The sequence below is a fragment of the uncultured Kordia sp. genome, assembly GCF_947489565.1.
In the GTDB taxonomy this organism is placed as follows: Bacteria; Bacteroidota; Bacteroidia; order Flavobacteriales; family Flavobacteriaceae; genus Kordia.
Genome location: NZ_CANLEA010000019.1, coordinates 1 through 57,671, shown reverse-complemented (window position 1 = coordinate 57,671; position 57,671 = coordinate 1). Strand labels below are relative to the sequence as shown.

Annotated in this window: 59 protein-coding genes (1 of these 59 running past the window's edge); 32 read left to right on the top strand and 27 right to left on the bottom strand. The window is 33.8% G+C overall.

The features are described 5' to 3' along the window. The 3 genes from Q0845_RS21820 to Q0845_RS21810 form a co-directional block, all read left to right on the top strand. Positions 1-112, top strand: the 3' portion of a protein-coding gene (locus tag Q0845_RS21820; RefSeq protein ID WP_298517889.1) for a serine hydrolase. Its footprint begins 1,343 nt before the window's first position; 112 of the gene's 1,455 nt are visible here — the last part of the coding sequence; its start codon lies off the left edge, out of view; it ends in the stop codon at positions 110-112. 213 nt (positions 113-325) lie between these two features. After that, complete coding sequence (locus Q0845_RS21815; RefSeq protein WP_298517885.1) at positions 326-601, top strand: hypothetical protein; 276 nt, start codon at positions 326-328, stop codon at positions 599-601. A 504-nt stretch (positions 602-1,105) separates the two neighbouring features. Continuing rightward, positions 1,106-2,395 (top strand): hypothetical protein, encoded by a 1,290-nt coding sequence (locus Q0845_RS21810; protein ID WP_298517881.1) that lies wholly within the window; start codon positions 1,106-1,108, stop codon positions 2,393-2,395. Between the two features lie 28 nt (positions 2,396-2,423). On the opposite strand, the gene Q0845_RS21805 is transcribed toward Q0845_RS21810, so the two are convergent. From Q0845_RS21805 to Q0845_RS21750, 12 genes are all read right to left on the bottom strand, one after another. After that, positions 2,424-4,091, bottom strand: a complete 1,668-nt coding sequence (locus Q0845_RS21805) for a DNA mismatch repair protein MutS (protein ID WP_298517878.1) — start codon at positions 4,089-4,091, stop codon at positions 2,424-2,426. Positions 4,092-4,176: 85 nt separating this feature from the next. Continuing rightward, the gene (locus Q0845_RS21800; RefSeq protein WP_298517875.1) at positions 4,177-4,779 is read right to left on the bottom strand and encodes a MarR family winged helix-turn-helix transcriptional regulator; all 603 of its coding nucleotides are present in this window, start codon (positions 4,777-4,779) and stop codon (positions 4,177-4,179) included. 54 nt (positions 4,780-4,833) lie between these two features. Then, positions 4,834-5,097 carry a DUF2024 family protein gene (locus Q0845_RS21795; protein ID WP_298517872.1) on the bottom strand — a complete coding sequence of 88 codons (264 nt, stop codon included), beginning with the start codon at positions 5,095-5,097 and terminating at the stop codon, positions 4,834-4,836. 2 nt (positions 5,098-5,099) lie between these two features. Continuing rightward, a complete protein-coding gene (locus tag Q0845_RS21790; RefSeq protein WP_298517868.1) occupies positions 5,100-5,822 on the bottom strand; it encodes a hypothetical protein in 723 nt (240 codons plus the stop codon). Positions 5,823-5,873: 51 nt separating this feature from the next. Then, a complete protein-coding gene (locus tag Q0845_RS21785; protein WP_298517865.1) occupies positions 5,874-6,107 on the bottom strand; it encodes a thioredoxin family protein in 234 nt (77 codons plus the stop codon). 298 nt (positions 6,108-6,405) lie between these two features. Next, positions 6,406-6,720 (bottom strand): hypothetical protein, encoded by a 315-nt coding sequence (locus tag Q0845_RS21780; protein ID WP_298517863.1) that lies wholly within the window; start codon positions 6,718-6,720, stop codon positions 6,406-6,408. Positions 6,721-6,740: 20 nt separating this feature from the next. Next, on the bottom strand, positions 6,741-6,944 hold the full coding sequence (locus Q0845_RS21775; protein ID WP_298517860.1) for a helix-turn-helix transcriptional regulator: 204 nt from the start codon (positions 6,942-6,944) through the stop codon (positions 6,741-6,743). Positions 6,945-6,947: 3 nt separating this feature from the next. Further along, positions 6,948-7,469, bottom strand: a complete 522-nt coding sequence (locus tag Q0845_RS21770) for a DUF2975 domain-containing protein (protein ID WP_298517857.1) — start codon at positions 7,467-7,469, stop codon at positions 6,948-6,950. A gap of 99 nt (positions 7,470-7,568) precedes the next feature. Further along, positions 7,569-8,300 (bottom strand): hypothetical protein, encoded by a 732-nt coding sequence (locus Q0845_RS21765; RefSeq protein WP_298517854.1) that lies wholly within the window; start codon positions 8,298-8,300, stop codon positions 7,569-7,571. A gap of 71 nt (positions 8,301-8,371) precedes the next feature. Next, positions 8,372-9,322, bottom strand: a complete 951-nt coding sequence (locus tag Q0845_RS21760) for a peptidase (protein WP_298517851.1) — start codon at positions 9,320-9,322, stop codon at positions 8,372-8,374. Positions 9,323-9,436: 114 nt separating this feature from the next. Further along, entirely contained in the window at positions 9,437-10,255 is an 819-nt protein-coding gene (locus Q0845_RS21755) for a RimK family alpha-L-glutamate ligase (RefSeq protein WP_298517848.1), read from the bottom strand. A gap of 28 nt (positions 10,256-10,283) precedes the next feature. Next, complete coding sequence (locus tag Q0845_RS21750) at positions 10,284-10,646, bottom strand: hypothetical protein (protein ID WP_298517845.1); 363 nt, start codon at positions 10,644-10,646, stop codon at positions 10,284-10,286. Between the two features lie 254 nt (positions 10,647-10,900). Here Q0845_RS21750 and Q0845_RS21745 point away from each other — a divergent pair, with 254 nt between their 5' ends. The 8 genes from Q0845_RS21745 to Q0845_RS21710 all read left to right on the top strand — a co-directional run bounded on the left by Q0845_RS21745 (position 10,901) and on the right by Q0845_RS21710 (position 18,704). Continuing rightward, on the top strand, positions 10,901-11,146 hold the full coding sequence (locus Q0845_RS21745; RefSeq protein WP_298517842.1) for a hypothetical protein: 246 nt from the start codon (positions 10,901-10,903) through the stop codon (positions 11,144-11,146). 189 nt (positions 11,147-11,335) lie between these two features. Continuing rightward, the gene (locus tag Q0845_RS21740) at positions 11,336-12,439 is read left to right on the top strand and encodes a hypothetical protein (RefSeq protein ID WP_298517840.1); all 1,104 of its coding nucleotides are present in this window, start codon (positions 11,336-11,338) and stop codon (positions 12,437-12,439) included. Positions 12,440-12,464: 25 nt separating this feature from the next. Continuing rightward, positions 12,465-14,423, top strand: coding sequence for a S8 family peptidase (locus Q0845_RS21735; RefSeq protein ID WP_298517836.1), 1,959 nt, complete (start codon positions 12,465-12,467; stop codon positions 14,421-14,423). Positions 14,424-14,628: 205 nt separating this feature from the next. Next, positions 14,629-14,841 carry a hypothetical protein gene (locus Q0845_RS21730; RefSeq protein WP_298517833.1) on the top strand — a complete coding sequence of 71 codons (213 nt, stop codon included), beginning with the start codon at positions 14,629-14,631 and terminating at the stop codon, positions 14,839-14,841. A 149-nt stretch (positions 14,842-14,990) separates the two neighbouring features. Then, positions 14,991-15,887, top strand: a complete 897-nt coding sequence (locus Q0845_RS21725) for a MerR family transcriptional regulator (RefSeq protein WP_298517830.1) — start codon at positions 14,991-14,993, stop codon at positions 15,885-15,887. A gap of 46 nt (positions 15,888-15,933) precedes the next feature. Continuing rightward, positions 15,934-17,418 carry an NAD(P)/FAD-dependent oxidoreductase gene (locus Q0845_RS21720; RefSeq protein WP_298517828.1) on the top strand — a complete coding sequence of 495 codons (1,485 nt, stop codon included), beginning with the start codon at positions 15,934-15,936 and terminating at the stop codon, positions 17,416-17,418. Next, positions 17,402-18,241 carry a phytoene/squalene synthase family protein gene (locus tag Q0845_RS21715; RefSeq protein ID WP_298517825.1) on the top strand — a complete coding sequence of 280 codons (840 nt, stop codon included), beginning with the start codon at positions 17,402-17,404 and terminating at the stop codon, positions 18,239-18,241. Before Q0845_RS21720 ends, Q0845_RS21715 begins: the two co-directional genes overlap by 17 nt. Before the next feature lie 10 nt (positions 18,242-18,251). Beyond that, the gene (locus Q0845_RS21710; RefSeq protein ID WP_298517822.1) at positions 18,252-18,704 is read left to right on the top strand and encodes a sterol desaturase family protein; all 453 of its coding nucleotides are present in this window, start codon (positions 18,252-18,254) and stop codon (positions 18,702-18,704) included. A 61-nt stretch (positions 18,705-18,765) separates the two neighbouring features. On the opposite strand, the gene Q0845_RS21705 is transcribed toward Q0845_RS21710, so the two are convergent. The 3 genes from Q0845_RS21705 to Q0845_RS21695 form a co-directional block, all read right to left on the bottom strand. Further along, positions 18,766-21,207: a T9SS type B sorting domain-containing protein gene (locus tag Q0845_RS21705; protein WP_298517819.1), complete on the bottom strand. Its 2,442-nt coding sequence runs from the start codon at positions 21,205-21,207 to the stop codon at positions 18,766-18,768. Between the two features lie 165 nt (positions 21,208-21,372). Then, positions 21,373-21,828 carry a hypothetical protein gene (locus Q0845_RS21700; RefSeq protein WP_298517816.1) on the bottom strand — a complete coding sequence of 152 codons (456 nt, stop codon included), beginning with the start codon at positions 21,826-21,828 and terminating at the stop codon, positions 21,373-21,375. 20 nt (positions 21,829-21,848) lie between these two features. Then, positions 21,849-22,427, bottom strand: a complete 579-nt coding sequence (locus Q0845_RS21695) for a TlpA disulfide reductase family protein (RefSeq protein ID WP_298517813.1) — start codon at positions 22,425-22,427, stop codon at positions 21,849-21,851. 234 nt (positions 22,428-22,661) lie between these two features. On the opposite strand from Q0845_RS21695, the gene Q0845_RS21690 reads away from it, so the two are divergent. Continuing rightward, entirely contained in the window at positions 22,662-23,960 is a 1,299-nt protein-coding gene (locus Q0845_RS21690; RefSeq protein ID WP_298517810.1) for a M1 family metallopeptidase, read from the top strand. Positions 23,961-24,126: 166 nt separating this feature from the next. Here Q0845_RS21690 and Q0845_RS21685 read toward each other — a convergent pair whose 3' ends face one another. The 5 genes from Q0845_RS21685 to Q0845_RS21665 all read right to left on the bottom strand — a co-directional run bounded on the left by Q0845_RS21685 (position 24,127) and on the right by Q0845_RS21665 (position 30,971). After that, complete coding sequence (locus tag Q0845_RS21685; RefSeq protein WP_298517807.1) at positions 24,127-25,020, bottom strand: anti-sigma factor; 894 nt, start codon at positions 25,018-25,020, stop codon at positions 24,127-24,129. A gap of 301 nt (positions 25,021-25,321) precedes the next feature. Beyond that, complete coding sequence (locus Q0845_RS21680; protein WP_298517804.1) at positions 25,322-25,984, bottom strand: Crp/Fnr family transcriptional regulator; 663 nt, start codon at positions 25,982-25,984, stop codon at positions 25,322-25,324. A 136-nt stretch (positions 25,985-26,120) separates the two neighbouring features. Then, entirely contained in the window at positions 26,121-27,527 is a 1,407-nt protein-coding gene (gene lpdA / locus Q0845_RS21675) for a dihydrolipoyl dehydrogenase (protein WP_298517801.1), read from the bottom strand. 413 nt (positions 27,528-27,940) lie between these two features. After that, the gene (locus tag Q0845_RS21670) at positions 27,941-29,224 is read right to left on the bottom strand and encodes a S8 family serine peptidase (RefSeq protein ID WP_298517797.1); all 1,284 of its coding nucleotides are present in this window, start codon (positions 29,222-29,224) and stop codon (positions 27,941-27,943) included. Positions 29,225-29,555: 331 nt separating this feature from the next. After that, the gene (locus Q0845_RS21665; protein ID WP_298517794.1) at positions 29,556-30,971 is read right to left on the bottom strand and encodes a serine hydrolase; all 1,416 of its coding nucleotides are present in this window, start codon (positions 30,969-30,971) and stop codon (positions 29,556-29,558) included. A 186-nt stretch (positions 30,972-31,157) separates the two neighbouring features. Here Q0845_RS21665 and Q0845_RS21660 point away from each other — a divergent pair, with 186 nt between their 5' ends. Together Q0845_RS21660 and Q0845_RS21655 are read left to right on the top strand one after the other, a co-directional pair. Beyond that, positions 31,158-32,207 carry a sensor histidine kinase gene (locus tag Q0845_RS21660; RefSeq protein ID WP_298517791.1) on the top strand — a complete coding sequence of 350 codons (1,050 nt, stop codon included), beginning with the start codon at positions 31,158-31,160 and terminating at the stop codon, positions 32,205-32,207. Further along, positions 32,204-32,881 (top strand): LytTR family DNA-binding domain-containing protein, encoded by a 678-nt coding sequence (locus Q0845_RS21655; protein ID WP_298517788.1) that lies wholly within the window; start codon positions 32,204-32,206, stop codon positions 32,879-32,881. Before Q0845_RS21660 ends, Q0845_RS21655 begins: the two co-directional genes overlap by 4 nt. A 1-nt stretch (position 32,882) precedes the next feature. On the opposite strand, the gene Q0845_RS21650 is transcribed toward Q0845_RS21655, so the two are convergent. Genes Q0845_RS21650 through Q0845_RS21640 form a run of 3 tightly spaced genes read right to left on the bottom strand, consistent with a single transcriptional unit; the run spans position 32,883 to position 34,917 of the window. After that, complete coding sequence (locus Q0845_RS21650; protein WP_298517784.1) at positions 32,883-33,515, bottom strand: CPBP family intramembrane glutamic endopeptidase; 633 nt, start codon at positions 33,513-33,515, stop codon at positions 32,883-32,885. 1 nt (position 33,516) lies between these two features. Further along, entirely contained in the window at positions 33,517-34,419 is a 903-nt protein-coding gene (locus Q0845_RS21645; protein WP_298517781.1) for a sterol desaturase family protein, read from the bottom strand. A 36-nt stretch (positions 34,420-34,455) separates the two neighbouring features. Then, positions 34,456-34,917, bottom strand: a complete 462-nt coding sequence (locus tag Q0845_RS21640; protein WP_298517778.1) for an Lrp/AsnC family transcriptional regulator — start codon at positions 34,915-34,917, stop codon at positions 34,456-34,458. Positions 34,918-35,071: 154 nt separating this feature from the next. Between Q0845_RS21640 and Q0845_RS21635 the strand changes: the two genes are divergently transcribed. The 4 genes from Q0845_RS21635 (at position 35,072) to Q0845_RS21620 (ending at position 38,688) form a co-directional block, all read left to right on the top strand. Continuing rightward, on the top strand, positions 35,072-36,286 hold the full coding sequence (locus tag Q0845_RS21635; protein ID WP_298517776.1) for an aminotransferase class I/II-fold pyridoxal phosphate-dependent enzyme: 1,215 nt from the start codon (positions 35,072-35,074) through the stop codon (positions 36,284-36,286). A gap of 284 nt (positions 36,287-36,570) precedes the next feature. Continuing rightward, entirely contained in the window at positions 36,571-37,878 is a 1,308-nt protein-coding gene (locus tag Q0845_RS21630; protein ID WP_298517773.1) for a right-handed parallel beta-helix repeat-containing protein, read from the top strand. A gap of 198 nt (positions 37,879-38,076) precedes the next feature. Further along, positions 38,077-38,328, top strand: coding sequence for a hypothetical protein (locus Q0845_RS21625; RefSeq protein ID WP_298517770.1), 252 nt, complete (start codon positions 38,077-38,079; stop codon positions 38,326-38,328). Between the two features lie 114 nt (positions 38,329-38,442). After that, positions 38,443-38,688: a hypothetical protein gene (locus Q0845_RS21620; RefSeq protein WP_298517767.1), complete on the top strand. Its 246-nt coding sequence runs from the start codon at positions 38,443-38,445 to the stop codon at positions 38,686-38,688. Between the two features lie 5 nt (positions 38,689-38,693). Here Q0845_RS21620 and Q0845_RS21615 read toward each other — a convergent pair whose 3' ends face one another. Continuing rightward, positions 38,694-39,815: a metal-dependent hydrolase gene (locus Q0845_RS21615; protein ID WP_298517764.1), complete on the bottom strand. Its 1,122-nt coding sequence runs from the start codon at positions 39,813-39,815 to the stop codon at positions 38,694-38,696. A 103-nt stretch (positions 39,816-39,918) separates the two neighbouring features. On the opposite strand from Q0845_RS21615, the gene nhaC reads away from it, so the two are divergent. Beyond that, on the top strand, positions 39,919-41,415 hold the full coding sequence (nhaC, locus tag Q0845_RS21610; RefSeq protein WP_298517761.1) for a Na+/H+ antiporter NhaC: 1,497 nt from the start codon (positions 39,919-39,921) through the stop codon (positions 41,413-41,415). A 51-nt stretch (positions 41,416-41,466) separates the two neighbouring features. On the opposite strand, the gene Q0845_RS21605 is transcribed toward nhaC, so the two are convergent. Beyond that, a complete protein-coding gene (locus Q0845_RS21605; RefSeq protein ID WP_298517758.1) occupies positions 41,467-42,117 on the bottom strand; it encodes a response regulator transcription factor in 651 nt (216 codons plus the stop codon). 6 nt (positions 42,118-42,123) lie between these two features. Continuing rightward, entirely contained in the window at positions 42,124-44,091 is a 1,968-nt protein-coding gene (locus tag Q0845_RS21600; protein ID WP_298517755.1) for a sensor histidine kinase, read from the bottom strand. Between the two features lie 343 nt (positions 44,092-44,434). Here Q0845_RS21600 and Q0845_RS21595 point away from each other — a divergent pair, with 343 nt between their 5' ends. The 3 genes from Q0845_RS21595 to Q0845_RS21585 are packed head-to-tail and all read left to right on the top strand — an operon-like array spanning position 44,435 to position 45,705. After that, entirely contained in the window at positions 44,435-45,076 is a 642-nt protein-coding gene (locus tag Q0845_RS21595; protein WP_298517752.1) for a peroxiredoxin, read from the top strand. A gap of 11 nt (positions 45,077-45,087) precedes the next feature. Further along, positions 45,088-45,396 carry a co-chaperone YbbN gene (locus Q0845_RS21590; RefSeq protein WP_298517749.1) on the top strand — a complete coding sequence of 103 codons (309 nt, stop codon included), beginning with the start codon at positions 45,088-45,090 and terminating at the stop codon, positions 45,394-45,396. A gap of 51 nt (positions 45,397-45,447) precedes the next feature. Next, a complete protein-coding gene (locus Q0845_RS21585; RefSeq protein ID WP_298517746.1) occupies positions 45,448-45,705 on the top strand; it encodes a hypothetical protein in 258 nt (85 codons plus the stop codon). Between the two features lie 389 nt (positions 45,706-46,094). Here the strand turns inward: Q0845_RS21585 and katG are convergent, their stop codons facing one another. Further along, entirely contained in the window at positions 46,095-48,269 is a 2,175-nt protein-coding gene (katG, locus tag Q0845_RS21580) for a catalase/peroxidase HPI (protein ID WP_298517743.1), read from the bottom strand. Positions 48,270-48,478: 209 nt separating this feature from the next. Here katG and tpx point away from each other — a divergent pair, with 209 nt between their 5' ends. The 10 genes from tpx to ribB all read left to right on the top strand — a co-directional run bounded on the left by tpx (position 48,479) and on the right by ribB (position 57,416). Continuing rightward, positions 48,479-48,985, top strand: a complete 507-nt coding sequence (gene tpx / locus Q0845_RS21575) for a thiol peroxidase (RefSeq protein ID WP_298517740.1) — start codon at positions 48,479-48,481, stop codon at positions 48,983-48,985. Next, complete coding sequence (locus Q0845_RS21570) at positions 48,978-49,337, top strand: diacylglycerol kinase (RefSeq protein ID WP_298517738.1); 360 nt, start codon at positions 48,978-48,980, stop codon at positions 49,335-49,337. The genes tpx and Q0845_RS21570 overlap by 8 nt, the downstream gene beginning before the upstream one ends. A 105-nt stretch (positions 49,338-49,442) precedes the next feature. Beyond that, the gene (locus Q0845_RS21565; protein ID WP_298517735.1) at positions 49,443-49,631 is read left to right on the top strand and encodes a hypothetical protein; all 189 of its coding nucleotides are present in this window, start codon (positions 49,443-49,445) and stop codon (positions 49,629-49,631) included. A 198-nt stretch (positions 49,632-49,829) separates the two neighbouring features. After that, positions 49,830-50,021, top strand: coding sequence for a hypothetical protein (locus tag Q0845_RS21560; protein ID WP_298517732.1), 192 nt, complete (start codon positions 49,830-49,832; stop codon positions 50,019-50,021). 331 nt (positions 50,022-50,352) lie between these two features. Beyond that, positions 50,353-50,532: a class I lanthipeptide gene (locus Q0845_RS21555; protein ID WP_298517729.1), complete on the top strand. Its 180-nt coding sequence runs from the start codon at positions 50,353-50,355 to the stop codon at positions 50,530-50,532. Positions 50,533-50,763: 231 nt separating this feature from the next. Further along, positions 50,764-53,238: a DNA translocase FtsK gene (locus tag Q0845_RS21550; protein WP_298517726.1), complete on the top strand. Its 2,475-nt coding sequence runs from the start codon at positions 50,764-50,766 to the stop codon at positions 53,236-53,238. 1 nt (position 53,239) lies between these two features. Next, on the top strand, positions 53,240-53,878 hold the full coding sequence (locus Q0845_RS21545) for an outer membrane lipoprotein carrier protein LolA (RefSeq protein WP_298517723.1): 639 nt from the start codon (positions 53,240-53,242) through the stop codon (positions 53,876-53,878). Positions 53,879-53,883: 5 nt separating this feature from the next. Further along, a complete protein-coding gene (locus Q0845_RS21540; RefSeq protein ID WP_298517720.1) occupies positions 53,884-55,890 on the top strand; it encodes an LptF/LptG family permease in 2,007 nt (668 codons plus the stop codon). Positions 55,891-55,959: 69 nt separating this feature from the next. After that, complete coding sequence (locus Q0845_RS21535; RefSeq protein ID WP_298517716.1) at positions 55,960-56,085, top strand: hypothetical protein; 126 nt, start codon at positions 55,960-55,962, stop codon at positions 56,083-56,085. A gap of 182 nt (positions 56,086-56,267) precedes the next feature. Continuing rightward, positions 56,268-57,416: a 3,4-dihydroxy-2-butanone-4-phosphate synthase gene (ribB, locus tag Q0845_RS21530; RefSeq protein WP_298517713.1), complete on the top strand. Its 1,149-nt coding sequence runs from the start codon at positions 56,268-56,270 to the stop codon at positions 57,414-57,416. Positions 57,417-57,671 lie beyond the last annotated feature (255 nt).

The window sequence follows — 57,671 nt, the reverse complement described above, 5'->3', positions numbered from 1 at the left end:
AAAATTTATTGATTTGACTATAGGCGATCAAGGAACATTTCAAATTGAAAACGATAAAATTGGCTTAGTTTGGGGAAATAATAGATTCCAATTCTACAAAGTGGATGAATAAACAGTTTAAAAAATAAAATCTAAATAGACAAAGTTCTTTTTTGTGTTTCTCACAGTAAATATCTGCTTGTGACTTGTATCGTAAGCACTTGCATGCTTAGTATTTTTCAAAAAAACACTCACGTAATCAACTGTATAAAAGTTAATTACGGAATTACCGTACATGATTTACAATTTATTGTTATACCTTTTCCTACAACCAATATTATATATCATGAGAAAAAAAAGTCTTAAAAGTTTAAACCTCAACAAAAAATCTATTGCCAGCTTTCATATAGTTGGTGGTTCACACGCATCGTTAGTCATAACTACGCATTCTATTTCTTGGTGCAATTTAATTGGTTGTCCAAGTGAGTTTATAACAGCTTGTGATCCGTCAGAAGATGATACATCCTTAGAGTATAACACAACAGGTTCCGTTAACTGTGCGCCTCAATCATTATTTGCAGATTGTACTTCAGTAGCAGAGAGTATCGATAGTCCGTGTTAAGAATTTAATTTAAAAACGAAAAGTCCCAGTCATCAAAGCTGGGATTTTTTATGTTTTCTATCGAGTTAATGAAAAATGTCCAACTTTCCTAAGACCATTTTTAAGTAAGATTGTTTTCGTGTAATGCTGTGATGGTTTTTCTATACATGATTTATCATTAGTTTTTATACTTTACAAGTATTATAAACCCAAATTTTTAAATCATGAAAAAAAGAAATTTCACTTCATTAAGACTTGCTAAAAAAACAATTTCCAGCTTCAGTGCTAGCGAACTAAAAGGTGGCTGGAGTACAAGAACTAGGAATACAACTACTGCACGCACTGTTCGTGGATGTGATTAAAATTTGGCGGCTTCTACAGTCGCTTCTTCATTCTTCAGCATACACTAAATAATTTATATTGAATTTACTGTAATCCTAATCCATGTGTTTTTGCTCGTTTTCAATGATCGTTTCGGTATACATTTTGTGACCTTTTCTATTGAAACCGATTAAAATTGAAATTATGAACACAAAAAACACATGGAAAGTTACCATTTTATGTGTGTTGACAAGCTTTTTGATGAAAGCCCAACACAATTGTAACGAAACACTTTCGCTTTTTGCAGAGAATGTAAAAACAAAGCGATACGCAGAAGCCGCACCACAATTAGAAAAACTTCGAAAAGATTGTGCTACCACAAATTATGTGATTTATGCATACGGTGAAAAATTACTCAATTATGAATTGAAACAAGCCTCCGACAAAAAACAAGCAGCTTCCTCGTTAATTCAGTTGCTAAAAGATCGATTGGCATTTTTTCCTGAGAAAACTAAAAAAGGAGTCTTTTTACCAAAGATTGGCGCTTTGATGATTAAATACAACATCGGCACAATTGCAGAACAATACAAATGGTTTGACGATGCTTTTACTCAAGACAAAGCAAATTTTACGAATCCAGTGAATTTGTATTATTACTTTGAGTTGTATTACAAGATGTATCAAGCTGGAACATACGGGATTTCGCTTGAAAATCTTATGGAAAAGCATGAGCTTGTAAAAGAAAAGTTAGCTTCTGAAAAAGAAAAAACTCCGAAAAATAAAGAAGCTATAGAGAAACTCACCACCAATATGAATGTGTATGTTGAAAAGGTGGCGACTTGTGAAACTTTGATTCCGATGTTGGAAAAAAAGTTTGAAACCAATGCCACCAATATCGGTTGGCTTCGAAAAGCCGCTGGACAGTTAGATGCTAAAAAATGTGAAGATGATGCATTGTTTGTTGAAATGGTTGAAACAATTGACGCTATAGAACCCAATGCGAATTCAAAATATTATTTGTATCAAATTCATTCTCGCAAAGGCAATTCTGAAAAAGCGGAAATGTACTTGACACAATATATTGAATTGGAAACGGATGCTGCTAAGAAAGCGGCGATGTTGAACAAATTAGGCAAAACTGCTGAAAAGAAAAATCAGAAATCAAAAGCACGTTCGTATTATTTAAAAGCTGCAAAAGCTGATCCAACTGCTGGAAGAGCGTATTTAAACTTATCACGCTTGTACGGTTCGAGTGCCAATGCTTGCGGAACGGATGATTTTTCCAAAAGAGCCATTTATTGGAAAGCTGCCGAAACTGCTCGCAAAGCGGGAAATGTTGATAACGCTGTTAAAGGTGAAGCGAGTAGTTTGGCGGCAACCTATATGCAATCTGCGCCAAGTAAAACCGATATTTTCAAAAAAGGCTATAAAGGTGGCGAAAAGATTTTAATGAATTGTTGGGTTGGCGGACATGTAATTGTTCCCAATCTTTAACAAAAGATAATTTTAGTATAGAAAAAGATCAGTGGTTTTGCTGGTCTTTTTTTTGATTTAAATACGTGTCATCTAATGTTTTGGAGATTGCGATAGCTTCTTGAATGATTGCTGTAGGATATTGATTCATTTCTAGTATTCTGATCGCGTTTCTATTTTTGAGTTTTCCTTCTTTCAATTTGTAATCAAAAGCTACCGTATTTTCTTCTACAATTTCACTAAAGTGGTACAATTCATAGTTTTCCGCTAGCATGTCCGTCAATTCAATATCGTGCGTAGACACCAATACTTTATTGTTATTTTTAGCTAAAGCGGATAAGACAGCTTTTCCTGCCGAAATACGTTCTACAGTGTTGGTTCCTTTAAATAATTCATCTAATAAAAACAGATTGATCGTATCTTTTTCACTTTCAGCAATCATTTCTTTGATGGTGATGACTTCTTCAAAATAATAACTTTTGTCATTCATTAAATCATCACTAATACGAATTGCAGAAAATATCCGCATGCACGGGAACGACATCTGTTTCGCAAAGCACGTATTGATAGTCAAACCTGTAATCACGTTAATTCCAACTGCACGAATGAATGAGGTTTTTCCTGACATATTAGAACCTGTAAGTAATAACGATTTATCACGCAAATCAATATTGTTGGTTACACAATTACGGATTAATGGATGGTGAATTTCATCTGCGCAAGTTTCACTTTTTGAAGTAATTGTTGGAATACAATACCTTACTGCGCTTTCTCGCACAGAAGCAATTGCAATCAAAAAGTCTACATGTCCCACAAAAGTGAAAACAGATTCTATTTCGTTTCTTTTGGTTTCTAATTTTCGTAAAACTCCGAACAAAAGTAACGGCTCTATAAGAAATGTGATCTTAAAAATTTCAAATACAAACCATGCGAAAATGGCAAATTCTCCCTGTAAGTTGGCTTCCAATTGAAAAAACGACATTTTGTTCTTTACACTACGAATTACTCGTATTGCATCTGTTAACTTTGGTTGTAACTTTTGCAAATTTTTGTTTGTAAATAAATGTCCCGCAACTGCATTTAATCGAATTAATTGCGGAATAGAGTTTATATACTGTACCAAATTCTTTTTATTCCAATAGTGAATGATCAAATTGATGCAAAAGATTGCCGAAAAAACACCAAAGAAAATAGGCTTATAAAAAGAAAGTACAATGGTTATGAAACTAAGAAAGCTTAGTATTTTGATGCTTGAAAACCATTTTGGAGGTGAAATGTGTGATTCTTGAAATAAAGCTCGTACATAATAAGCATCTTTATGATTGAGTTTTTCTAACTTTTTCTGAACTTCAATTCTTAGTTTTTCATTTTCAGATAATTCAGAAATAATCGCTTCATCTAATTCCATTTGTGCTGAATTTGGATGAATAGTTCGAAGTTTATTGTATAAATATTGTTGTCCAATTTTAGAATGTGTTCGATCTAAAAACATGAATAACTCATCAAAATCTAAATCATTACAGGTTTTATCTGAAATGACCTGATGTGCTTTTGAATGATCTTTGTGAAGAAAGTATTTTTCAATCTTAGAAAAATGGAAATTCTCATCTTTTATACTTCCATAAGAAGCTTTGAGTCGCTCTTCAATTCCTTTTTTTCGGCGGAATGTAAACTTTGAAAAAAAATATTTGAGTTGTAGTGAAATAGTGTTGATCATTGTGCAATTAGTATCATATTTGCTTGTATTGTTACAACTGTAGACATGTATAATTTTTCGTTGTTTGTTTTAGAATCAACACGTATTATTTCTCTTCAAACTCAGGACAATCTATACGAATGTCTTGACTTTTTAAGGTTGCTTGAAGCAAATTGCAATAATCGGTATTATCATTCTTTTGGTAGAATTTACACGCGTAGCAAGTTCGCTGAACCGTTAGTATTTCACTTTGATTGAGCTTGTAGATTAACGAACTTAAGGTATTGAAAAAATCATCTAACTGTGCTGTATCAAACGAATCGACTTGCGCTTGTAAAGGTGCTGCAAAATCATTGGTTTCTGCTACAATTGCTTTTCCTGCGGCTGTTAATTGAATCGTATAGCTTCGTTGATCGGTTGGTGAATGATCTTTGAAAATCATTTCTTTTTTGACCAATACTTTAATCGCATCACTAATCGTAGGTTTGGTGATATTAAACTCTTTTGCCAAATGACTCACATTGCAAAGTTCCGATTTGTGAAAAGCGACAAAGATTAGAATTTGAATTTGAATTGGACTCAAGCCAATATGTTTTGCCTTCTTCCAAAGTAATAGTTTAAAAACTTCTGAAATACGCTCCAATCCAGTGACAATTTTACTGGAAACATCTTGAGAAACGTTTGGATTGAATGTGTTTTGATTGTTCATAAGAAAACCTGCCGAATTTAGTTTCGACAGGCTAAGTTAGTAATCCTAATTAAATTAATTACAATTTTCCATTTCAATAATAAAATATCCCTTTTGTGCTATCGCCGAAATGACTTCATCGGAAGCCTTTTCGATATGACAAAATTTACATTCTTTCGCAGTTAATTGCGTTCCTTCTATAGCTTTCGATTGTAAATAATCGTTCCCATACGAAAAGATAGTATCTTCCGCAGTCACATCACTTGGCACTAAAATATCAAAGTGCATCACACGATCATCGGTACGTTGTACGTATGTATCCCAAACTGAAACTTTCATAATTACTGTACTTTATAAGGTAATGACAAATTTCCGCTCGCAACACTAAATACTTCATACACGCCTAACATTGGTAGATTTTGTTTGCTCGTATTTACTTTCATAAAGGCAGCAACACCATCGTAGTTAAAATCTGTTTTATTGTTAATTCTGTAATCAGGAACAATGACTTTGATGGTGTTCTTTTTAGTCACCACAGGATAACCTGGAGAATCCATATACATAGGCATTCCTGGATTTGTTGGTGGCAATACAACCGTTTTATCATCTTTTTTAATTTGCTTTACAGAAAGTCCGCCAGCTACACGTTCGTCCTTGTGCAACACTACCCAATGCGGATGCCAAATGATTCCGTCGTTGTCAAATATGTTATCTGAATTTTCATCCCACAATGGTGTGTCATCAAAATCAGGATGCGATGTGAGCGCTAATGCTACAATTCCGTCGGTCATGCTGAATCCAACATCTGTTGGTTTCAATGTTGTTGGAAAAACGTAGCCTAACACTGGAGCTCCATCCAACTGTCCTGCTTTTTTAGGTTGTGTCTTTCCTGCGTTTCCGGTAACGTTAATTTCCCAAACCGTAACTGCTAAATCTGTATTGTGTGTGACTTTTACATTTTTAATAGCAAAATCATCATTTTTATATCCGCTTTCTTGCGCACAAGAAACCGTACTTGCTGCAACAAATAGGACAGCACTTATTACTACTACAATTGATTTCATAATTTCATTTTTATATTTAAATTAGGATTCCTAACTATTTAGATTAAAAAATTAAGCTTTTACATCCTCTATAGAAGCACCAAAGTTAAGATGTAATACATTTTTTGTAGGTGTTAGCAATGCAGGAACAGACTTCACTCCTACGGCTTCTGCTTCTGCAATTCTGGATCTTTCTTCTCCGATATGAACAATTTCAACATTCTCTGCTCCTATTAAATTGATAATGTCGTGTTCTGCGCTTACACATACAGGACAACCTGCATGATAAAAAATTGATGTACTCATGTGTTTCTTTTTTTAGTTTTGCATTATTGCGGAACAAATATAGTTAGGATTCCTAACTTAAACAATTAAATTTTGAAATTTCATTCAAACCCATGCTTCTTTCTCAGATTAAAAAGCGGCTTCAACCCTTTTATTATCTGACATTTCGCATTGATTTGCTTGTGCTAATTCTTTTAGAAAAATTTTATATAAGATTCCATAAATGAGATCATTTGTATCATTTATTTGAATTTCCATAAGAGAATAAGTTATGTTCCATATGTAATGTATTATTAGTTCAGTAAATTCTATGGAAGCTTTAAAAAATAACATAAGTAGTTGTGGCTAATTGACCTAAAACTAAATTAATCACGTATCCAATACACAATAAAAAGGCAATCCAGAATTGATAATTTTGCTCTTCGCGTTTCACGAATCCAACAATCAAAAATATCACAGCAGTTACAAATAACAACAAAGAAATCATCACTAGATAGTTTATTATTCTTATGAACTGCTCTATATCATGTGAATACAAATTAAAGTTGAATCCTAAAAAAAATAGTACTATCTGAATAATCAAAATCCAAATTGTAAAACGGAATGCCCATTTATAATAGTTAAGTTTTCCCATATGTTTATTTTGCTTATAAGTTACTCAACATATTCCAAAATATCGCCAGGTTGACAGTCTAAAGCTTTACATATGGCCATTAAGGTTGAAAAACGAATCGCTTTGGCTTTGCCATTTTTTAAAATAGACAAATTGGAAAGCGTCACTTCTACCTTTTCAGAAAGTTCGTTGAGCGACATTTTGCGTTTTGCCATCATGACATCTAAGTGAACAATAATTGCCATAATTTATACCGTTAGTTCGTTTTCTTTCTGCATTTCCACTCCTCTTTTGAACAGTTCTGCCAATACATATACAATTCCTGCTAAAAAGATATATTCGCTCGCAAAAGGTTCTGCATCAATTTCTGCATATTTATCTAACAATATCACATGTAGGTTGTGTACCATTGCTAGTATCCAAACCACAAAAATGGTGATACTTATTTTTTGTAAAATCTCAACAACAGCAGTGGTAAAAAGCTTTTCTATATTGATGGCACTTAATAATTTCGCCATAAACAAAGCAATGTACGCTTGTAATAAATACAACAGAATGTAATAAAAAACAATGACAGTATAGTGTAGAAAACTTGCATCTGCGTAGCGAGACAAATCCATGCCTTTGTATAAATCTTTAGAAGCTTCCGGATTTTGGATACTTACACCGAACGACATGATAATAGCGCCTGCTTTGATTAAGAGTCCAATAAAAGCTAACCACGCAAGGAAACGCATGAGTTTGAGTAGTTTTTCTGTTTTTGATGCCATGAATCTAGATTTTCAATTACACATCAAATAACGCTAATTTATTATTGAAAAACAATAAATATTTATTCTTATTTAATAATTATCCTTTTCAAAAAATGATTAATCCTTCCAAATATCAAACTCGTTTTTAAGGGTATTTAAAATTTCATTCATGTAAATTAATTCGTCAATTTCTGGAAAATGTTTCAAATAACTTTCAGGATTGCTATAAGTAAACGTGTGTGACTTTTTATTCGTTTTACTTTGTATAGTGTACGTTTCTCCGTCTAAAATTGCTACTTCTGAAAACATTGTTTCATATTCTACTTTTGTTTTCCCTTTTCGTTTGTATTTTAATCGATTTATTTCACCTCTTTTTTTGAGTTTCCACTGAATTTTATCTAAACTTGGTAATTCTAAAATATAACTTCGGACTAAGTTTTTAAACACAAACTCCAATTCATTTTTAGCAGTGAGTTTTTTACGATTCGTTTTCAATTCGGCTCGACCGATAACTTCATCATAATGTTCATAAAAATCTGCATTCCACTTCCCTTTCTCCGTTTTATACATTCTAAAAAGAGAACTGTAATTGGTGATTCCGCCACCAGTATAGATTCGAATTTCAGTTGGATATGTGAGTGAATCTGACAGTTTTAAATCCTTGTTGATTTTTGAGATGTCTGCTGTTACCAAAACTTTCTTTCGATTGGCTTCTTCTAATTTCAAATTTATAGAATCATTCAAACGAGCTCGTTCTGCAAAAGGCAATACGCCCATATAACACGGAGTTGATATTGAACTACAACTCACCAACACAAAAGAAATTAGTAGATATACAAAAGGTTTCATACTCAAAACTACAGTTCGTAATTATGGTATGAAACCTTGAATGAGTAAACCTCTTATTTGACTTAGTAAAGTTATGAATTTGCCAATGCAGCATTAAATTCGCGAATCAATTGCGCGATGTCTTCTTCCTTGTATTTTCTGGAAAAATGTACCGGAATTGGTTCTTCTATGTTGCACGCTTTCATAATTTTACCAGACATGGAAGCGTAACTATGGTAGTTTGCGTCTGCCAATTCTTTGTCTTCATCTTTATAAAAACTCTCTACAAATACGGTTCTCGCATTCGCGAAATGTGCTTTGATTTTCGCATGATTGTCCGCGTTTGCGGCATGATCCATAATAATTCCCACAACATCTCCTTTTTGAATGTGCAACCATTGAAACAACTCGTTTGCCTTAAATTCTTGATCTTCCACTTGAATGATCTTTTCTGAATCTTCTTGCTCAAAAGCATCTTTGAGTTCTTTTACCCACTTTCCTCCTTTAAAACCGCTTGCTTTGATATCAATTTTTACGGTATCAAATTCTTGAAATTTATAGGCTAAAGTTGGAATTTTATGATCTAACAAAATACCTGTTACCTGAAAATCTTTTTCTTCAAACAACACATTTCCGTTGATGGTTTTGAGTTTTTTCAATTCCCAAGTTGGCGGCTCTACTTCGTATACCGCGATTTCATTTTCGGAAACCAATTCTCTGATTTCGTAACTAATGGCACCTTCTTGAATTAAATTCCAAGAATAACTACGAATGCGCGCCTGTACTTGTGTTGCCAAACCTTTAGGTCCGCAAATAACAATACGACGCTGAATTCCCAACTGGTGACGAATCACAGAATCGAAATTCACAAAATGATCAATATGCGTATGACTGATAAATATAGCATTCGCATTTTGAAATTCTTTTACGGTAATTGCTGCGGCATCTCCGCATTCACAAAGGTAATTCCAAGGATGATTGTCTGGACGTACCATAATAGCAATATCTTCTGCTATCTTGCTTTTTACTTCTGCTGTAAACATGATGTAATGTATATAGTATTTTTTATTTTTTGATTAAATAGTGTAGAAAATTAAATTCCACAACCAGCTTTACGAACGAGTTCGCAACGGTATTTTCTGTATGTAAGTTTGTAATTAACTTAGCGCTCTGGTAAGTACGGCTGCCAGTTCGTATTTGAGTTCATCTGAAAAGCCCGATAATCCTGGAATGTCATTGTATTCTACAATATGTAGATTTCCGTTTTCTTCTTCCAAAATATCGATGGCAATAATATCGGCTCCGATAGCATTTTGCAACATTTTCAAATCGTTTACCAAGGCTTCTTCGGGTTCAAACTCTTCAAAATCGGTCGTTTCAATATTAGCTTTCCAAAACTTGCCTTTTCGCGACATTGCCCAAACTTTATCGTTAATGGCGATGTATCGAATATCACGCACATAGTTTATGTATGGTTCTACGGTAATATAATGCTCTGTTACAAAAAGTAAATCTTGAATGTCTTGCCATTTGCGTTCATCTTCTACCAAAACTTTCCCAAATCCACCATGATAATTCCCAACTTTCACAACAAAAGGGAAATCCATTTTAATGTTTTTTAAGTTGGTAGATTTTGTCACCACGTCGAAGTCAATCACAGATAAACCAAGCTTTTTTATAGTGGCTAACATTGACAAACGGTCAAATCCGATCTTTAAAGTTTCAGGAGAGTTCACACAAGGAATTCCTGCCAAAGCAATCAAATCTAAAGCAGTCGTTTGTATTTCTGTAGGCTTTATAGCTCCAACACGCCACAAAATTGCATCAGGTTGTACAACGCCATCACGATCAGCCACAAATAACTTTCCCGATTTTAAAATCCAAGAAGTATGTTGAATAGATTTTTGAACCACAGTATATGCAGGCAAAATATCTTTCCAATATTTTTCTCCGTTAACGACTAAAATTGTTTTCATGACACATTGTACTACGCAATTTGTATTGCTAAATTCTTCTCATATATACTTTTCTGCCTCTATCGATCGTAATATAAATCGTTTTGGCATCAATCCAAGTGACTTTAAAAGTACCTTCACCAGGACGTTTTTCTGGCGAACTTATAGTTACTTCTTTAGTTTTGGTGTTGTATTCCCAGTTTCCTTGTCTATCAGTAGTTGCAAGAGACTTTCCACCTTTTAATACTCCATCTTTCATAAATTCCATCCAATTTCCTCCTGCTTCAAAGATTTCACCTTCTGCAGATTCCATTTTAAACATTTCCCACTTTCCTAGTAAAGAATCTGTTTTTTGAAAAGATAAAAAACTAAAAATGATGACAACTAAAAATACTGTTTTTATAGGTTTCATGATGATGGGTTTTATAGAATTAAAGCGGCTAATATCAAACTTTTCGAGATAAAAAACATTTTTCTCATGCACAAATTTATAAAATCACTTAAAATTTGTGTGTTTGGTTATTTTTTAGTGATCAATGAAATGTATCAAACTATTCTTTGTTTTGCTAAAGACACTTCTAAATGGAAGGCTTTTCCTAAAAAAGTAGTAACGTTTTTTTAGGACGCGTCCCATGCTATGTTAATACTTTTCCATACTTTTACAGTATGCGCGCATATCTAAAATACATTCGTACTTTTTTAAGAGCTTCATTAATATCACTGCTGTTTGGTGCGTGCTGGGTAATTACTTTTTATGGTTTTGATGAATATGCCGTTACCAATTTAAAACATTTGAAAAACGATTTCTTTTTTGATATTGTGTTATTCTTTTTAAGCGGTTTGGTAGGTGCTTTTCTATTTTATTTAATCATGCTTCTTCTTGGCAAATTGAATACTTCATTTACAAAATAATAATCAAAACACTTCACAAACTTTACATTCCTACCTCTCCTAACAACTCACAACATAAACTACTCATAATAAGTATTTTATCTGAATAACGATTACGTAAAAACGTACAAATGATACGTCTAAAACCTACTTTAAGAGCAGTCTTTTAGTGTACATTTAAGTAACCAAAAACAAATAAATATTTTAATTATGAAAAAAACAATTTTCAATCTGTTAATGGCGGGAATCGCTTTATTTTCAGTAAATGCTTTACAAGCACAGGTTACTAATTTCGGAACTGGCTCAGGTACTGGAGGTACTAATGCTACGTACGTTGGATACTTTTCAGGTCCTTCTGCTACAGCTTTTAACAACAGTTTCTTTGGGCATTTTAGTGGTAGAGCTACAACTACTGGAAGCAATAACTCTTACTTTGGATCTCAAGCAGGACGCGATGACTCTGTGAGTTACAACAATACATTTATGGGTTCAAGTGCAGGAAGATCTAGTAAAGGAAATAATAATACTTTTATTGGAGCTTATACTGGTAGAATCAATACTGGTGGTTATAATACTACTATAGGAAGTGGTGCAGGACAAAATAATACCGATGGATTTCACAACACCTTGTTAGGAGCCGCTGCTGGATATTATAATGCAGAAGGATTTGGAAATGTATATGTTGGAAACAATTCTGGATTTGGATCTAGCGGTGCGCCAGGTGGAAACTATAATGTTGCTGTTGGTACTGAAAGTGGTCGCGTAATTAAAGAAGGAAAGTACAATGTATTTTTAGGCTATCGTTCTGGATATAACAATTCTAGCGGTTATTTAAATGTTTTCTTAGGAAATGACGCTGGATACAATGAAACTGGAAACGAAAAATTGTACATTGATGTGACAACCACTTCTACTCCATTAATTTATGGTGAGTTTGATCAAGATAAAGTAGGAATCAACACGAATCAATTGCCAAATAGTGTTGGTGGCGCAAATACAAGTGCATACAGTTTATACGTTAAAGGAGGAATTTTAACAGAAGAAGTACGTGTGCGCACAGGTTGGGCTGATTATGTTTTTGATGCAGATTATGATTTACTTCCAATCAATGAAGTAGAAAGTTTCATTAAAGAAAATGGTCATTTACCTAATGTTCCTTCTGAAAAGCAAGTTGAAGCACAAGGTGTTGAATTGGGAGATATTACACGTATTCAACAAGAAAAAATAGAAGAGTTGACACTTTATATCATCAAACTACAAAAACAAGTTGATGCATTATCTGAAAAATTAGACAAAGAAATCAATAAAAAATAAGTGCTATCCTTAAAACAATAACATTATGAAAAACTTATCTATATATATACTAAGTTTTCTCTCTTTTGTTTGGTATTCAGGTATAGCCCAAGAAAAAATTGACGAAAATTTACTAGAACAACTCAAAACGAAACAATCTGAAGAGCAAGTTTCATTTATTGTAATGCTCTCTGATCAAGTAGAGTTAACTGAGTTAAAGAGAAATCAAGAAAGTCTAACAAGACAACAATTACATGAGCAAGTGGTCACCATGCTTCAAAACAAAGCTGGAAATACCCAAAAAGATCTTGTATCCTACTTAAGTATGCAAAAAAGAAGAGGCGATATAAGTGCCTTTCAACCACTTTGGATCATTAATGCCGTACTCGTAAAAGGAAAAGCTAAGACAGTCGTAGAAATCAGTCAACACAAAGACGTTGCGTTTGTATATTTAGATTATCTCATTACTTCTATTCTTCCAGCAGACAGAACAACAGCTGCTTCCATAAGCACTTCTGGTGTTGAACCTGGAGTTACGCTTATCAATGCAGATTGTATGTGGGCGCAAGGATATACAGGAGCAGGACGTTTGGTGTCACATTTAGATACTGGAGTAGATGCAAGTCATCCCGCATTGACAACAAAATGGCGTGGAAATGCTACGGGAGTTACACCGGGAGAAGCATGGTTTGATCCAAATGGACTCTCGCCTACGTATCCAGTAGATTCTGGTTCGCACGGAACTCATACCATGGGAACAATTTTAGGAAGTACCACCGGAGATATTATTGGTGTTGCGTATGATGCTGAATGGATTTCTGCAGGTGTAATTGACATTGGCGGTATTAGCAATACGATTTCCAATGCATTGTTAGCGTTTCAATGGACTGTTGATCCAGATGGAGATCCAACTACGGTAGATGATGTGCCAGATGTAAGTTCTAACTCTTGGGGATTAAGTCCAATATACGGACATGTTCCATCGGCATGTGACACTACATTTTGGTCTGTAATAGATAATGTAGAAGCAGCTACAGTTGTCGTTGTTTTTGCCGCTGGAAATGAAGGAGGATTTGGAAGCAGTACACTGCGAACGCCTTCCGACAGAGCTACGACAGCGTATAATACTTTTTCGGTTGGCGCTTTAGATGCTACAGGAGCAAATATTGCTTCGTACAGTAGTAGAGGTCCTTCTACCTGTACCGCAGATCCGCTTTTGGCTATAAAACCAGAGGTTGTTGCACGTGGATCATCTGTTAGATCATCAATACCTGGTGGTGGATATTCTTCTTTTAACGGAACTTCTATGGCTGCACCACATGTAGCTGGAGCAGTTGCGTTGTTAAGACAAGTAGATCCAAATGCCACTGTAGATACTATTAAAGATGCGTTGATGTCAACAGCCATCGATTTAGGAACTACAGGACAAGATAACAATTACGGTCACGGATTGATTGATGTCTGCGCAGCTGCAGCATTATTAACTCCTTGTCCTGTTTCATTAAACATTACTACAAATGTACTATCGGGAACAGACACGCAAGAAGCTTCTAATGATATTACGGCTTCAAATACCATAAGTTCAGGGGCTACCGCGATTTATCATGCGGGAACAGAAGTTGTTTTAGCACCAGGATTTGATGCGTTGAATGGTTCTGTTTTTAGAGCATATATTGAGGGATGTACAGGTTCGTTTGTAAGTAGAAGCAATGATGAACCAATCGCTTTTATTGATGAATCTCTTGACCAAGAAGTTTCTGAAGAAGAAGTGCAAAAGATCTATATTGCTCCAAATCCAAATCAAGGAGCATTTTCTGTGTATTTTGAAGAAAAAGAAAGCGGAATACTTCAAATTCTAGACTTTAAAGGAGAATTGATTCAATCGATTGATTTTGATAACAAGGATAAAATTTCAGTAGATATTCAACGAAGCTTACAAGGAATGTATTTTGTAAAAGTTCTTACCAAATCAAAAACATTTACCGAAAAAATTATCAAAAAATAAGTAGTTTACACAAAATAAAATACCCTAAAAGGCGAACTCGCAGTTCGCCTTTTTTAACATAAAGCACTGAAATACTGTACAAATACATCAAAATTTATCAATTTGGACAGCAAAACGGTCGCTATTTATAAATACCGACTAGCTTTAGTTTTTCGGCATTCTTGTTCTTTATAGTTTTAACCTAAACATTTTAAAACTTATCAACATGAAAAAAAGAAAGTTAAAATCATTAAGCCTAGAAAAACAAGTAGTTTCTTCTTTAAACGAGACCATCGTTGGTGGTGTAAACAAGACTGATGGATTTACCATCACTTGTGCCAGACCGATCGGAAATTGTACTATAGCATTGACGGTTCAACCATTAGTATGTTACTTATATTCAATACAGTACAATTGTGAAACATTGGAAAAATGTTAATTATTGAGAAATAATTTTTAAAAGACTATCAGAAATGGTAGTCTTTTTTATTTAGAACCATTCTTAATAAAAGGAAAGTGAAATAAAGCAAGTAAAATACCGATAAAATTAGTATTTTTGTTTAAGCTATTTAGAAAAAGGATAAACGAATGGATGCTGTAAAAACAAAGTTTAGTATAAAAGATTTGGAGAATCTCTCTGGAGTCAAAGCACACACTATTCGTATTTGGGAAAAGAGATATGATTTACTGGCACCTGAGCGAACAGATACAAATATACGTACTTACGACATAAAGAGTTTACAAAAACTCCTCAACATTACATTACTTTATAAAAACGGATATAAGATCTCAAAGATTGCTCAAATCCCTGAAGATAAGATTCACATTCTTGTCAGAGAGATTGCTACTGAGAAAAATATCCACAACCAAGCATTGAATTCTTTTAAGCTATCAATGCTTAATTTTGATTACAGCCTTTTCTATAATACTTACAATAAATTATTAGCCGAAAAATCTTTTCGTGAGATTTTTTATGACACATTCATTCCTTTATTGAATGAATTAGGTGTCTTGTGGCATACACAAACCATAAATCCAGCACACGAACATTTCATCTCAAGCCTAGTAAAACAGAAGATTATTCTAAATACAGAACGTATTCAATCTTTAGAAAAATCAAATAAGACCAAAACTTTTGTTTTGTATTTACCTGAGAATGAAATTCACGAAATTGGGTTGTTGTATTTAAACTACGAATTACAGCTAAAAGGCTATCATACCATCTACCTTGGACAAACGATTCCGATAGACAGCTTGACAAATGTGCATAACTTTTTTCCAGAATTGCATTTTATTTCTTACTTTACGGTAACACCGTCAGAAGATAAACTTGAAGATTACTTGGATGAGTTTAATGAACAGATAGGACTTGACAATAATCATTTATGGCTTCTTGGATACCAATCTAAGCATGTCAGGAACACAAAAAACTACAAAAATCTTAAGGTTTTTAAGTCTATCATTGACTTAGTTGAAGAAATCTAAAATTCAATTTTATTTTTGTTTAACTTTTTACTACATTTGTTAAACAATGAAATTAAAAACTATAATTATAGGTTCTGGATTTTCCTCCTTATCTGCTTCTTGTTACTTAGCTCAAGCAGGTTATGATGTCACTATCCTTGAAAAAAACGCAACCGTTGGCGGCAGGGCTAGACAACTGAAAAGAGATGGATTTACTTTTGATTTAGGACCTTCTTGGTATTGGATGCCAGATGTTTTTGAGCGCTTTTTTAGCGATTTTAATACCAAACCTTCTGACTTTTATCATTTAGAGAAACTCAATCCAGCATATGAAGTGTATTTTGGAAAAAACGATTCCATTCGTATTGAAGATACTTTAGAAAAAATATGTGCTGCTTTTGAAGAAGAAGAAAAAGGAAGCAGTGCTAAACTCCGAAAGTTTATTTCAAATGCTGAAGACAATTATAATGTAGCCATCAAAGATTTGGTTTACAAACCTGGAGTTTCTCCTTTAGAATTAATCAACACGAAAACAATTAAAAAGATTGGTCAGTTTTTTAGCAATATTAAACGTGATGTTCGCAAAGAGTTTAAGAATGACCGATTGATTAAGATATTAGAATTTCCTGTATTATTTCTAGGAGCAAAACCGAGTGATACACCTTCCTTTTATAGTTTTATGAATTATGCCGATTTCGGATTGGGAACTTGGCATCCTGATGGCGGCATGTACAGCATTATTCAGGCAATGGAAACCTTAGCAAAAAGCTTAGGTGTAACTATTAAGACGAATGAAAATGTCGTAAAGATTGCTGTAGAAGGAAAACAAGCCACAAAAGTACTTACTGAACATGGCGAATATGAAGGTGATATTGTGCTTTCTGGAGCCGATTATCACCATTCAGAAACCTTGTTAGATACAAAATATCGTCAATACTCTGAAAATTATTGGAGTAAGAAAACATTTGCACCTTCTTCACTCCTATTTTATGTAGGTTTTGATAAAAAAATTGAAAATGTATCGCATCATACTTTGTTTTTTGATGTAGATTTTGACGCGCATGCACATGTAATTTACGATAAAGCCTCTTGGCCAAAAGAACCTTTATTTTACGCCAACTTTCCTTCAATGACAGATTCAGCAGCAGCGCCAGAAGGAAAAGAAGGAGGATTCTTTTTAATTCCTATTGCGCCAGGCTTGGAAGATACGCCTGAACTCCGTGATCAATATTTTGACATTATTATGGACAGATTTCAGGAAATTACGCAACAAAATATATTAAATCATGTTATCTTTAAAGAGTCCTTTTGTGTAAATGACTTCGTAAAAGAGTACAATTCCTATAAAGGAAATGCATACGGAATGGCCAATACGCTGCTTCAAACTGCATTTTTAAGACCTAATTTGAAAAGTAAAAAAGTATCAAACTTATATTTTACTGGTCAATTAACAGTTCCTGGTCCTGGAGTTCCTCCAGCGTTAATTTCTGGGAAATTGGTAGCCGAATTAATCACCAAACATCAACCAAATACTCATGAAAGCACTATTTGATTCTGTTTCTTATAATTGTAGTACGCTTGTTACGAAATCGTACAGTACGTCTTTTTCACTAGCGACGAAAATGTTAGCACCTTCTATCCGACAAGACATTTATAATATTTATGGTTTTGTGCGTTTTGCAGATGAAATCGTAGATTCTTTTCACGAGTACGACAAAGAATTTTTGCTAGATAAGTTTCAAGCAGATTGGGATTCGGCGATGGAACATAAGATTAGTTTGAATCCAATTTTAAATTCATTTCAACACACGGTTCATAAATACGACATTCCAATACACTTGATTGATGCTTTTATGAAAAGTATGCGTCAAGATTTAGACAAAAAAGTATATTTAACAGACGAAGAATATAAAGAATATATTTATGGTTCGGCAGATGTAGTAGGTTTGATGTGTTTGAAAGTATTTGTAAAAGGAAATGAGGAAAAATATGAAGAGTTAAAGTCTTCGGCGATGTCTTTAGGTTCAGCATTTCAGAAAGTGAATTTTTTACGTGATTTAAAGGCAGATTTTGAAGATTTGGATCGTACGTATTTCCCAGATGCTGATTTAAAAAACTTGGACGAAGCATCCAAACAAAAAATTATAGCAGAAATTGAACACGATTTCAAACTCGGTCTGGAAGGAATTGCAAAATTACCTATGGAAGCAAAGTTTGGCGTGTTTACAGCATATAAATATTATTCAAAATTATTACATAAGTTAAAGCGAACGCCTTCTAAGAAAATTAAAAACACACGAATTCGCATTCCGAATTATCAAAAAATGGCGTTATTAGCAAAGTCGTATGTAAATTATCAGTTAAACTTGATATAAATTAAAAACAATGAATACCCTTATTTGGATCACCGCTTTTTTAGCAACTTTTTGCATCATGGAATTCATGGCTTGGGCAACGCACAAGTACGTAATGCACGGTTTTTTATGGTCGCTACACAAAGATCATCATCACAAAGATCACGATTCATGGTTTGAACGTAACGATGCTTTTTTCATCTTTTACGCCATTGTAAGTATTGGTTGTTTTTTACTGTGGAAATTTGAGATATTTTGGTTAGGATTGCCTATTGGACTTGGTATTTTTGCTTACGGACTCGCCTATTTTATTGTACATGATATCTTTATTCATCAGCGTTTCAAGATGTTCCGCAATGCCAACAATTGGTATGCTAAAGGAGTTCGAAGAGCACATAAAATTCATCACAAACACCTAGGGAAAGGTGATGGAGAATGCTTTGGAATGTTGTGGGTTCCTCGAAAGTATTTTAAGCGAAAGTAAATTTTTTAAGCAACTCATTTATTCTTACTTCACACAACAAGTTTTTAAAAATTAACACAAGTTATCTTTTTAAGGTAAAATGTGATGCAAATCGTTTTCTTACATTATCAAAAGAGCTCTCATATTCTACACTAAACCAATAATCACTTGTTGGCATTTTATTGCCATGATACGTTCCGTCCCAACCAATTTCATTTGGACCTAGTATTTTTAATAACTTTCCATACCTATCAAAAATATACACTTTCGCATTTGGAAAACTAGATCTACATTGAATGTTCCAAGTATCATTATATCCGTCTCCGTTAGGTGTAAAAAATTTAGGATAATCTAATATGCTTATGCTTTCTGAAATTTCATTACAGTTAATCAAATCTCTAACGTAAACCACATTATCACATCCAGAAACATTAGGAAATATATTGGATATTTGCCATGGTCCGTTATTTAAACTATACTCATAAGTTCCGTTTCCTGTAACGTTTACTTCTATAGTATCGTTTCCAGAAAATGGTGATTCCGTAATCTGTCCTATTGAAATTGATTCAGGAGGATATGATCCAATAACCGTAGTGGTAGATTGTGAAGAGCATTGGGTAAGAATATTAGTTGCTACGACTGTATAATCGCCCGCAGTTGTAGGCGCAAAAGAACTATTTGTTTCTCCAACAATAAGATTAGCATTAGTCACTGTTGAGCCATAATACCATTCAAATGAATATGTTGCCTCATTCAACAATGTCTCGATTGGAGGACTGTTTAAAAAAGGGGCATTTATAGCGTCAATACTATTTCCATCTGCATCAAGACATAGTACATATTCATCTTCAAGCGTAATTTCTGGCAGTAAGTTAACTACTAATTGAAAACTTACACTATCATCTACACATGTTGAATCATCATTATATAAACTCACAAAAATCTCTTGAGGATTGACAGTATTCGTAAACGTTATCAAATCGGAACCAAGAATTTCGTCTAATCGAGCAGCATCTCTATAATAGTGAACTGTAAAGTCTGATGCTGATTGTGTTCCTAAAATGGTTGCATTCTGAGAAGTCAAATCGAAACTTGCAAAATATCCATTACTTTGATCTACACACACTATCATATCTTCTGGCTGATTTGCTACAGGAAGTGTGTTTGCTAATAACAAAAAGCTAATTTCATCATTCACACATAAAGTTGTATTATTTTCTACTCTGACAAAAATTTCTTGTGGGTTAGATGTATTGTTAAATGAAGTTACATCTGTAGCACTGATTTCATCTGTTCTAATAGCATTTGTATAATATCTTACTGTAAAATCAACATCAGATTGTGAACCTAAAATAGTTGCGTTTTGAGTCGTTAAATCAAATAATCCAATTCCATTATTACCAGCATCATCACAAAATTCCATATTTACAGGCTGATTCGCCAATGGATTGGCTACTATACTAACGGTTGTTTCAGACGAAACATAATCGGGACATCCTATACCAACAGACGTAACTGCTCTAAATTTTTGTCCATCAACAGCATTATCATAGATTAATGGATTACTTGTTGAAGTAATTTGACTCCACGAGTTGCCATTATCAGTAGAGGTTTCCCACGTAGTAACACTACCAACATTATTGGAAACTACAATAGCAACTTCTGCACCTTCGCAAGCTGGCGATGGAGTAACTACCTCAGCTTCTCCACCATCGGTTAAGGCAATAGGTGTTGTTCCTAATAATACTTCTCTAATTGCCCAAGCCCAGAGATTAGCCCAAGCTCTTTCTGAATTATAGAGTATTGAAGTACTGCTTTGCATTCGAGAATCTTGAAAAAATCCAGTATCAGCTATAAGTATATCATTATACCTTGTATCATATAATATCGTTGCATCTCCATTGGCATTTCTACTCAAAGCAGGCGCAATACAACTTGATAAAAAATAACCTTGTGAGGTTCCAGCTTGTGATATTTGTGACACAGACCCAAAAGGACCTGAAAAAATATTAATATTTCTAGCATTATCATCTACTGTTGCCGTTGATGGATCGACATTATCATCAGTTAAAGGAAAGCCAAGTGCCGTAGAAACTGGATTGCCTAAAGGTTGTTCTGCAATGATCATGACCTTTTTTTCTTGAGCAGACCATGCTTTTAAAATGTCAATTTCTGATTCCGTAAAAGAACCGCTATTACCAAAAACAGAACCAATAAAAATAATATCATACGAATTTAGCTGACTTACACTAGTAATAGAATTAAGATCCCCAAAATCACTTGTTATATTTATACTATTATGAATAATTCCACCAGGTCCAAAATTTGCAGGTTCTAAAAGTTTCTCCCTTGCATAATCTAATTGAGTTCCTTCAAGTGAGAAACCCTGATATACTGCATATCTACTTCCATATGTAGTTGGAATATTTAAAACCTCTATTGTTTGGGCTTTTACAGATGAATAGGAACAGATAAATAGTAGTAAGAGTGTTTTACACAATAAATTTGATATACATTTTAGCATTCTACAGTTTTAAAAATATGAGTCAAACACCAAAGTGATGTTGATATAGAGGTAAACTTAAGTTTTAGTACACTTAGTTATTAACTTTATATATGAGATACATTTTTAATAAATAGGTTGCGTAAAATATTCAGGTTTTAGTATTTACAATAAGCTTTATAAATCTTATTTCTGTTTAGCAAGACATTTCTGTATTCTTTTCATGCCTAAATGAAGTCCAAAAATAATTTCTCCAGTTGTTATTTTAGATTGCATTTCTTTCACTATTTCCGATTCCATAGAATCATCTATATATTTATTAAGATTTTTTCCTTTTACAATCCTAACTTGTCGTTTTTTCAGATTTAATATAATTGACAAATAATCTGATTTATCAAGGCGAATTCCTTGATCATGAATAACTTCAAGATTTGCAGTATCTAAATTATCTTGAATAGACACCACATTCATAGTAAAAAGATCTGGTTTATATTGATTTAACAATTCCATAATGACCAAACTATCAAATTTTTTAAATCCAATTTTTTTGATTCCAACAGCAGACTTTAGTTTATAAATGAAGTACTGTATTTTCTGAAGAACTTTTATTTTAAATACAGTGTATTTTAATTTCCAATTCATTGCAAAAGAATATAAACAGCTTACTCCGCTAACGAAAAAGCCAACAATTCATCTATTTGATTGCGAACGTTTGTACTATTCCAATTGTACGATCCGACTTCTTTCATGACAATATTCCCTTGATCGTCAATTAAAAACGTGGTTGGAATTCCTGGAGATATTAATTCTTTGGGTTCATTTGCTTTTGTGTAATACACAGGTAAGTCATAGCCATTCTTTTCTAAATACGAATTTACTTTTTCTTTGTCATCATTCGCCAAAAACACAAACGTAATTTTATCGCCATAATCTTTATACAGATTGTTCAAACTTGGCATTTCTGCAACACATGGCGGACACCAAGTCGCCCAGAAGTTTACCAGAATGATGTCTCCTTCCATTTCCTTGAAGTTTACTTTTTTTCCGGAATCATCTACCAAATTCCAATGAAAGTCGCTTATATTTACTCTTTCGGCTTCCTCAATAGTGCTTGGACTGAAGAATAACATCTTAGCTTGATTTAGTTTAACTTTGACAAATGTTCCAACAGGCGTAAAAATGATCAATGCAATAATGACCACAAAAATAATATTGCTCCAATGTTTCCGAGTAAGTTTCATATGTGCTTTTAAAAAGTGAAAGATACGGATTTAGTCGTGAGGAGTCACAAAACTTTCAGCATGGAGTGTTTCTAGAGAAAAGAGATTGTTCATTAAAAAAGTCACTTCAAAGTACTTTTCGAAAGAAATTGATATCCAAACGTATTCCTATTGAAACCTCAACACTTTCATACTTTTAGCTATCTTTAATCCCAATGTAAAACGATATACAAACAAGTCATCTCTCATTAAAAAATGTATTCTAAGCACATATTCATCTTTTCAATAATCGTTTGGCTCGCATTATTTGCCCAAGTTGGTTCTAAAAATTTTGAATTAGATGTTATTAGTTATCACTTGACCATTGAGCCTGATATTGGTAAGAAATACATTCGAGGTACAGTTGTCATTAAGTTTCAAATCGAAACTAATGCGAATACTGTAGTCTTTAAATCAGGAAATCTTAGCATCGATAAGGTGACGGGAGACAATGTCATCAGCTTCAAGAATAGGAATGGTAATGTAACCATAAAACTATCGGATAGAGAAAAAAAGGAAAACGAACTTACCATCGATTATCACGGAAATCCAACAACCGGACTTTTGTTTGATTCAGATAGTGAACAAGCCTTTACGGTATATTCTACAAGCCAATGGATGATCTGCAATGATGCACCTGGAGACAAAGCCTTATTTCATTTAAATATAACTGTTCCAGCAGATCAAGACTGCATTGCTAGTGGCGAATTAGTAAACCGATCTCGAAAGAAAAGTAAAATACAATATTCTTATCAGCAACAGTATGAATCACCTACTTACACCTACGGATTTGCTATTGGTAATTTCAATCTAGTGGAAGAAAAATCTGGAGATGTACTACTGAGATATTACTCACGAGAGTATACTAACAATCAGCTCAAAACTATCTTTCAAGAAACGCCCAAGATAATTTCTTTTTTTGAAGAGAAATCTGGTGTGAAATATTATCAATCCACGTATTCCCAAATACTTATTGGAGCGCATTATCAAGAAATGTCTGGGTATTCAACCTTGAAAGACAGCTATGGAAAGTTAGTATTGAAAGATAGCACTGAATCCAATTTGATTTCACATGAACTGGCGCATCAATGGTGGGGAAATCGAGTTACTTGTAAAAATTGGAATCACTTTTGGCTGAACGAAGCCATGGCAACGTACATGTCTGCTGCATATAACCAACATCGCTTCGGAGAAAAAAAGTATCAATCCGATATCGATTCATACTACAACGTATATAAAGCCATAAAAAAGCGAGGGAACGATAAACCGCTGGTGTTTGCAAATTGGTCAAATCCGACCAGTGATGACCGAAACTTAGTCTATTTTAAAGGCGCGTATGTATTGCACTTATTAAGAGAAAAATTAGGTGATGAGGTATTTTGGAAAGCAATCAAATTGTACACTACCAAATATTTTGGAAAGTCAGTCGAAACTATTGATTTTCAGAATGCTTTTGAAGAATCATCAGGTGTAGAATTAGACGACTTTTTCAATGCATGGGTTTACAAGAGCTAATCTTAGCTATGAAATTATAGTAGTAAAAATAATATACAAACTAAATTACTTGTATTGAGATTTTTGAAATGAAGAATATTTAATAATCTAGCAATATCTCAATGTAAAAAAACACGCTATCAAAACTGATAACGTGTTTTCAATCTAACGATAATAATCATAAAGATTATCGCACTATTGTTCCTGTTGGGAACGACGAAGCGTTCAGGTTAAGATCGTGTGTTGCTGGCGCAGTATCGTTTCCTGCTGTTCCTAATAGGGGCTTTAATAGGAATGGTGCAGGACTGTTATCTGGGCTAGGTTCTACAGAGATTACTACGGTACGTCCGCGTACATCTAGTGGAAATGTAAAACCTGCAGGGGCATTGAGGAAAAAGTCTTCTCCTGGAACTGGAGGTCCAACTGTATTTTCAGCTCCGCTGAAACCGTTAAACTCATCAACAGCTCCAAGTGTTGTAAAAGTTCCAGTTGTTAAAGGTCCAACTCCGTCAACTACAACCCAACCTTCGTATTTCCAACCATCTGCTAAAGGAGGTAAGTTCAAACCTGCTGTTGGCGGCATACCTGGGTTACCGAACCAAACACCATATTGATCGTTTCCGTTATTTCCAGCGCCTGGCATTTCATCAGTTGGAGTTCTTAAAAAGAAATTTCCTGAAGCACTGTTAAAGTCTCCATTGCTTGTTACAGGACCTAATCCTACAGTTGCTGTGTTTCCTGAGAAATCACCTGCTAATAATTTTGTTGGTGCTGGTGCTGGATCTGGATCAACTGCTGGCTCAATTGACAATACAAATGCCGTTGCCGAAGCTAATTGATCTGAGTTTATTGCAAAAGAAGTTCTTGATAAAGCTCCTGAATCATTTACAGTAAATGTTCCCGTTGATACTGGGCTTCCATTTACAATAATCCATCCTTCATAAACGAAGTCTGCACCAAGATTTTCTAATCCATTAAGATTTACATTTAAGTTTGATAACGCAACTGTGGCATCATCATCATTACTACATGAGATAGCGAAGAGTCCTAGCGCTAATCCCAAAAACATTTTTTTTATCATTGCGAGTATTTTTTATGATTATGTTACAAATGTATTGCAGCAAAATCACGTAAAATGTTAGCTAGCTAACACTTCTGAAAAAATTTGCTTTTTTTTCGAAAAAAACTCACTTTTTAAAACGCAACTCACTAAGAATCAAATGTATTTTAAATAATTAAATATCAATTATTTAAATAAGTTTATCTGAATTAAAAATTTAACAGATATTAAAAACCCGAAACTGTCATGATGTCATGTCAATTTCGGGCTTCTTTTTGGCTAAAAACTTAACCTTTTTATTGCTTCTAAATATAGTGTTTTTTTAATGTATAAAACGAATTTCTTTTCGATTAAAATCTATAATATTTGCTTCTTTTAATTCGTTCATAATGATATTTAATGTAGGACGCGAAGTACCAATTAAGCTTGCAATATCTTTTTGCGTGTATGGATGATTCACCACATGATCACCTGTTTTTGGACATTCATATCCGTACTCTTCACACAGTTCTTTTAGGAATTCTAACAAGCGTGTTTTGGTGTCTTTGAATAATAATAATTGTAATCTTCTTTCTAATTTTTTGATACGAAAACCAATGAACTTATAAATCTTTAAAGTAAAAGTTTGATTGTCTCTCATTAAGTCATGCATCGTGTCTACAGATATCTGACATATAGATGTTGAGTTGTCTACAGACTGTGCAAATTCGTTTCGTTTTTCCTCTCCTAAAATTGCTTTTTCTCCAAACAATTCGCCTTTTGATAAAATTGATTTTACCACTTCTTCTCCATCTTCCGTATAGTATCCTAACTTTACTTTTCCTTTGTCAATTAGATATACTTTATTGGCAGAATCATCTTCAAAATAAATATAATCTTGCTTCTTATACGCGTCAAATTCATGGCTTTTTTTATACTTTTTGAACTTGTGCGGACATAAGATATTAAAGAGATTTACATCATTAAAATACCAAAGAGAATTCATAGTTGTGTTGTTACTTTTTTAGGCTTTACCGAGGTTATTAATTCAGAAGTCGATAAAAAATATAAGAACTTACAGTTTAGACAAAAAAAACTCCAACAAATTTGTTGGAGTTTTCTTTTATTATATGTTCTGTATATTACACGTGCAATGCTCTATCTTCTGTAGCTGCTAGGGCTGCTTCTTTGATGGCTTCTGCAAATGTTGGATGTGCATGTGACATTCTTGCGATATCTTCCGCAGAAGCTCTGTATTCCATCGCTACTACAGCTTCCGCTATTAAATCGGCTGCTCTAGCGCCAATCATATGTACACCTAAGATTTCATCTGTAGTTGCATCTGCTAAGATTTTAATAAAACCATCTAAATCCATACTTGCTCTACTTCTACCTAAAGCACGCATTGGAAATTGTCCTGCTTTGTACGCAACACCAGCATCTTTTAATTCTTGCTCAGTTTTTCCAACAGCAGCAACTTCTGGCCATGTATAAACAACACCTGGAATTAAATTGTAATCGATATGTGGTTTTTGTCCTGCAATAATTTCTGCAACCATTGAACCTTCTTCAGAAGCTTTATGTGCCAACATAGCTCCTTTTACCACATCACCAATTGCATAGATGTTTGAAACGTTTGTTTGTAAATGAGCGTTTACTTCTACTCTTCCACGATCATCTAATTTTACGCCAGCTGCTTCTGCATTTAATCCGTCTGTATATGGACGACGTCCTACAGAAACTAAACAGTAATCACCTTTAAATTCTACTTCTTGACCTTTTTTGTTATCTGCTTTTACAATCACCTCATCACCAACACGTTCTACAGATTTTACACCATGAGATGTATTGATTTTGAATTTTTGCTTTTTTAATACTTTTGTTAATTCTTTAGAAAGTCCCGCATCCATTCCGCCAATAATTCTATCAGCATATTCAATTACGGTAACTTCTGCTCCAAGACGCTTGTATACTTGACCTAATTCTAAACCAATAACGCCACCACCAATTACTAAAAGATGTTTTGGAATTTCTTTCAGTTTTAATGCTTCTGTTGAAGTAATAACGCGTTCTTTATCTAAAGTGATAAATGGCAAGTTAGAAGGTTTACTTCCTGTTGCGATGATGATATTTTTCGCTTCAATTTCTTCCGAAGAACCATCACTTTTTGCAATGTTTACATGTGTAGCATCTTTAAAACTACCCAAACCTACATATACATCTATTTTATTCTTTTTCATCAAGAAATCAATTCCGCCAGTTGTTTGATCAACTACAGCTTGCTTACGCGCAATCATTTTTTCAAGATTTACTTTTACATCTCCTGAAATTTCGATTCCGTGTGTATCAAAGTGTTTGATAGCTTCTTCATAATGGTGTGAAGAATCTAGCAATGCCTTTGATGGAATACAACCTACATTTAAGCAAGTTCCACCTAAAGTGCTATATTTTTCAATAATTGCAGTTTTCATTCCTAGTTGCGCACAACGTATTGCAGCAACATATCCACCGGGACCAGAGCCAATTACAGCTACATCGTATGAATTCATATTTCTTGTGTTTTTTGAACTATTTTGTTTTTCAAGAATACAAAAGTACAACTATTTTAGGGTTGTGCAATGCTTTGATGTTAGATTGTTAGATGCGTGTTGTTCTTAGATATTTAGACGCGCGTTGCTTTAGAGCGCTACGCTTTTAGACTTGCTTCACTTTGGTTTTAGCTTTTTCTTTCGGAAGTGTTTTGTTTTAGGAAATACAATTAAACATCATAATTAGTAGAAAAATAATATCAAACAAAAAAGGTTCTTTCTATTTTTATGATATGTTTGTCTGATTACCTATTCAAGCAAAATAAAGCGCGCCAAAAACTTATAAAAAAATCTCAGATAAGAAAGTTATCTTACCTGAGATTTCATCCGTTTTTAAGACTGTAACGTATAAGGTGTAAATGAAGAAGTAAAACTTATCTTCTTGCGTTTGGAGCAGTAAAGCCGCCTTTGCTTGTGTTTCCGTTAGTCCCAACTGAATTGTTTCCTCGAACTGCAAGTATTCCTGCTACGTGTGGAGATGCCATAGAAGTTCCTGAAATTCTGTTGTACTGACCGTTTAACCAAGTTGACCAAACATCTGTACCTGGTGCCCATCTATCTACTGATGCTCCAAAACATGAAGAACCATTTGGAGTGATGCTACGAGTTAAGTTACCAACCATCCAAGTACGGCTCGTTTGTAAACGTTGTGGAGAGTAGTATAGCGTGTTGTCATTGCTATTACCTGCTGCCAAAGCTCCGTAAATTTTGTTATCTAATGTTGTAAATGCATTGTCTATTGCTTGATTTGTTCTTCTCGTACGGTATCCAACAGAATAGTTAAATACGTCTCCTGCAAGAGAATTATTATACGTATAATCGACACCCGCAATAATTCCAGCATCAGAACCAGTTCCTTGTGTTCCTCCAAGAACTTTAATTGCTACTAATGTTGTACCATACGCTACTCCAATAACACCAGAACCATTCGCTTTAGCTCCAATTGTTCCTGCTACGTGTGTACCATGACCGTTTCTGTCAACCCAGTTTTCTCCTGGAAAGAAACTTGCAGATAATCCAGTATCAATCGTTAAGTCTGGATGTTGATCAATTCCTGTATCGATTACAAATGCATATCTATTTGTACCTGCATTGTCGCCTCTACCTGTATAATCTACGCCCCATGGTAAAAAGTCTCCACTTGGCAAGAAACTGTCAGCTTTGTTGATTACTTCGCTTTGTGTTGGTAATTTTACTCCTTGAGGATTCTTTGGCTTAGGTAAGTTACTTACAACTCTACGATTTGGCTCAATAAAATCGATAGTTTCGTCTCTTAATAAAACCTCTACATCGTCAACAGATAGATTTTTAGCATGAAAACCTTGAATAGCACCCGTGTAGACAAATCCTAGGTTTTTTTCACTTCTACCAATTAACTTTAATGTAGCTAATGATCTTTCTTTGTAGTAATCTTGAACTTTTTTCAGTTCTGGAGTTAATCCTCTTCTCGTAGCAGCATAACTCATCTTACTAGTTGTTGCATCTTTTTTGTACACTATGATGTATTCACCTGGTATAACTTCCGCTTGGTCTAGCTTTTTTGCAAGCACATCAGATTTTCCCTCTATCACGTCATCGGTTGTTGTTACAGTATCCGTTGAACAGGATGTGATAAATACTAATAGTAATACATAGAGTAATTTGAAATTGTTTTTCATGTTATTTAATTTATTGGTTATGCACAATATTATCTATATATTTTCAATGCTAAAGAAAAGTTCTACTTACTCTTTTTATGGTTTTTTTATTTTTTTAACAAAAAAAATATTGATACATTAAAGAACATTGTTAAAAAAAACAGCTTTAATAAGGATAAAGTTACGTAAATGCAACTAAGTTGCATTTTTTGTTAGAAATATTACATACTGCATAAAATATCATAAATTTATCATATGTCGACTTACTTGATATGTATTTTTCTTAGGTTTTTAGATTCGAGTTACTCTTAAAATGCTTCACTTCGATAAACTTAATACTAACACTTTTAGATTATTCTATAAAGATTCCCGCAACCTTGAGTACTTCGTTTTGTACTTCTAGATTTAGAATTAACTCTTTGTCTGTTAAGATTAGGATAAGCTCATCGCCTTCTAAGCGTACTTCTGTTAGTTTTTTGTTTTTTACTTTCTCATGAATTTTAGCAAACATTTCCAGATGTTTTTCCATAGAGATCATTTTTGCAAAATGATCCATGGTTTGTGTTTCTATAAATTCTTTCCAAGCAACTTTATCTTTTTTCTGAATTGTACTTAAAAAAGTCATTGCCAATTGCTCTAATTCCACTTTATCAAAATCTCCTTCACGCGTTTCGCCTAAGTCAGTATTGGGTTCATAATCTTTTCTAAGTATGATTCCTGCAATTTCCATGTTGATACGTTCATAGTCTGCTGAAATAGCATTATTCGCAGAAAAAATGACAATGTCTTCCGTTAGATATCTCCAAAAATCTGCAAAGAATACACCGTTTCCTCCATTATGAGCTATCAATTCTGTGTTTCTAGGAGTTGGAAAAATTGCCCAACCATAACCGTAATATGAACCTGCATCTTCGCCTTCTTCAATATACTTGGTGTAATATTTTTGCTTGGCATTTGTACTCAGTATTTTTGTTCCAACCAAAGCTTTATGCCATTTATACATATCTTCAACTGTAGATAATATACCTCCATTTCCTTTTAAATGCCACGACGGACCGTTTGCATCCCATTTTTCATTTGGCTTCCCAAACGTTTTGGTAGTTCTGTAACCAACAGCTATTTCTTTTGGATTATAATTAGGGCGTTCGTATCCAGTTTGATCCATTTTTGCAGGCTTCCACAAATTCTTATACAAATAGTTTTCATAGGTTTCGCCTGATACTTTTTCAATAATCATTGCTAATAATGTATATCCAACATTTGAATATTCATACGCTGATCCGACATTGAATGCAAGTTTTTCTTTGAATGTTTTATGTAAAAAATCAGCTTTTGTAATGTGTTCATAATCATCTCCAATAGCAGGTGGCAAACCAGCTGAATGTGTCAATAAATGGTGTATTGTAATTGCTTGCTTGTCTTTGGGAACGTTCTTAAAATATTTAGAAATTTTATCATCAACCGCTAATTCCCCTTGCATTTCCAGCTTTAAAATACCTGCTGCGGTAAATTGTTTCGTGATAGATCCGATATCAAAGACCGTTTGTTTTGTGTTTTTGACATTTTTTTCTCTATCTGCCAATCCATATCCATCTGAAACTAGCTTTTTACCTTTGTACGCCACCAAAACACTTCCCGAAAACCCTTTTTCTCCTAGAGTATTTAAATAGGTTTCAATTTTCTTTTTCACTTCGTTAGGCGTTGAATTTTGCCCTTTGCAATACGTATAAAACATAAATACACATACTGCTAATACTACTTTTTTCATACTGTTCGTTTTTTTAGATTCTATTCGAAAGTACTGGTTCAACTCAGAGTTCACAATAAAATGGTATAACACTCCTTTTTCATGGTATTTTTACATTGTTTTGTTTTTTTATACCATTTAAAAGCACGTTTGTCACATATTGGATTTAATAGAAAGGCTTTTCCTTTTTTAAACTTATTTTTGAATATGAAAAAAATCATATCCATAGGTTTAAACATCGTGTTTTGGACTATTTGCGCTTGCGTTATTTTCATGATTTTCAGTCCCGTAAATCGCGAAGTTGAAATTGTTGACGGTATAGAAACTGTTACCATTGAGTATGATACAATGGCGATTTATGGAAGTTCAATTGGCATACTCATCAAAATGATTTTGTATTACTTTAATGTCTGTTTTTTATCAAGATTCATCGATCAAAAAGCATTTGGCAAATACATTATTTTTCTTTTGTTAAGCACATCCGTTGCTTTTTTAGTCGATTATTTAAAGTTCGGATTTATCTATGGTTTCAACTTTTTTATGTTTGAAACATTTCTGGTAAATATATGGTTGTATATCTTTTTTGTAGGAACTTCTTTTGTGCATTTGATGGTTTTGCGATGGCAGAAAGAAGAAGCTTTGAAACAACGCTTAAAAGAAGATCGATTGGCCGCCGAATTGAAGCTTTTAAAATCTCAGATAAATCCTCATTTTTTGTTCAATGCGTTGAATAATATGCTATCTATTGCCGAAAAACACCAGCAAACAGAAGTTTCCAGCAGTATTGCACAATTGTCTGAGATGCTTCGTTTTTTATTATATGCTACAGGAGATGATTTAATTTCTGTTGAAAAAGAAGTGCATTTTATAGAAAGTTACATCCAACTTAATAGACTGCGATTTGATGAAAAAGATCCGATAGACATTCGTTTTACGGTTGATCCAACAGTGTTAGATAAAACCATTGCCCCTACCGTTTTTATTCCTTTGGTTGAAAACGCTTTTAAGCATGGAATTTCTATTTATGAACCATCTTTTATTCATATTTCTTTGCATCTAGAAGCTTCTGAGTTGATTTTTGAATGTCGCAATTCTATAGTCGCAAAATCTAAAAATGATACTTTTACTAAAGAAGATTCTGGTGTGGGATTGCAAAATGTAAAAAGAAGATTGGCTATTTTGTATCCTAATAAACATTCATTGACTATTAAAGAAGAACAGAACACTTATGAAGTCATCTTAAAACTAAATACATGATTTTAAAAGCTATTATTGTAGATGACGAGCCAAAAGCGATAGAATTACTTGAAAATTATTGCGATAGAATTCCCAATATTGAGTGCATGCAAACATTTCGAAATCCTGTAGAAGCACTACTTTATATAGAAAAGCAAAAGCCCGATATTGTTTTTTTAGATATCAATATGCCCAATTTATCAGGCATACAAGCCGCTAAGATTATTCCGAAATCTACACATATTATTTTTACGACTGCTTATTCTGAATATGCCGTGGAAAGTTATGAATTGAATGCTAGTGATTATTTATTAAAACCCATTACATTTCAACGCTTTGTAAAAGCTATCGATAAGTTAAAACCGAATCCTATTCCAAAAGAAACAAAGATTTCTGAGCGCATCATCATAAAAAGCGGATATCAGACATTTCAAATTGCAACAGAAACAATATTGTATTTAGAAAAAGAAGGCAATTATATGACATATCATACAACTTCAAACAAAATTTTAGCTAGAGAAAGTGTTTCAGAAGCATTGACAAAGTTACCTGCTAACTTTATTCAGGTGCATAAATCATATATTATACAATTAGAACGCATTGAAGTATTCGATCAAAATCATGTAATTATCAATACGGTAAAAATTCCAGTCAGTAAAAGTTACAAAGCTATTTTAAAAGATCGATTGAGATAGCTTATACTGGAAATCCTAACATTTCGCCCATTCCAACCGTAAACAACCAACATCCGTAAATGGCATGTTCTATGGAAACTAGTAAAGAGGAACGTGTTTTTTGAAATGTAAGCGCAAACAAAATTCCACCTAAAAAAGTTAAGATTAACACCAGCGTATTATTAAATAATAAATGCGCCAGACAGAAAACTATTGCATTGACGAATACAAGTAAATTCTTGTCTTTGAATAACGATTCATACCGTGCAAAGAAAAATGTACGATATATCAATTCCTGTGGATATACCGAAAAGATACTGTATACAAACAGAATGACAAGCCAAAGCAACGGTTTGGTGCGAACTACGATAAATAATTTAGAAGCATCTGTAAAGTATACATATGCAATGGTCAGTATGCTAATTGTGACTAATAACACCAGTGTGCGTCGCCAAAATTGTTTCCAATCTAAAAATTTACCAATTTTAAATTCTTGTTTTTCGACTTTGAGTAGCATCCAAATAATATATATAAAGCCGGAAACTACTAAACCTGCTTTGATGTAAGGTGAATACTCCAATACCAGACTTACAGGCAATACAATAAATAAGATGAAGAATTCTGTAAGTTTGTATGAAGTACGTTGTAACTGCATGTTATACTGTTTTTTCTTTGATTTCTTGTTGAATTTGTCTGGAGGTTTTTCGAGATCCATCATGACTCCAACCTGGTGGATAAAAAATATATTTTAATCGCTGTTTCCAATTTATATCTGGTCGTTTCACATCTTCCCAAATCGATTTCCATTCATGAAAAACAATATTTACAGGTCCTTTATCTTCTATTGTTGAGGTTAAACCATATTTAATGGGTTCATAATCGTCTTCTTCTTTTTGAAACGTTCCGAAGATACGATCCCAAATAATAAGAAACATTCCCATATTTTTATCCAAATATTTCCCGTTAGACGCGTGATGTACTCTGTGATGTGAAGGTGTAACTAAAATCCACTCTAAAACGCCCATTTTCTTAACAGATTCCGTATGTATTAAAGTCCCATAAATTTGAAGTATTGCATATACTCCAATAATGTGCAAAGGATGAAATCCGAATAAAGCTAAAGGTAAGAAAAATATATAACGGTATAAGGGTTGAAATACTGGCGATCTAAATCCTGTAGAGATATTAAAATGCTCTGAATTGTGGTGTGTTACATGTACAGCCCAAAAGAAACGACTGTAATGATCTACATAATGATGTACGTAATAGGCAAAATCTTGCAATAGAAATACCATAATCCAATAGGTGATTCCAAATTCAGGCGCAAAATCAAAAATTCGATAGTGATAAAAGAAATACAAAACTCCAAAGGCAATTCCTTTCATTAAAAGATCTAACAAAAAGTTTAATGTTGCCATATAAACATTTGTAGCGGTATCGCCTACGGTATATAATTTTCGCTTGATATAATGAGAATATACCATTTCTCCTATAATAGCTGTCCCATGTATAGGAATGCTCAGCATGTATAAAAATTCTTGCGATAAATAATTCTCCATGTATTCCTAAAAAAATAAAAATAAGAAATTTCTGTATTATACAGAAATTGCTGTTGTATGTTTTACCTCTCCAATGACAAATATACTATGTGTGTTTCCAATATTGGGTATTGCAGTTAATTTTGTGACCATAAAGTCGCGATACGCCTCCATATCTTTTACTAAAATTTTTAAAATATAATCGTAATCGCCACTTACGTGATAGCATTCTAAGACTTCTTCCAGCTTCGTAATCTCTCGTTCAAATTTCATTACAAACTCTTTGGAATGCTGGGTCAAACGCACATGACAATACGCCATAAAACTTTTGGCTATTGGTTTTTTGTCTAATAAAGCAACATACTTTTTAATAATACCTTCTCTTTCAAGTTTCTTAATTCGCTCATATACAGCAGTTACAGAAAGATTAAGTTTGTTAGAAAGTTCTTTATTGGTTTGCTTGCTATCGGTTTGTAATAACGCAAGTAATGTTTTATCGGTTTGATCAAGTTTTAACATGTAAAAAAATCTATAATTCGAGTTTTAAAAACTATCATTTAGCAATATTTTCATTTATAAGTTAAATATATAGTTTTATTTTCTTTTATTTCAAATAATCATTGATTTTTATTCCTATTATATTGAATTTTGATTGTCAATAAAAGGTATTACTATGAAATTTAATCCCGCAAATAACATTCAAGATTTACAGTATTTTGGCGAATTTGGAGGCGTAAACCCTTCCATTTCCGATTCTTCTACCTATACATTTCTTTCAGCAAAAACTATGTTTGATACTTTTGAAGGCAATGCGGATGGTTGTTATTTATATTCTAGACATACTTCGCCAAGTAATTTGTATTTGGGCGAAGCATTGGCTGCGATGGAAGGAACAGAAACCGCTAATGTTTCTGCTTCCGGAATGGGCGCTATTACACCGGTATTATTGCAATTGTGTAAAAATGGCGATCATATTGTATCTAGCAGAACTATTTATGGTGGAACGTATGCTTTTTTAAAGAACTTTACACCTCGATTCAATATTGAAACATCTTTTGTAGATATTACAAAACTAGAAATGGTAGAAGCTGCCATTACCCAAAATACGAAAGTGATCTACTGTGAATCGGTCAGCAATCCTTTGTTGGAAGTTGCTGATATTTCGGCACTTGCCAAACTAGCAAAGAAATATAACTTACAATTGGTGGTTGATAATACTTTTTCTCCATTATCGATTGCTCCAGCAAAATTAGGAGCTGACGTTGTAATTCACAGTTTAACGAAATTTATCAATGGAGCAAGTGATACCGTTGGCGGCGTAGTTTGTGCTTCACAAGATTTTATTGATCAATTGCGCAATGTAAATGATGGTGCAAGCATGTTATTAGGTGCAACGATGGACAGTTTGCGTGCTGCTTCTGTATTGAAAAATTTACGCACATTACACATTCGCATGAAGCAACATAGTTATAATGCTATGTATTTGGCAAAAATGTTTGAAGCTGATGGTTTAAAAACGGTATATCCGGGATTGTCATCGCATCCATCGCATGAATTATTTAAAAGCATGATGAACGCTGATTATGGCTTTGGCGGAATGTTAACCATCGATGTTGGCAGTATTGATAAAGCCAATGATTTGATGGAATTAATGCAACAAAAAAATTTAGGATACCTAGCAGTGAGTCTAGGTTTTTATAAGACACTATTTAGTGCTCCAGGAACTTCAACTTCCTCAGAAATTCCAGAAGATGAACAAGCCGAAATGGGCTTAACGGATGGCTTGATTCGTTTTTCGGTTGGTTTGGACAACGATATTCAACGAACGTATGTCATTATGAAAAAATGTATGAAAGAACTGAATATCCTGGAGTCTGCAATGGTATAATATTGCAAAGTTTAGTTTACGGTAAAAAAGGAGCATCGAAAGGTGTTCCTTTTTTTTATTTTTTTTAAGTTTTATTTATGATTCCCATAAAAGGTTTGGTATAAAAAATGTACTTATAAAACAAATCAAAATTCGAATATGAATTATAGATTAGGCCTTCTAAAAACCTATAATTCCATGCATCTATCAAAGCACTGAAACTACAGATTCGTTAACAGTATTTCTGCTAAAATCGATAATCATATTGCGTTCTTTGAACATTATTAACTTTAAACAATATTATTATGATTTACGATGTTTTAAACCCAGGCTTTGGTCTAAGTCCTATCGCTGCTGATGGAACTACTGATGATAAAGTCAATTTTCAATTAATTATTAACCATGCTAATTCTCAAGGCGGTGGAGAAATCATTCTCCCTGGCAACAGAACTATTTTAATATCTTCACAATTAACTATCTATAGCAATTTAACGTTTAGATCTTCACATGGAAAAACTGTTATAAAAGCACTTGCCGATGGAGTATATTCTTTTATGAATTTTGCGCCTCAGTCAACTACATATTCAGTAACAATTGATGGTGTTGAATTTAATGGCGGTGGCTTTAACACAACTCACGGACTAATATTTTTATCTGGCGCAAATGTAAAAGTAATCAATTGCGATTTCAAAAATTTCAATCAAGGTTATCAAGCGATCATGTTTAAATTTTCAATAAATAATGTGATTATTAAGAATTGTACATTTGATAATTTAAATAGCGGAATATTTTTTCATCAAAGAAATCAAAATTTAAGAATTGAAGATAATCATTTCAACAACCTAAATGGACATGCAATTCATTTACAAGGTTCACAAACGGCTGCACATTATTGTAGTGATGTAATCATACGAGGAAACCACATTACAATTAGCCCACAGCCACCTAACGAACCTGGTATACATGGTATTTATATGACCTGTGCCGATACAGATTTTGATGGCACTTCTGCTCATCATGAAAATATTATAATAGCAGATAATACTATTATTGGTCCAAGCTTAAGCTTTCCTGCAAAGGATTCAACTGTACAAGGTGGCGCTGCTGATTTAATTAGTTTGAAAGATATTATTCGATTAAAATGTTATGGAAATACAGCTCGAAATGGTGGTGACTTAGGTTATGCAATTGAGCGTTGCCATTACGGAGTTGTTTCAAACAATACTGCAGATCAAAACAACAGATGCGGAATTTCTATTTTTGGTTCTTCTCATATTTCAGTCACAGGAAATGTATGCGGAAACAATGAGCAAGATTATGATGGTGAGAACGGAAATCCACCATACGGAGGAATTCGTGTCGAATTTGATAGTGTACATGTCATTTTAAGCGGAAACCATCTTTATGGACAAGGAGTTGGCGTTGGCACTCAAAAATATGGAATTGTAGTTAAAGAAAATTCAATTCCTGCCTCTGATTCAACAAATCCTACTAGAGCTCCATTCAATATAAAAATTGGAGTAAATCATTATTCAGGAAATTCGTTAGGTGACATTTACAATGAAATTACAAGTACCATCATTCAAGATGCTAGTGCTAGTGTTGCTCCTTAGAATATAAAAATCATGTTTAAAAAGGAGCATCGAAAGGTGTTCCTTTTTTTTATTGACCTACAAAAATAAAAGAATTTACCTAGGTATTAATACCTGATTAAAAAATATTTATATCCCGTTACGGATTCCCGTAATTTTTGCTGATTCTTTTTAATTATTATTAGCACTGAATAGAATTTAATACTAGAATATCAACGTATGCCTAAAAATGTTTACATATTACGGGAGCGAAAGTCGAATGGAGAATTACATCTTTTTTTAGCAAATCCAACAGAAGAAAACGAATGTCGCGCACATGAAAAGTCTATTTGCGGACGCATGGACATAAATGAAGATTCACGCACTATTTTTTCCTGTCAACCTGAAGAACGCGCACGTACACAGTGTGCCAAAATAGGTCGTGATATTTGTACCACTTGCGTAAGCCATTTGTATATGGATAAGATTTAAAATGTTACAGAAACTATTTTTTGATAGTTTTGAGCTAATTTTTAATTTTCACGAAAAGAATATTCCCCTATACATAGTTCCTCTCTTAAATCATGATCATTTAATTTTAACTGTATGAGCGACACTACTTTGTATACACTAAAAGAAAGCATTAGTGAACAATTGCATGTATTCAAATCAAAGAAAGATACTTCTGGTGAATGTTTGACCGTTTCAAAATCTGTTTGTAATAAGATGCGCTATAATGAAACTATTAAAACTCATTTTGCATGTCAATCAAAAACTGTTGCACAAATAAAATGTATGGAAATTGGCAGAGTGATTTGTGAGACTTGCAAACGTCATTTGCATAGAGATTAAACATATTACTTTCCTTTAATTCGTTCCCAAAAAATGCCTAAAACATCCCAAATAGTGGTGTCTTTATCAAATCGAGGTCTTCCGAAAGGCTTCATATTGAGTCGATCACCATCTATAAAAATTGCAAATGAAAACACTGCAGATTTTCCATTTCCAGTATCAATTGACGGATATCGCAAATCGCTGTACATATAGATTCCATCTTCTTTTTCCTCTAAATTGTAGTAATCATTACTAAACCAAGCCAAACTTGCCAAGTCGGGATTTGATTTTGGAATTAAATCATGATTTTTAGGAATTGTTTTCCAATCGGTAAAAACATCTTTCGTATCAAACAAAGAATAAAAAGCAACATGATATTCTGTTTCGGTTTCCGCAATTCCATACCATAAAATATTATTCAAAATACTTGCTTCGGTATTGTAACGCTGATAGGTAATTCCTTGTGCTGCCATCGATTTTTCAAAAACTGAATTGATATAGAATTTATTTCCAATCGTAAATAACATATATACAGAACTAATTCCCACACCAAGTTTTAACCAAAATTTTCGTTTCGGATTTGTGCGTCTGTAAAACATTAGCACTATCAAACAGATTAAAAAAGGCAATGTATATAAAGGATCCACAACAGAAATATTACTAAAAGCAACGCGATAATCACTAAAAGGCAAAAACAATTGCGTTCCATATCCTGTAAAGCAATCTAAAAGTGGATGTGTAAAGATGGACAAGAAAAACAGCCAAATCCAATCTTTTTGTGTGGTTATTGTTTCATTTGCATACTTATTATGCGATCTAAAAAGGAATTTAGTTTTTTTAAATTTCTCAAAAAATAAAAATACTGATTTGATAATTCGATTCTTTTTACCACTTTCATATCCTTTGTATGTGAGCCAACCAAGTAAAAACGAAGCTAATACTGCAAAAAGTATGGAATGCATAAATCCTCTATGGAATAACATTGCGTCAATTTTATTGCTGTACAACCAATTTCCAATAAAAACATCCAAATCAGGAATAGTTCCACCAATAGCACCAAAAAGCAATGCTTTGTTGCCTATTTTTTTCCCCATTGCTGCTTCTCCACAGGCAGCGCCAAGTACAACTTGCGTTAACGAATCCATAAATTCATAGTATTTCTAAGTTTGCAAAGGTACGTAACCAAAATGATTTGCATACTTCTTTACAAAATCGTAACATTACGCTAGGAAACTAACCTTACAAACTATGCAAGAAGAAAACAATATTTCTGAAATTCAGGCAAACGACCAAACCATTATTAGCAATAAAGAATTAAGTATATGGGAAGCTTTACTTCCCGTGATAGCCTTAGTAGGTATGCTTGCTTATAATATTTATGTTTTTGGGGATGATGCACTAAGCGGTAGTAATCAATTCGTTCTTTTATTAGGAGCCGCTGTCGCTGCAATTGTTGGCTTTCGGAATAAAGTTTCTTATAAACGAATGCTAGAAGAAGTTGCAGAAAATGTAAAATCTACTACAGGAGCTTTATTAATTTTGCTGATGGTAGGTTCTTTAGCGGGAACTTGGTTGATTAGCGGAATTATTCCTACGATGATTTATTACGGTTTACAAATATTAAATCCAACCATATTTTTAGTTGCTTGTGTTGTCATATGTGCTATTATCTCTATTGCTACGGGAAGTAGTTGGACAACCTCAGCTACTGTTGGTATCGCTTTAATAGGTATTGGTGAAACTTTAGGAATCTCTACAGGAATGACCGCAGGAGCTGTACTTTCTGGAGCATATTTTGGTGATAAAATGTCTCCATTGAGTGATACTACAAACTTAGCACCTGCAATGGCTGGAGGAGAATTGTTCAGTCATATCAGATATATGGCACTAACAACAATACCAACAATAGTAGTAACGCTGATTATTTTTGCCATTATTGGACTAAATATAGATACAACAGGAACTCCACAAATTGATGATAAACTAGCTGCTATTGATGGAGCTTTTACCATAAGTCCTTGGCTTTTCATTGTTCCCATCATTGTAATTATCATGATTGTTAAAAAAACACCTCCTTTAATAGCATTATTAGTTGGATCATTATTAGGTGCAGCAGCTGCATTGATTGCTCAGCCTGATATTGTTGCCAGCATAGCCGGATCAGATTCTTTAACCTTTGAGTCTGCTTACAAAGGAATCATGAACGCATTAACAGTAGATACAAGTGTTGAAACTGCTAGTACTGAGCTTAATGATTTATTCACAGCTGGAGGAATGAAAGGTATGTTGGGCACTATTTGGTTAATTATTTGTGCGATGGTTTTTGGTGGTGTTATGGATGGTATTGGTGCATTGGCAAGAATTACCGAAGCTTTATTAAAAATGGCGACAAGTATATTTGGATTGTTTGCAAGTACCGTTGCGAGTTGTTTAGCATTAAATTTAACAGCATCCGATCAATATTTAGCTTTAGTTGTTCCTGGGAAAATGTTTAAAAAAGCCTATGAAGATAAGGGCTTAGCTCCAGAAAACTTAAGTAGAACCTTAGAAGATTCTGGAACAGTAACGTCTGTATTAATTCCATGGAATACTTGTGGAGCATACCATTCTAAAGTATTGTTTGGAGAAGCGGGTGTTACTTCTTATATACCTTATGTATTTTTCAGTATTCTAAGTCCATTTACAACGTTGATATTTGCAGCTTTTAAGATTAAAATAAAGCAATTGACTACCAAAACAGCTTAATTGTTTTTTATACACATAAAAAAAATCCTCTCAGTAGAGAGGATTTTTTGTTTATAACAATCGATGTTTCCGTGCCTTTTCTACAGCTTCTATTTTGTTGTGAACTTGGAGTTTTCTATAAATATTTTCAATATGCTTCCGAATGGTAGATGGAGACACAAACAGCTTTTCAGCAATTACCTGATAGCCCAAACCTTTGCTCAACTGTTCTAGAACTTCTTTTTCACGTTTGCTAAGTTTGATGTTCTCATTTTCGACATATTGCGGGACTTCTGCGGTTTGTAATATTTTTAATGCTTTCATTGCTATACTCGGAGTCATCGTTGCGCCACCTTTCATGACATCCAAAATTCCTTTGTGCAATTCGTCTGCGGTAGCTTCTTTGAGTAAATAACCATTTGCGCCCGATTGAATGGATTGCAAAATATTTTCATCATCATCAAATACAGTAATCATCACAATTTTAATTGTAGGAAAACGCTTTTTAATGATTTGAGTTGCTTCAATACCATTCATGTTTGGCATTTTTATATCCATCAAAATCAAATCGATTTCTTGGTTATTTTCTAGCTTTTCCACCAATTCTTTTCCATCTCGAGCACGAAATAGATACTGCAATTCTTCTTTAAAAAACGATAATTTTTCAATCAAAGCATTGGCTAAAAAAGTATTGTCTTCCGCAATGGCGATTTTATAATTCATAGATGATTAAATTTTATCTGCAACCGTTTTATCAATCGTTAAATGTATCGTAGTTCCATGATTTTTCTGAGAAATGACATTCAGTTTCCCATAGATTTCTTCGGCGCGTAATTGCATATTTTCCAAACCATTTCCAGCAGCATCTTCAGTTGTATCAAAACCTTTTCCGTCATCAGAAATAGCCAATACATATTGATCATTTTTTTCTTGAAAATGAATTGTGATTTCTTTGGAATTTGCATGTTTTATAGCATTGTTAATCGCTTCTTGCATGATTCTAAAGATATTAATTCCGACCAACGAAGAAAACGTAGTGCTTTCGGAAACTTCATTGGTAAATTCAATTTCAGCACCTGTTAAAATGCTGGCTTGTCCGATATGATTCATCATACGCTGCTCTAAATCTTCAAAATGAATTGCGTCCATGTTCATTGCCCAAATCGTGTCTCGCAACTGATTGATCGTATTTCGAGTAAAGAAATTAATATTTGACAACCGATCTAGAAAAGCTGGATTTTCATCTTTGAGTCCGTATTTTAAATTGTCAATCGAAGAAATAATAAAAGTCAATTGCGAACCAATATTATCATGCAAATCACGCGAAATTTTCAAACGTTGTTCGTGCAATTTATTCTGTGTTTCTACTTTGATTAAGGCATCTTTCAATTCGTTTTCTTTCTGTAATTGCCTATTTTTTAGCTTTTGTTGATTATACAATAAATATCCTAACGCCAGCAATACCAATACGCCAGCAATCATTCCATAAATCGTAGTGTTTTTTTGAGATATGCTTGCATTTTTCTCTGCTATTTGCGCGCGTTGCAATAATATTTCTTTCTCTTTTTCAGCCGATTGGTATTTTTCAAAAATTTCATTCGTTGCTATGGTTTCCTTTTCTTTTTGAATGGTATCCTGCAATTTGATAGTTTCTTGATAATACTGCGAAGCCTTTTCAAAATCGCCCAATTCTCTGTAAGCATTTGCCATTCTGCGCACTGCCTTACTTTTAATCATTGCTTGATCATCATCTATATTATCTAAGGCAATAGTATACGCATCTACAGCTGCTTGGTATTTTCCTTGATTGTAATAAGCAATTCCTAATAGTTGAATGTTTTTGGCGCGGTGTTTTCGAGCATTAAATCGCTGGTAAATTTCGTCTGCTTTTTTTAGATATAACACTGCGGAATCGCTTTGTTTTAATTGCTGATAGGTTTTTCCTAAACTATTATAACTTGTGGCCAATCCTTTTACATCATTCACTTTCTTTTTGGTCACCACCGATTTTTGTCCATAATATATACAAGAATCCAATTGTTTCAGCGCAGAGAAATTCATCACCATATTCGTGTACGAAGCGCCAATTCCATACGTATCCTTAGTTTCCTGCCTGATGGCTAAACTGCGTTTATGATACGTATTCGATTCTTTGTGACGTTCTAATTTTGAAAGTAACAAACCTATATTATTCAAACTATTTGCCTGTCCTCTTTGCTGCCCTAGATCTTTGAATATTTCATACGAACTCAGGTAGTAATCCATTGCCGTTTTGTATTCTTCTTTTCCCCAATAAATCAAGCCTTTATTATTATACACCGAAGCCATTGCGTCTTTATCCGCTGCCTTTTTAGCGATTTCATAGGCTTCATCATACCAAAACAAGGAACTATCTTTTTTTCCCACAATATCAAAGTAAATTCCCTTTCGCAATAAGGAACGTGTCTTTAAAAAAGTATTTTCAATCGTTTCACTTTTTTGAATGGCAATTTCTGAAAGTTCACGAGCAATTTCCGGCTTAGAATACGCATATTTAAAAAACACTTTATGTAGGTATTGCACACGTAGAGAATCGTTTTCCATGGCTTGCGTAACATTACCAATGCTATCTATAATTGCTTGATTGGTTTGTGCAGTTACTTGTAAACACAGTAACAACGTAACTATTTGCACAATACTTTTGGTGAATGTATTCATTGGTTCATAATTAGTTAGGCAATCGGAAATTAAGGTACAGGCTTTTAAGTACAATTCCAAAAAATGATGATAAGTCGTACGCATATGATCTAATTACAAATATCCGTCTATCTCGCTTTTTAAAGAATACGACATCTGCCCTATTTTTGAAGTTTCTGTAAAAAATAAATGCTTTTTTTCTCCTCGTTTCACACACACAATTTACTGGTAAACAATCGCTTAATATGTACCATAAACAGTTCCTATGGATTGATAGGAAAATCAAATTTTCTTTGTAAAATTCTCTTCGTTACTTATCTATATTTGCAGCCGTTAATAACATAAATTTTAAACACAAAATAATATGGCTTTCGTAGGAAAAAAATTCCCAAACTTGAATGTTGATGCAATGAACGAAATGGGAGATACTTTCAAATTAAACATCTTAGATGAAGCAGTAAACAACAAGAAAAAAGTATTGTTATTCTGGTACCCAAAAGATTTTACATTTGTTTGCCCAACAGAATTACACGCGTTTCAAGCTGCTTTAGGAGAATTTGAAAAAAGAAATACAATTGTAGTTGGAGCTTCTTGTGATACTCCAGAAGTACACTTTGCATGGTTAAACACTGAAAAAGATAACGGAGGAATTGAAGGTGTAACATATCCTTTATTAGCTGATAGCAATCGTAACTTATCTAGCATTTTAGGTATTTTAGATATTACAAACGAAGTATACGACGAAGAAACTGGAACGGTTCAAGTTGAAGGTGACAACGTAACATACAGAGCTACCTACTTAATTGACGAAGAAGGAACTGTTTTCCATGAAGGAATCAACCATATGCCAGTTGGTAGAAACGTAAACGAATATATCCGTTTGATTGATGCATACACGCACGTTCAAGAAAAAGGAGAAGTTTGTCCAGCAAACTGGGAAGAAGGAAAAGAAGCAATGAACGCTAACAGAAACGGTGTTGCTGAATATTTAGCTGCAAACGTTTAATTACACTAGTTATGGTTCAAGAATTAAATCAAGATAACTTGCAAGAATTGGTTGCCAGCAACGATACTGTTGTGGTACAATATTCTGCTTCTTGGTGTGGAAACTGCCGCATTATGAAGCCAAAAGTTAAGAAACTAGCTCGTGAGTTAGAAGGAGTAACTTTTGTGATTGCTGATGCTGAGAAGTTTCCAGAATCAAGACAATTGGCTACTGTAGACAATTTGCCAACATTCGCTACTTTTAAAAATGGAGCGTTTGTAAATCAAGTTCAGACTAACAAATTCGATGTTCTTAAAGAACTTGTTGAAGAAGTTGCTTAATTAATTAGAATAAGATTTCCATTTTTACGGAAATAAAAAACACGTTTTTTAATGAAATTACCTGTAATTAAACACTTAACACAATTTATTGCTGAAAATGACGAAGATTATGTTATTGAAACTATTGACACGTTGGAAGCACTAACCGAAGTTCCATCCTTAAAAGATGAAGAATTGGACGTTATTGGTGAATTGATCTCAAATATGTACGGCGCTATTGAAGTACATAAAATGGAGAAAGAAGGAACGCCAAGAAAAGAAGCGTTGAATAGTTTTATGCAACGTGTTATGGGTTCTATTGATAAGTAATAAATTGTACTATACATAAAGAAATCGTCTATAAATTTTACTTTATAGACGATTTTTTTATGTATCACTAGAAGTTTACTTTATCTAAGAAAAAAACAAAAAAAGAAGCTACCTTTTTAGATAGCTCCATTACAAAGAATTCTTTATTGTGATCTCTGTATTTATAAGGATTATATCAAAGGATTATACAAATCACTCAAGATCTGGTTCAGAACCAACTTGTGTACTTATTTCTCCTCCATAAATCATTTGAGGGCTTTGCATTTCATAAACTTCAAACTTTTCTCACATAGCAATATATTTAAGATTAATAACTTAAATATACGAATTAAAACAAAAAGAGCTGTCTTTTCTGACAGCTCCTTTTAATACTTTTTGATGTATATTAATTACACATCATATCTATCTAAGTTCATTACTTTCGACCAAGCTGCTGCAAAATCGTGTACAAACTTCTCTTTAGCATCATCACATGCATATACTTCTGCAATAGCTCTTAATTCTGTATTAGAACCAAAAATTAAGTCTGCACGTGTACCAACAAATGTAATTTGTCCTGTTTTTCTGTTACGTCCTTCAAACACTTGATCGTCATCAGAAGTAGCAGACCAAGTATACGTAAAGTCCAATACATTTCTAAAGAAATCATTTGTCAAACTTCCTACAGTATCAGTAAATACACCATGATTAGATCCGTTGTAGTTTGCGCCAAGTACACGCAATCCACCAACTAAAACTGTCATTTCCGGAATTGATAATGTCAATAAGTTAGCTCTGTCTACCAATGCGTCTTCTGCAGCTGTTTGGAATCCAGATTTTAAATAGTTTCTAAATCCATCTGAAGCTGGTTTTAAATTATTGAACGATTCAACATCTGTTTGTTCTTGTGAAGCGTCTCCTCTACCTTGTGTAAAAGAAACTGAAACATCTACTCCAGCACTTTTAGCTGCTTCTTCAACACCAACATTTCCTGCAAATACAATTAAATCTGCCATAGAAATTGTGCCGCTAAATTCGTTTTGAATTCCTTCAAGAACGCTCAATACTTTTCCTAATTCTACTGGATTGTTTACTTCCCAACTTCTTTGTGGCTCTAAACGAATTCGTGCACCATTGGCTCCTCCACGCATGTCAGAACCTCTAAAAGTAGAAGCGGAAGCCCAAGCAGTTTTTACTAATTGTGAAACTGTTAAAGTTGACCCTAAAATTAATTTTCTTAATTCTAAAAGATCTGAACCACTCAAAGTATAATCTACTGTTGGAATTGGATCTTGCCAGATTAATTCTTCTGCTGGAACTTCTGGACCTAAATAACGATCTTTTGGTCCCATATCACGATGTGTTAGCTTGAACCAAGCACGTGCAAATGCGTCTTCAAAAGCAGCATGATCTTCGTGGAAACGCTGTGATATTTTTAAATACTCAGGATCTATTTTCAACGCCATATCTGCTGTAGTCATCATCAATGCTTGCTTCTCGTTAGGATCACCTGCTGTTGGCGCCATACGTGCATTTGATGCTGCTGTTGGTGTCCATTGATGTGCTCCTGCTGGACTTTTCGTCAATTCCCAATCATAATTTAATAATACATCAAAGTAATCTGCATCCCATTGTATTGGATTTGGTGTCCAAGGACCTTCAATTCCACTCGTAATCGTATCATTTAAGACACCTGTTTTATATGTATTTTTCCATCCAGTACTCATTTCCTCTATAGAAGCTCCATGTGGCTCTGCTCCTACATACTCATCTGGATTTGCAGCTCCATGCGCTTTACCAAATGTATGTCCTCCAGCAACTAAAGCAACTGTTTCTTCATCGTTCATTGCCATTCTTTTGAATGTTACTCTAATATCATGAGCGGATTTTAAAGGATCAGGTTCTCCATTAGGTCCTTCAGGATTTACATAAATAAGTCCCATGTGTACGGCTCCTAAATGATCTTCTAATTCACCTGTTTCGTAGCGTTGTTCATTTCCAAGCCACTCATGCTCCATTCCCCAGTATATATCTTGTTCTGGCTCCCAAACATCAGTACGTCCTCCAGCAAAACCAAACGTTTTAAAGCCCATTGATTCCAATGCACAGTTTCCTGCAAGAATCATTAAATCGGCCCAAGAAATTTTTCGTCCATATTTTTGTTTCACAGGCCATAATAACAAACGAGCTTTGTCTAAGTTACCATTATCTGGCCAACTATTTAATGGTGCAAAACGATGTGTTCCTGTTCCTGCGCCTCCACGTCCGTCTCCTACTCTGTAGGTTCCGGCACTGTGCCAAGCCATACGAATCATAAAACCACCATAGTGTCCATAATCGGCTGGCCACCAATCTTGAGAATCGGTCATTAAATTGATTACATCTTGCTTTAATTCATCGTAATTAATACTGCTAAAAGCTGCTGCATAATCAAAATCTTTTCCCATAGGATCGGACTTCTCTGCATGTTGACGTAAAATATTTAGCTTTAGTTCATTTGGCCACCAATCTCTATTTGTAGTACCACCGCCAGCTACTTTTTTTGTAGTTCCATGTCCAAATGGACACTTACCTTCGTTGCTCATAATTTTTTTGGATGTTTGATTAATTTATACTGTGTTTTTTAAGTGTTCTAAAATTAGTTAATTATATATACATTATTAATAAAACAAATTGATTGTTTTTATTTTATAATAGATTTTTACTATATGTAAGTTGTTAAAAAATTAACGATAATTTACCATTTTTGGATGAGAAAATAGCTATTTTTAGAAATTATTAAAACAAATTAACCATGGCATCAGTAACCTTACAAGGAAACGAATTTCATACTTCGGGAAATTTACCAGAAGTTGGAGCTGCAGCTCCTGATTTTGCATTGACAGCAACAGATTTATCTACAAAAACTTTAGCAGATTATAAAGGATCTAAAGTAGTGTTAAACATTTTTCCTAGTATTGATACAGGAACGTGTGCCACTTCAGTACGTACTTTTAATAGAGAAGCTAGCGAATTAGAAAACACTAAGGTATTGTGTATTTCTCACGATTTACCATTTGCACAAGCACGTTTTTGTGGTGCAGAAGGTTTGGACAATGTCATTAACCTTTCTGATTATAAAAGTGGAAGCTTTGGAAAAGATTACGGTTTAAATTTTGTTGACGGACCTTTAGAGACATTACATTCTCGTGTGGTGGTGGTTATTGACGAAAACGGAACTGTAAAACATACTGAGCAAGTTGCAGAAATTGTAGACGAGCCTAATTATAAAGCAGCTTTGGAAGCATTATTAGATGATTAAATTCATTAAAGGAAGAATAAGAGGAGTTGGATATGCGTTTAAAGGCGCATATCTGCTCATTACCACTGAAGCTAGTGTAAAAGCTCAATTTTTCATTGGTGTTTTAGTGACCATTGCTGGATTTTATTTTGAAATTTCCAGAACTGAATGGATTGTCCAAATTCTTATTATTGGACTTATTATGAGTTTGGAAGGACTCAATACTGCCATTGAAGAAATTGCAGACTTCATACATCCCGAACATCACAAAAAAATAGGACTTATCAAAGATTTAGCTGCTGGAGCCGTATTTATCTTTGCTGTAGCAGCCGTTATTATTGGTTGCTTCATCTATATTCCAAAAATGATATAGTACACTACCGAATTCTCTATTGTTAAAAAAACATAAAAAACTACAGTCGCTTTCTTTTTTTTCTTACCTTAATGATATCATTCAATCAAAAAAACAATTATCATTATGAAAAAACAAGAGCTAAAAACACTGGCACTTAACAAAAAATCAATTTCTAATTTAGAAAATGTATTGAAAGGAGGAGTCGCGATTCCTAGTTACAAAGAATGTCCACAAGCAACGGGTTGTGTTGGACCAATTCGAAAAACATGTGGTATCATTAATTGTGAAATCAAAACCGATTTCTGTGCCTAATGAAAACATAGCGGGAGCAATCCCGCTTTTTCTTTTTCAAATGTTTCATCATTGTGCATTTAAACATATAAAAGTTCTTCATTCATATTCCTAAAATCAGATTCACAAACTCTTTGCGAAAAATGTCAGTTTAAATGTCAGTTTTCAAGCAACTTCTTTTTATACATTGTTGACTTATTAACTACAATATTCCACATTATGAAAAAAAGAAACCTAAAAAGTTTGGACCTAAACAAAAAATCAATTTCTATTCTTGATAATCTTGTAAAAGGTGGAGCTGCTCCAATTGAAAGTCTCATAGGTTGTGCTAACACAGGTTGTGTTGGGCCTATAAAACATACATGCGGCATTATAAACTGTGATCTAAAAAACGAAGATAACAGAAGCTAAAAAATGAGGCGGGAGAAATCCCGCTTTTTTATTGATTATTAGTTTTTGTAAATAGACTTCATAAAAATAATAATCATGCTAGCTTTTGTGCTTCTTCCAAAAATAAACAGATAACTACTTATAAAAAATGAGTTTTTAGTCAAATCAAAAGAAATCAACTATAAAATAGAACATATCAATAATGTGAATGTAATCATTTTAACCTCATATATATCTGTTCTAAAAATACTTTAAAACAGGACTTATAATTCATAAATCTAGACAAGTAATTATTTTTCCTACTTCTTTTTAACCTAATTTAGTTCCTTTATAAACCATAAAATTTAAAATCATGAAAAAAAGATCAATTAAAAATTTATCTTTAAAAAAGACGACCGTTAGCAAGTTAGATTCTGACCAAGTACAAGGAGGAAAAGCAGCTTCAATAACACTTTGGAATTCTTTACTTATTTGTGTTACAGAAATTACAAAAGGATATTGTCCTTCTTTAACATGTCCAAACGAAGAATAAAACTCTTCTAAATATTTTTCACCTTATTAAAATAGAATACTAGCGGGAGCAATCTCGCTTTTTCTTTTTCTTACATTTCTTTGTATAAATATTTGCTTCAAAGCACAACTTCACTCCTATTCATTATATATACTCGTATTTTACGGAAAAACGTTTCGCATAAAGATTAATTTTAAATATCTTGCGCAGTAAGCATAATTTGCATTTTTTGCAGTAAATAGCAATCTCTAAATGGCAAAGAAGAAAACCGAAAAAAAATCTAAAACAACAAAAAAAACTTCTAAAGGTTCTAAATTCAAAAAACCTGACTTTACTTTTACCCGACAGCATCAAATTATATTGGGGAGTTTACTCATGTTATTTGCAATTGCCTTGTTTGTTGCTTTTGCTTCGTATTTTTTTACGGGTCAAGTCGATCAAAGTGCGTTAGCAAATACCGATGGCACAGCTCAAACACAAAATTGGATGCAAAAGTTTGGAGCTGGCATTAGCAATTTCTTTATCTATGAAGGATTTGGAATTGCATCATTTATATTTGCAAGTTTACTATTTGTCACTGGCTTGTACCTATTAATGGATATCAAAAAGAAGTTATTTAACAGATGGTTTTGGGGAAGTGTTATTGTAATTTGGCTTTCTGTCTTTTTAGGATTCTTCTTTAACTCAGCGCCTATTTTAGGAGGAACTATTGGTTTTGAAATTAACTCGTATTTACAAGTATATATTGGTAAAATTGGTGTAGGATTGTTGTTAGTTTTCGGAGCCATTATCTATGGTGTATTTCGTTTGAAGCTTACGCCAGAACACGTTACCGAATATATCAACAAACGTAAATCTTCTATCAAAGAAGATTTTGCAGAAGAAGAGATTCCAACGGAAACCACAGAAAATACTTCAACAACTGAAGAAACAACTCCAACAGAAGATACTGTTACCGCTGAAATTCCAGAAACAAAAGACAATACAACAGAAACTGAAAAGTCAGAGTTTGAATTATCGGTTGAAAATGTACAACCAACGATTAAAAATCATTCTGTAAGAGATACCACAAATAAAGATTCCGATGTAAAAGACACTTCTTTTGAAGTAGAAATTCCAAAAGAAGAAGAAGAAACCACGATTCAAGTTGAGAAGATTGTAGAAGAAAAAACGGTTACCGAAAATTTGTCGGACAAACTTGTCAAAGAACACGGAGAATTTGATCCAACCTTAGAATTGGGTAATTTCCGCTTTCCAACCATTGAACTCTTAAAAGATTATACCAACGGTAGTTCTATCACCATCAATCAGGAAGAACTCGAAGGAAATAAAAACCAAATTGTGACCACGCTTCGCAATTACAAAATAGAAATTGCAAGTATCAAAGCAACAGTTGGACCAACGGTAACGCTGTACGAAATCATACCAGAAGCCGGTGTACGTATCTCTAAGATTAAAAATTTAGAAGATGATATTGCACTTTCATTGGCTGCGTTAGGAATTCGTATTATTGCGCCAATGCCTGGAAAAGGTACAATTGGTATTGAAGTTCCCAATAAGAAACCTGCAATCGTTTCCATGCGTTCGGCAATAGCTTCCAAGAAGTTTCAAGAAGCCGAAATGCAATTGCCAATTGCGTTTGGAAAAACGATTAGCAACGAAACTTTGGTAGTTGATTTAGCCAAAATGCCGCATTTATTGATGGCGGGAGCAACTGGACAAGGTAAATCGGTGGGACTGAATTGTATTTTGACTTCTATCTTATACAAAAAACATCCTGCGGAAGTAAAGTTTGTCTTGGTAGATCCGAAAAAAGTGGAATTGACATTGTTCAATAAAATAGAACGTCACTATTTAGCAAAACTTCCAGATTCTGAAGAAGCGATTATCACAGACAATTCTAAAGTAATTAACACGCTGAATTCTCTTTGTATTGAAATGGATCAGCGTTACGATTTACTCAAGAATGCCTTGTGCCGTAATATTGTGGAATACAATACAAAATTTAAAGCTCGAAAGCTGAATCCGAATGACGGACATAAGTTTTTACCATATATCGTCTTAGTGGTGGATGAATTTGCCGATTTAATCATGACGGCAGGAAAAGAAGTAGAAACACCAATTGCTCGTTTAGCTCAGTTGGCACGTGCTATTGGAATACATTTAATTATTGCGACACAAAGACCTTCTGTAAATGTAATTACAGGTATGATTAAAGCGAATTTCCCTGCCAGAGTCGCTTTCCGCGTAATGTCGAAAATAGATTCTCGTACCATTTTAGATAATTCAGGAGCCGATCAATTAATTGGTCGTGGTGATATGTTATACACACAAGGAAACGATTTAATTCGTATACAATGTGCTTTTGTAGATACGCCAGAAGTTGAGAAAATCACTGATTTTATCGGAGCTCAGAAAGCGTATCCTGATGCCTTTATCTTACCAGAATACTCAGGTGAAGAAAGTGGCACAAGTCTTGATATAGACATTTCAGATAGAGACAAACTGTTCCGTCAAGCAGCAGAAGTTATCGTAATTGCACAGCAAGGTTCGGCCTCGTTATTACAACGAAAATTAAAATTAGGCTACAATCGTGCAGGGCGATTAATTGATCAATTGGAAGCGGCTGGAATCGTAGGTCAATTTGAGGGAAGCAAGGCGCGACAAGTGCTTGTTCCAGATATTTTAGCTTTAGAACAATTATTAGAAAACGAAAAAAATGGATAAAATGAAAAAATTAGTTTTAGTGTTGGTATTAGGAGTGTTTACATTGAATGTAAGTGCGCAAAATGCTCAAAAAGCAAAAAAACTATTAGATGAAGTTTCCGCCAAAGTAAATAGTTACAACAATATTCAGATCGACTTTAAATATGAGTTGAATAATAAAGAAGCAAATACCAAGCAAGAATCGAAAGGAAATGTAACGCTTGAAGGCGATAAATATTTGCTAAACTTTTTAGGTTTTACAAAAATCTACGATACTAAAAAAGTATATACAATTGTGCCTGCAAACGAAGAAGTAACTATTTCGGATGCCGAAGATGATGAAACAGGATTATCTCCTTCTGAAATGCTTACCTTCTATAAAAAAGGATATTCTTACGAATGGGATATTTTACAAAATGTACGTGGCAGAAAAATTCAATACATCAAATTAACTCCAACAAACTCAGAATCAGATATTAAAAGTGTTTTATTGGGAATTGATGTAAAAACAAAACATATTTACAATTTACTAGAAACAGGAAAAAATGGCACAAATACCACTTTAACTGTTAATTCTTTTAAAACGAATCAGCCTTTATCAAAAAGCTTATTTATATTTGACGAATCGAAATACGAGGACTATTATATAGATAAAAATTAGGCTACTTGAAAATACTTGATAGATACATACTTAAGAGTTACCTCTTAACGTTCCTTACCGTGTTTGTAATATTTATGTTCATATTTATATTACAAACCGTTTGGCTTTTTATAGGAGAATTGGCAGGAAAAGGACTGGACGTAGGAATCATTTTAAAATTCTTACTATACACAGCGCCTAAGCTAATTCCATTAGTACTTCCATTAAGTATTTTAGTATCTTCTATTATGACTTTTGGTCGATTTGCAGAAAGCTATGAATTTGCTGCAATGAAATCCACAGGAATTTCGTTACAACGCGCCATGCGAAGCTTAGTAGTATTTATTGTATTGCTTGGTATTGGAACGTTTTTCTTTAATAACAATGTAATTCCTTGGTCAGAATTCAAACAATACAATCTTCGTAAAAACTTAGCAAAGAAAAAACCTGCTTTGGCCATTGGTGAAGGTGTTTTTAACGACATCGGAAACATCAATATTAAAGTAGATAAAAAATACGGTGATAACGATCAACTGCTAGATAAAGTAATTATTCACGAGAAATCGAATGATAAGAAGAATCGTGTGGTATTAAAGTCTAAAAGTGGTGAGCTGAAAAGCAGTCCTGATTCCGATATCTTACAAATGGTATTGTTTGATGGAAATCGTTATGAAGATGTAAAATCTACCGATCCAAAAGAGATTTTGCGCTTGCAACACGCCAAAGTTTCGTTTGAAAAATATACCATGAATATTGACTTGCGTGAGGTAAACAAAGTCGATTTTAATGATGAAAGTAATGGAACCTATAAAATGTTTACTGTAGGTCAATTGATTGATACAACTGCGGTTTACGAAAAGAAATACAAGCAAGAAAAAATAGGTTTTGGTGACAATATGTACAAACGTACTGGAATTGTGATCATTGAAAAAGATTCTACCAACAGAGTTCCTTTGGACTCTATAAGTACTACTGACAATATTCTGGATGTACTTTCTTTAAAGAATAAAAAACGTGCCTTAGATATTTCTATCACCAACATCAAAGGACGTCGTACAACACTTGAAAATACGGAGAATCGCTTTAAGCGAATGGAGAAAAAGATGAATCATCATAAAATATTTATGCATGATAAATTTGCCGTTGCCATTGCATGTATCATTCTATTCTTTGTCGGTGCGCCGTTAGGAGCTATTATCCGTAAAGGTGGAATTGGATTGCCTATGGTTATTGCCATTTGTTTGTTTTTAGCATATCACTTTATTGGAATTTTTGGAAAAAACAGTGCCGAAGATGGAAGTATTCCTCCATGGCTGGGAACGTGGCTCTCCACGATGATTATGTTTCCGCTGAGTATTTACTTTACACGTAGAGCTACTTCTGATCAAGGATTGTTTAGTTTCTCATTGAAAGGGTTATTTGTGAAACTTACTGAAGACGAAAATGAAGCTAAAACTACAGAATTGGCTGTCATTACAGAAACTGACAGACAAAGTACTGATAAGTTAACTGCTCTAAGTGACACACAATTAATGGATGTCGTTCAAAACTATCGCAAGTACAACTACAGTGATGGCGAACGAAGTTTAGCTATTGGAATTTTAGGCGATCGTGGAATTACACAAGGACGACTAAAAGTATTGGGAGTTTTTGAAAATGACACTAATAAGGATATTGAAAAAACCTATTCTTCATACTTAAAAGCTTCAAAACTTTCATTCTTCTATTATGTCCCATTTATTATTTCAGCGCTTTCATTGCCAATTTTAAATAATAATATGGAATTGAAAGACTGGATGTTTTATGGCTTGCTTGCCTCAGCAATTATCTTTGGAATCTTGTTCATTTACAGATTTGTGCGTTCCAATATTTTCTTGCGTAATATTATGGATGGCATTGGCGTAAAGGCTAAGAAAAAAGCGAACATTCAAACCATTTCTATTATTGGTTTTGTATTTTACTTTGTTACATTCTTTATCGTAAGATCGCGTATCAAAAAAGAAATGCACAGAGAAACTAAGAAGAATCTATAAACCTTCTATCCTTTTGGGTAACAGTAATTTGGTTTTGTAACTTTTATACATAACCAAAAACTTTATATCATGTTACAAAACATTTTAGCGCTAGAAGACGTGCAAGAATTAGACAAAAAAACTCAAAAAGAAGTTACTGGCGGATTGGTATGCGCTTGTCTTTATTTTAATGGAGAAAAATGGGTTTGCTGCTAAAACAGTGTATCTTTAAAATTATTTTTAAGTTCCTATCCTATTTATTATTTATAAGTATTGTAGGAACTTTTTTAATGAAATGCATCTCATAATTTTGTCCAATACTCATATCAATCTTTACTATCTTTTTATAAAGCAGATTGAATAAGAATCCTTATTTTTGTGAGCAAATTATATTCAAAATGACAGCAACTACAAAAGTGAAAGCCGAAACGCAATTACATAGCATCCATGAAGCCATTGAAGACATCCGACAAGGAAAAGTAATCATTGTAGTTGACGATGAAAATCGTGAAAATGAAGGTGATTTTTTAGCTGCTGCTGAAAAGGTAACTCCAGAAATGATCAACTTTATGGCAACGCATGGTCGTGGTTTAATTTGTGCGCCTTTGACAGAAAATCGTTGTAAAGAATTGCAATTGGGAATGATGGTGAGCAACAATACCGATCCGATGGAAACTGCTTTTACCATTTCTGTAGATTTGAAAGGAAACGGTGTTACGACTGGAATTTCTGCTTCCGATCGTTCTAAAACGGTGCAAGCTTTAATCGATAAAAACACAAGACCTTTTGATTTGGCACGTCCTGGACATATTTTTCCGTTAAAAGCGAAAGAAGGTGGCGTATTGCGTAGAACAGGTCATACAGAAGCTGCCATTGATTTTGCACGTTTGGCTGGTTTGCAACCTGCTGGTGTCATTGTAGAAATCATGAACGAAGACGGTACCATGGCACGTTTGCCACAATTGCTGGAAGTTGCTAAAAATTTTGATTTAAAAATTGTTTCTATAGAAGACTTAGTGGCGTACCGAATGGAGCACGATTCTTTGATTGAGAAAAAAGAAGATTTTAATGTACAAACACGTTTCGGAGAATTCCGCATGCGTGCGTATCTACAAACTACCAATAATAGAGTCCATATTTCCTTAACCAAAGGAAGCTGGTCAGCAGATGAACCTGTACTCACACGTATCAATTCTACTTTAGTAAATGATGATATTTTAGGAACTTTGACCAACAACGCTGATAAGAAATTGGACGATATGTTCCGTTTGATCAATGACGAAGGAAAAGGTGCTATTATTTTTATCAATCAAGATCACAGTTCGTTGAATTTATTGCACAGAATCAAAGAATTGAAAGCCTTACAAACAGATGGCGAATACAAAGCGCCAAAGATTAAAATGGACTCAAAAGACTTCGGAATTGGAGCGCAAATTCTACATGACATCAATATTAGTAAAATCAAATTAGTGACCAATACACATCAAGAAAAACGTGTTGGTATGATTGGGTATGGTTTGGAAATTGTAGATTATGTTTCTTATTAAATAGGTCGCTATCGCTGTTAGATATTAGATCGCTGCGCTGTTAGAACGCTTTGCTTTTAGATGTATTGAATAAAATGATGAACTCAAAACGTCTTTTCGAGTGATTTTTGTAAAAAATTGTATCGAGAAATGTTTGATGTTAGACGCGCTGCGCTCTTAGAACGCTTTGCTGTTAGATTTTTAGACTTGCTTTGCTCTTGGACATGCTTTGCTTTTAGATATGATTGGGCAAAATTATAAACTCAAAACGTCTTT

Coding starts and splice junctions, on each gene's coding strand:
- Q0845_RS21815 (WP_298517885.1), top strand. CDS start 326: ATGAGAAAAAAAAGTCTTAAAAGTTTAAACCTCAACAAAAAATCTATT.
- Q0845_RS21810 (WP_298517881.1), top strand. CDS start 1,106: ATGAACACAAAAAACACATGGAAAGTTACCATTTTATGTGTGTTGACA.
- Q0845_RS21805 (WP_298517878.1), bottom strand. CDS start 4,091: ATGATCAACACTATTTCACTACAACTCAAATATTTTTTTTCAAAGTTT.
- Q0845_RS21800 (WP_298517875.1), bottom strand. CDS start 4,779: ATGAACAATCAAAACACATTCAATCCAAACGTTTCTCAAGATGTTTCC.
- Q0845_RS21795 (WP_298517872.1), bottom strand. CDS start 5,097: ATGAAAGTTTCAGTTTGGGATACATACGTACAACGTACCGATGATCGT.
- Q0845_RS21790 (WP_298517868.1), bottom strand. CDS start 5,822: ATGAAATCAATTGTAGTAGTAATAAGTGCTGTCCTATTTGTTGCAGCA.
- Q0845_RS21785 (WP_298517865.1), bottom strand. CDS start 6,107: ATGAGTACATCAATTTTTTATCATGCAGGTTGTCCTGTATGTGTAAGC.
- Q0845_RS21780 (WP_298517863.1), bottom strand. CDS start 6,720: ATGGGAAAACTTAACTATTATAAATGGGCATTCCGTTTTACAATTTGG.
- Q0845_RS21775 (WP_298517860.1), bottom strand. CDS start 6,944: ATGGCAATTATTGTTCACTTAGATGTCATGATGGCAAAACGCAAAATG.
- Q0845_RS21770 (WP_298517857.1), bottom strand. CDS start 7,469: ATGGCATCAAAAACAGAAAAACTACTCAAACTCATGCGTTTCCTTGCG.
- Q0845_RS21765 (WP_298517854.1), bottom strand. CDS start 8,300: ATGAAACCTTTTGTATATCTACTAATTTCTTTTGTGTTGGTGAGTTGT.
- Q0845_RS21760 (WP_298517851.1), bottom strand. CDS start 9,322: ATGTTTACAGCAGAAGTAAAAAGCAAGATAGCAGAAGATATTGCTATT.
- Q0845_RS21755 (WP_298517848.1), bottom strand. CDS start 10,255: ATGAAAACAATTTTAGTCGTTAACGGAGAAAAATATTGGAAAGATATT.
- Q0845_RS21750 (WP_298517845.1), bottom strand. CDS start 10,646: ATGAAACCTATAAAAACAGTATTTTTAGTTGTCATCATTTTTAGTTTT.
- Q0845_RS21745 (WP_298517842.1), top strand. CDS start 10,901: ATGCGCGCATATCTAAAATACATTCGTACTTTTTTAAGAGCTTCATTA.
- Q0845_RS21740 (WP_298517840.1), top strand. CDS start 11,336: ATGAAAAAAACAATTTTCAATCTGTTAATGGCGGGAATCGCTTTATTT.
- Q0845_RS21735 (WP_298517836.1), top strand. CDS start 12,465: ATGAAAAACTTATCTATATATATACTAAGTTTTCTCTCTTTTGTTTGG.
- Q0845_RS21730 (WP_298517833.1), top strand. CDS start 14,629: ATGAAAAAAAGAAAGTTAAAATCATTAAGCCTAGAAAAACAAGTAGTT.
- Q0845_RS21725 (WP_298517830.1), top strand. CDS start 14,991: ATGGATGCTGTAAAAACAAAGTTTAGTATAAAAGATTTGGAGAATCTC.
- Q0845_RS21720 (WP_298517828.1), top strand. CDS start 15,934: ATGAAATTAAAAACTATAATTATAGGTTCTGGATTTTCCTCCTTATCT.
- Q0845_RS21715 (WP_298517825.1), top strand. CDS start 17,402: ATGAAAGCACTATTTGATTCTGTTTCTTATAATTGTAGTACGCTTGTT.
- Q0845_RS21710 (WP_298517822.1), top strand. CDS start 18,252: ATGAATACCCTTATTTGGATCACCGCTTTTTTAGCAACTTTTTGCATC.
- Q0845_RS21705 (WP_298517819.1), bottom strand. CDS start 21,207: ATGCTAAAATGTATATCAAATTTATTGTGTAAAACACTCTTACTACTA.
- Q0845_RS21700 (WP_298517816.1), bottom strand. CDS start 21,828: ATGAATTGGAAATTAAAATACACTGTATTTAAAATAAAAGTTCTTCAG.
- Q0845_RS21695 (WP_298517813.1), bottom strand. CDS start 22,427: ATGAAACTTACTCGGAAACATTGGAGCAATATTATTTTTGTGGTCATT.
- Q0845_RS21690 (WP_298517810.1), top strand. CDS start 22,662: ATGTATTCTAAGCACATATTCATCTTTTCAATAATCGTTTGGCTCGCA.
- Q0845_RS21685 (WP_298517807.1), bottom strand. CDS start 25,020: ATGATAAAAAAAATGTTTTTGGGATTAGCGCTAGGACTCTTCGCTATC.
- Q0845_RS21680 (WP_298517804.1), bottom strand. CDS start 25,984: ATGAATTCTCTTTGGTATTTTAATGATGTAAATCTCTTTAATATCTTA.
- lpdA (WP_298517801.1), bottom strand. CDS start 27,527: ATGAATTCATACGATGTAGCTGTAATTGGCTCTGGTCCCGGTGGATAT.
- Q0845_RS21670 (WP_298517797.1), bottom strand. CDS start 29,224: ATGAAAAACAATTTCAAATTACTCTATGTATTACTATTAGTATTTATC.
- Q0845_RS21665 (WP_298517794.1), bottom strand. CDS start 30,971: ATGAAAAAAGTAGTATTAGCAGTATGTGTATTTATGTTTTATACGTAT.
- Q0845_RS21660 (WP_298517791.1), top strand. CDS start 31,158: ATGAAAAAAATCATATCCATAGGTTTAAACATCGTGTTTTGGACTATT.
- Q0845_RS21655 (WP_298517788.1), top strand. CDS start 32,204: ATGATTTTAAAAGCTATTATTGTAGATGACGAGCCAAAAGCGATAGAA.
- Q0845_RS21650 (WP_298517784.1), bottom strand. CDS start 33,515: ATGCAGTTACAACGTACTTCATACAAACTTACAGAATTCTTCATCTTA.
- Q0845_RS21645 (WP_298517781.1), bottom strand. CDS start 34,419: ATGGAGAATTATTTATCGCAAGAATTTTTATACATGCTGAGCATTCCT.
- Q0845_RS21640 (WP_298517778.1), bottom strand. CDS start 34,917: ATGTTAAAACTTGATCAAACCGATAAAACATTACTTGCGTTATTACAA.
- Q0845_RS21635 (WP_298517776.1), top strand. CDS start 35,072: ATGAAATTTAATCCCGCAAATAACATTCAAGATTTACAGTATTTTGGC.
- Q0845_RS21630 (WP_298517773.1), top strand. CDS start 36,571: ATGATTTACGATGTTTTAAACCCAGGCTTTGGTCTAAGTCCTATCGCT.
- Q0845_RS21625 (WP_298517770.1), top strand. CDS start 38,077: ATGCCTAAAAATGTTTACATATTACGGGAGCGAAAGTCGAATGGAGAA.
- Q0845_RS21620 (WP_298517767.1), top strand. CDS start 38,443: ATGAGCGACACTACTTTGTATACACTAAAAGAAAGCATTAGTGAACAA.
- Q0845_RS21615 (WP_298517764.1), bottom strand. CDS start 39,815: ATGGATTCGTTAACGCAAGTTGTACTTGGCGCTGCCTGTGGAGAAGCA.
- nhaC (WP_298517761.1), top strand. CDS start 39,919: ATGCAAGAAGAAAACAATATTTCTGAAATTCAGGCAAACGACCAAACC.
- Q0845_RS21605 (WP_298517758.1), bottom strand. CDS start 42,117: ATGAATTATAAAATCGCCATTGCGGAAGACAATACTTTTTTAGCCAAT.
- Q0845_RS21600 (WP_298517755.1), bottom strand. CDS start 44,091: ATGAATACATTCACCAAAAGTATTGTGCAAATAGTTACGTTGTTACTG.
- Q0845_RS21595 (WP_298517752.1), top strand. CDS start 44,435: ATGGCTTTCGTAGGAAAAAAATTCCCAAACTTGAATGTTGATGCAATG.
- Q0845_RS21590 (WP_298517749.1), top strand. CDS start 45,088: ATGGTTCAAGAATTAAATCAAGATAACTTGCAAGAATTGGTTGCCAGC.
- Q0845_RS21585 (WP_298517746.1), top strand. CDS start 45,448: ATGAAATTACCTGTAATTAAACACTTAACACAATTTATTGCTGAAAAT.
- katG (WP_298517743.1), bottom strand. CDS start 48,269: ATGAGCAACGAAGGTAAGTGTCCATTTGGACATGGAACTACAAAAAAA.
- tpx (WP_298517740.1), top strand. CDS start 48,479: ATGGCATCAGTAACCTTACAAGGAAACGAATTTCATACTTCGGGAAAT.
- Q0845_RS21570 (WP_298517738.1), top strand. CDS start 48,978: ATGATTAAATTCATTAAAGGAAGAATAAGAGGAGTTGGATATGCGTTT.
- Q0845_RS21565 (WP_298517735.1), top strand. CDS start 49,443: ATGAAAAAACAAGAGCTAAAAACACTGGCACTTAACAAAAAATCAATT.
- Q0845_RS21560 (WP_298517732.1), top strand. CDS start 49,830: ATGAAAAAAAGAAACCTAAAAAGTTTGGACCTAAACAAAAAATCAATT.
- Q0845_RS21555 (WP_298517729.1), top strand. CDS start 50,353: ATGAAAAAAAGATCAATTAAAAATTTATCTTTAAAAAAGACGACCGTT.
- Q0845_RS21550 (WP_298517726.1), top strand. CDS start 50,764: ATGGCAAAGAAGAAAACCGAAAAAAAATCTAAAACAACAAAAAAAACT.
- Q0845_RS21545 (WP_298517723.1), top strand. CDS start 53,240: ATGAAAAAATTAGTTTTAGTGTTGGTATTAGGAGTGTTTACATTGAAT.
- Q0845_RS21535 (WP_298517716.1), top strand. CDS start 55,960: ATGTTACAAAACATTTTAGCGCTAGAAGACGTGCAAGAATTAGACAAA.
- ribB (WP_298517713.1), top strand. CDS start 56,268: ATGACAGCAACTACAAAAGTGAAAGCCGAAACGCAATTACATAGCATC.